The organism is Mesorhizobium oxytropidicola (genome assembly GCF_056174625.1).
Map to the genome: position 1 here is coordinate 2,514,497 of NZ_CM149692.1, position 51,527 is coordinate 2,566,023.

A 51,527-nucleotide genomic window follows, 5' to 3' on the forward strand; every position below is an offset into this window, starting at 1 on the left:
GATCATGTGGGAAATGTCGGGCCTGTTCGAGAACATCGGCACGGTGCAGGACGGCATTGCCTCGATCTCGTTGCCGCGGCTGGTCGAGGACAGGCCGGATGCCAAGGAGATCAGCGTTTCCAAGGGCGAGATCCGCTTCGAGCATATCCGCTTCCACTACGGCAAGCAGAAAGGCGTGATCGAAAACCTGTCGCTGGCGGTGAAGCCGGGCGAGAAGGTCGGCATTGTCGGCCGCTCGGGCGCCGGCAAGTCGACACTGGTCAATCTGCTCCTGCGCTTCTACGATTTGGAAGGTGGGCGGATCCTGATCGATGGTCAGCAGATAGCCGGCGTGAAGCAGGATTCTCTGCGGGCCCAGATCGGCATGGTCACGCAGGACACCTCGCTGCTGCATCGCTCGGTGCGCGAGAACATCCTTTATGGCCGCCCCGATGCTTCTGAGGAGATGCTTGTGGAGGCGGCGCGGCGAGCCGAGGCGCTTGACTTCATCGGCGGGCTTGCGGACCACAAAGGCCGCAAGGGGTTCGACGCTTATGTCGGTGATCGTGGCGTCAAATTGTCCGGCGGCCAGCGGCAACGCATCGCCATTGCTCGCGTTATGTTGAAGGATGCACCGATACTTATCCTTGACGAGGCGACGTCGGCGCTGGATTCCGAAGCGGAAGCAGCCATCCAGGAGAATCTCTACAAGCTCATGCAGGGCAAGACCGTCATCGCCATTGCCCACCGGCTGTCGACCATCGCGGCGATGGACAGGCTTGTGGTGATGGACCAGGGTCGGGTCATCGAGGAAGGTTCGCACGACGAGCTGGTCGCCAAGGGCGGGCTCTACGCGCAGCTCTGGCAGCGCCAGTCGGGCGGGTTCCTGCTCGAGGACATCCCGGCTGATATCGCCAACGATGCCATTGCAAAGGGGCAAGCCGCAGAATGATGGCCGCCGCATGATGACAGCCGTCTATCGCTGGTTCGAGAACTGGGTCTTTCCGTTCAGGGAGCCGGCGAGTCTTCGGCCACCGTCCAGCGTCGGCCGGTTTCTCTGGCACTATGTCGGCCAGGCGAAGTTCGCCTTCTTCGCCATGCTGGTTATCGGCGGCATCGCGCCGCTGGTCGAAGCAGGGCTGTTCTACTTCGTCGGGCGGCTGGTCGACATCCTCGACCAGCTTCCCGGCGAGCGCAGCTGGCATGCGCTGTGGACCGCCGCCGGCCCGGAGCTGGTGTTCATGATCGCGGTTGTGCTGGTCATCCGCACCATCGTCGTCGGCCTCTCGGCGCTGGTCGACGAGCAGACGATCACGCCAGGCTTCTACAATCTGGTGCGCTGGCAGGCGCACCGGCACGTCTCGCGCCAGTCCTACGCCTTCTTCCAGAACGATTTCGCCGGCCGCATCGCGACCAAGGTCTGGCAGGCGGGGCAAGCGACCGGCGACCTGATGGAAAGCTTCATCGAGGTCATCTGGTTCATGCTCATCTACACGGTGACGACACTGGCGTTGGTCGCTAACCTTGACTTGCGACTGGCGGCGCTGGTGGTGATCTGGATCGCGGCCTTCGGCTGGTTGGCAAAACTCTATCTGCCGGCGATCCGCAAGCATGCCGAGGCCACGGCCGAAGCAGGCTCGATGATCAATGGCCGCATCGTCGATTCCTACTCCAGCGTGCAGACGCTGAAACTGTTCTCGGCCGACGGCGACGACCATTACATCCGCAACGGCTTCGACATCTATCTCGACGCGCTGCGTCCGTTCACGCGCAGGCTCACCGGCGTGCGCATGGCGCTGACGACGCTGTCGGGCATCATGATCACGGCGATCGGTTGTTTTGCCGTCTATCTCTGGGTCGAGGGCTCGATCACTGTCGGCGCGGTCGCCTTCACGCTGTCGCTGGTGCTGCGGCTCAACATGCTGCTCGGCCGGGTGATGATGCAGCTCAACGGCATTCTTCGGAATCTCGGTGTGCTGGAAAATTCCAAGGCGCTGATCTCGCAGCCGCTCGGCCTCATCGACGCGCCCGACGCCAGGGAACTGGTCGTCGCCGGCGGGCGCATTGACGTGAAGGGCGTCGAGTTCCACTACGGCAAGAGGTTCGGTGTGCTGAACGGCATCGACCTTGTCGTCAAGCCGGGCGAGAAGGTCGGGCTGGTCGGGCCATCGGGCGCGGGCAAGACGACGCTCGCCAATCTGATCCTGCGGCTCTACGACCTGGAGGGCGGGTCGATCACCATCGATGGCCAGAACGTTGCTGAGGTGACGCAGAATTCACTGCGCGCCAATATCGGCGTCGTCAGCCAGGACACCGCCCTGTTCCACCGTTCGCTGCGCGACAACATCAAGCTCGGCATGCCCGACGCGACCGACGCCGAGGTGATCGTGGCGGCCAAGAAGGCCGAGGCGCACGACTTCATCCTGGGCCTGCGCGACAACAGGGATCGTGCCGGCTACGAAGCCTTTGTCGGCGAGCGCGGCGTGAAACTGTCGGGCGGCCAGCGCCAGCGCGTGGCGATCGCTCGCGTCTTCCTCAAGGACGCGCCGATCCTGATCCTCGACGAGGCGACCTCGGCGCTCGATTCCGACATCGAGGCGGCGATCCAGGAGAACCTCACCAGGCTGATGGAGAACAAGACGGTGATCGCCATCGCCCACCGGCTGTCGACGATCGCCGCGCTCGACCGCCTGGTGGTGCTGGACGGCGGGCGAATCGTCGAGCAAGGCACGCATGACGAGTTGGTGGCGCTCGATGGGCTCTATGCGCGGCTGTGGAAGCGGCAGTCGGGCGGCTTCCTCTATCACGAGGAAAGCGTGCTCGAAGAGACGCGGCCGGCGGAGTAGGCGCATGGGTGGATCGCCAGAGGTCGGCCCGGAGGTCGGCTATGTGCTCAAGCGGCTCCGGCCAACCACGCCGGCCTTCGACCGGTTGAAGGACGAGAGCCGGTTGGAGGGCTACTGGATGCTGGTGCGCCTGGCGGATGGCTGGGCAAGCGGCGGCAACAAGTTCCGGAAACGGGGCGAGGCCTTATTCGGGGCATGGCATGGCCGGGAACTCGCCGGCGTGTGCGGGTTGAACATCGATCCTTATGTCGAGAGCAGGGACCAGGGCCGGGTCCGGCATCTGTTCGTCAGCGCGCCTCACCGCCGCGCCGGCCTTGGCCGCATGCTGGTCGAGACCGTCATCGACAGGGCACGCCGCTATTTTGCCGTGCTGAACACCCGTGCGCCGCCAGAAGCTTTCGGCTTCTATGAAAGGCTTGGCTTTCAGCCGGTGTTGGGTGAAGAATTCGTCACGCATCGCATGTCGTTCGAAAAAGGGGCTGAAATGTCCTTGCGTCCGCCATCTCATCTTGCCGGCGCCTCGGCCGCCGAAGCGGCCTTCGACGCGCTTGGCCACGAAATCCTGGCAGAGAAAGCGGCGGCCCTCGGCCGTGCCGGACAGCGCGTGGAAGAAACGTTGGCCAGGTTGCGCGCCAATGCCGACGAGCAGTTGCGTCCCAAACTTCTCAAGGCGGCCGCCGAGGCGGTGCACGGCTATTTCATCCAGCGCGAGTTGTGTGGCCTGCGCAAGCACGATGGCGTCATTCGCGAATACGACATCCCCAGGGCCGTGCTGGTCAGGCTCGGCGCTAAATAGGGGTCACTCCAGCCACTTTGTGATGAACGTGCCATTCTCGTGGATATCGGTCGTTTCCAGCGGGCCTGGACCGAGATTGGTGAATTTGTGCGGCGTATGGGGCGGCACGATGACAATCTGGCCGGCGGAAGCCTCGATTTCCTTGTCGCCGACGGTGAACAGGCCGGTGCCCTGGCGGATGATGAAGATCTCTGTGTAGGGATGGGCGTGCAGCCGCGGGCCGCCGCCTTCATCAGGCAGGTAGTTGAAGATCAGGCAGGAGTTGGAACCGTAGGCGCCGCATTGCAGTTCGCCCTTCCAATGGTCGGAACGAACAGCCCATTCCTCACGGTCTATGACGTGTGCCATGCCTGGGAAGATAGATCACACCGGCGCCCTCTGTCGAGGCAAGCCAGGGCCTTGGATTTTGCTGATATTTCCCGGCTGTTTAGCCGCCTTTTGCGGCCGTTCGCCGTCTCGCCGGGCAATAGGGGATTTTGTCCCCGCGACAATCTGCCCTTGTGCCTTGACCCGTCTGGACAAAAACGGGCTTCACGCATAAACCGAAGTCCAAATGCCGGAGGAATTCGCTAGCCTGTTCGCCATGCGCTGTCGGGTTGGCGTGATTGAGCGGGGAACAAGGCTCGGCCACCGGCGCGGAAGAGGCGAAAGGATCAGGCACCCGTGAGCGCAACCGACATCCACGATCCCAATCGTCGAGATTTTCTTTATGTCGCCACGGGCATGGCCGCCGTGGTCGGCGCCGGTGCCGTCGCCTGGCCGTTCATCGACCAGATGCGTCCCGATGCCTCGACGCTGGCGCTCGCCTCGGTTGAAGTCGATGTCGCCTCGCTGACGCCGGGCATGTCGCTGATCGTCAAGTGGCGCGGCAAGCCGGTTGTGGTGCGCAACCGCACCGAAAAGGAAATGAAGGACGGCGAGGCCGTCAACCTTTCCGACCTGAAGGATCCGATCGCCCGCAACGCCAATCTGCCGGCCGACGCGCCGGCGACCGACGCCAACCGCACCACGCCCGGCAAGGAAGCCTGGATGGTGATGGTTCAGGTCTGCACGCACCTCGGCTGCATTCCGCTCGGCCAGGAAGGCGATTTCGGCGGCTGGTTCTGCCCGTGCCATGGTTCGCAATACGACACCGCCGGCCGCATCCGCAAAGGCCCGGCGCCCGAGAACATGGCTGTGCCGGTATTCAAATTCATTTCCGATACCAAGATCCTTATCGGTTGAGGCAGGGGGATATTTCGATGAGCGAGGGACACTCGACCTACACGCCCAAAACCGGTATCGAACGCTGGTTCGACGCCCGCATGCCGCTGCCCAGGATGGTCTATGACAGCTTCATCGCCTATCCGGTGCCGCGCAACCTCAACTACATGTGGACCTTCGGCGGCATCCTGGCGATCATGCTGGTTTCGCAGATCCTGACCGGCATCGTGCTGGCCATGCACTACACGTCCGACACCAATCTCGCCTTCGGTTCGGTCGAGAAGATCATGCGCGACGTCAATTCCGGCTGGCTGTTGCGCTACATGCATGCCAACGGCGCCTCGTTCTTCTTCATCGCCGTCTATCTCCACATCTTCCGTGGCCTCTATTACGGTTCCTACAAGGCGCCGCGCGAGCTGCTCTGGATCCTCGGCTGCATCATCTACCTCCTGATGATGGCGACCGGCTTCATGGGCTACGTGCTGCCATGGGGGCAGATGAGCTTCTGGGGCGCCACCGTCATCACCGGCTTCTTCAGTGCCATTCCGCTGGTCGGCAACTGGATCCAGCAGCTGCTCCTCGGCGGCTTCTCCGTCGACGACCCGACGCTGAACCGCTTCTTCGCGCTGCACTATCTCTTGCCGTTCATGATTGCCGGCGTAGTCGTGCTGCACGTGTGGGCGCTGCATGTCGTCGGCCAGTCGAACCCGACCGGCATCGAGGTCAAGTCGAAGACCGACACCGTCGCCTTTACCCCTTACGCGACCATCAAGGACGCGTTCGGCATGATCGTGTTCCTGTTCATCTTCGCCTATTTCATCTTCTTCCTGCCGAACTATCTCGGCCATCCCGACAATTACATCGTCGCCAACCCGCTGAAGACGCCGGCCCACATCGTGCCGGAGTGGTACTTCCTGCCGTTCTACGCGATCCTGCGGGCCATCACCTTCAACATCGGGCCGATCAATTCCAAGCTCGGCGGCGTGCTGTGCATGTTCGGCGCCATCGTCATGCTGTTCCTGGTGCCGTGGCTCGACACCTCCAAGGTGCGCTCGGCGGTCTACCGGCCCTGGTACAAGCTGTTCTTCTGGCTGTTCGTGGCCGATGCCATCCTGCTCGGCTGGCTGGGCTCGCAGCCGGCGGAAGGCGGCGGTCTGTTGACCCTCCTGATAGGTGAGTTCACGGGCAACTACGTTGGCTACGCTCAAGCGGCGACGCTGTTCTACTTTGCCTTCTTCCTGATCGTACTGCCGGTGCTTGGCCTGATCGAGACGCCGCGCAGGCTGCCGAACTCGATCACCGAGGCGGTGCTCGAAAAGAACAAGGGTGGCAGCGGGCATCCGGCGGGCGCCACGGCCGCGCCAGAGACCAAGGGCTGAGCGGTAGAGAATCTAAGGGGATTTGGCATGAAAAAGATTCTCACCTCGCTGGCGCTGATCGGCCTTGTGGCCGCCGGCACCGCCGCCTTCGCGGCCGAAGAGGCGCACAACGCGGCAGCACCCACGCATTTCCCGATCAACGAGCCGAAGGAGATGAGCTGGAGCTTCACGGGTCCGATCGGTACCTATGACAAGGGCCAGCTGCAGCGCGGCCTGAAGGTCTACAAGGAAGTCTGCTCGGCCTGCCATTCGATGAATTTGGTGGCGTTCCGCACGCTGGAAGGCCCAACGGGCCTTGGCTATTCGGATGCGCAGATCAAGTCTTTGGCGGCCACCTACACCATCCATGACGGCCCCAACGATGCCGGCGAGATGTTCGACCGTCCCGGCAAGCCGTCGGATTATTTCCCGGCGCCGTTCGCCAATGTAGAGGCCGCCGCGGCCGCCAATGGCGGCGCGGCACCGCCCGACATGTCGCTGCTGGCCAAGGCGCGCGGCGTCGAGCGCGGCTTTCCGCAATTCGTCTTCGACATCTTCACCCAGTATGATGCCGGCGGCCCCGACTACATCCATTCGCTGCTGACCGGCTACGACCAGACGCCGCCGGCCGGCATGGTCATCCCCGAAGGCACGCACTACAACCCGTACTTCATGTCCGGCGTGTCGCTGAAGATGCCCAAGCCGCTCTCCGACGGCCAGGTGACCTATGATGATGGCGCACCGCAGACGGTCGACCAGTATTCCCGCGACGTCGCTGCCTTCCTGATGTGGGCGGCCGAGCCGCATATGGAAGCCCGCAAGCATACCGGCATCAACGTGCTGTTTTTCCTCCTGGTGTTCGGTGCGCTGGTCTACCTGGTAAAGCGCAAGGTGTGGGAAGGCGTGGCGCACTAAGGCCTGCCGATATTCAGGTGAGGCCGGTCTGCAAACAATGGCTTCCTGCGCTTCCGGTGCTCACGTACTTTAAGTACGCTCCGCTCCGGTTCTCGGAAACCATCGTTTTCGACTCGGCCTGACCTGAATCTCTAGAGGCCTTGAGCCGTTCTGAAGCCAATACGATCACAAAAGGGCGCCTCAAGGCGCCCTTTTGTATTTCCGGAGGCGGTGATGTCACATGGCCGTCATCGCCCATAGCGATCCTGCGTCATTCCGAACAAAGGATCGCACCCATGAAGAAATACGCATCGCTGGCGGCTGGTCTGCTGCTGCTGGTCATCGGCTCGGCCGCCCAGGCCGAAGACGCAAAACCCTTCGTCACCAACAAGGATATCGACCTGACGATGATCCTGCCGCCGCCGCCGGCCAACGATTCGGCGCAGACCAAGGCCGAACTCGGCGAGGTGCTGACACTGCAGGTGACGCGCACGCCCGAGATGGTGGCCAGCGCCGTTGCCGATGCCGAGGAGAATGTCTGGCGCTTCGCCAATGTGATGGGGCCGAATTTCACCAAGGAGAAGCTGCCGAAGTTCAGCGCCTTTTTCGATCGCGTGGTCGAGACCGAAGGCGCCGTCGTCGATCCGGCAAAGGATGTCTGGAAGCGCCCGCGTCCGCACCAGCTCAGCGATCTCGTCAAGCCGGCGGTCAAGCTGTCGAGCTCCGGCTCATGGCCGTCCGGTCACGCCACCGTCGGCACCATGATGGGCATTATCCTGGCCGACATGGTTCCGGAGAAGCGCGCCGAGATCATGGCGCGCGCGGCCGAATATGCTCACAACCGCGAGGTTGGCGGTATCCACTATGCGTCCGACGTCGAGATGGGCAAGATTTCCGGCAGCGTCATTGCCGCTGTCCTGCTCAACCGGGACGACTTCAAGGCCGAATATGAAGTGGCCAAGGCCGAGCTTCGTTCCGGCCTCGGCATGTAAGTCCTAGAGCGGTTCACCGTTTCATGGAAACGGTGAACCGCTCTAACTCTTTGTTTTGACGCAATTCCTAGGGAAAGCGCTACGCGCTTTTCCCGGGAAATGGAGTGCGCCCCTCGGAGCGGACAGGATCAAGCGGCAGTTTTGACCATCGTCCGGGCGTGTTGGTCTTCGAACTGTTGCGGGCTGAGATAGCCGAGCGCTGAATGCAATCGGCGGGTGTTGTAGACCTCATCAATGAAGCGGGGAAGGTCCTCAGCGACGTCGGTGAAGGTTTCATAGGCCATCGGATAGATGGCTTCGACCTTCATCGTCTTCATGAAGCTTTCCGCTTTGGCATTATCGTAGGATTGCCGCGCCGACCCATCGATCCAATAAGATCGTGCTCGGCGAGAAGATTGCGATAGAGGAGCGCGGCATATTGCGCCCCTCGATCCGAGTGATGGACGCAGCCCGGCGGCGGCTTTCGCCGTTCGATTGCCGCCTTCAATGCTGCAACGGTCAAGCGCGCGTCGATCGAACGGCCGATGGCGTAACCAACGACCTTGCGGGACCAGGCATCCAAGATGCCGCGACGTAGACGAAGCCTGCCGCAATCGCCACGTAGGTTATGTCGCTTACCCAAAGCCGGTTCGGGCCATCGAGTGTCACGTCCTTCGCCAGGTTCGGGAAGATCGGCAATTCATGATTGCTGTCCGTGGTGGCGATGAAGCGTCGCCTGATCCTGGGCTGCAGATCATGCTCGCGCATCAATCGTCTGATCTTCTTGTGGTTCACGACAATGCCGCTCTGCCGCAGCGCCGCCTGCATGCGGCGATAGCCGTAGGCTTCGAAGCTGTCGGAGATCTCACCCATCGTCTCGACGAGCGCTGTGTCATCCACGGCGGTTTCGGGCTGATCGTAGTAGGTTGATCGCGCGATCCCCATCAGCCGGCATCCTTCAGCGATGGAGACACCGCGGGGCCGGTGATCACGGATGTAGGCCCGCTTCTGGGACGTGGTGCGCTTTTCAGAGCCCCCTTTAGAAACTCGATTTCCAAGGCTTGCCGGCCTACCAGCCGCTCCAGCGCGGCGATCCGAGCCTCATAGGTCTGCATCGTCTCGGCCGCCGCTACATCCTCGTCGAAGGCGCCGGCCTCGTATTTCTGGACCCAGATACGGATCAGGTTACGCGCTAGTTCGTGCCGCCTGGCCAGACCATGAAGCGTCTCGCCGGAGAGGAACTCTTGCACTACCTGACGTTTGAACTCGATGCTGTGCGCGCGATGTGCAGTCATGGCTTCCATCTTTCGAAAGCCCGGCTTCCAAGTCAATTCTGCTTAGTCAAGCTGTCCGCTCCGAAGGGCGCATTCCAAAAACCGCTCACACTTTTCCTGGAATTGCTCTAAAGCGCGTCGCGTCGAAGCGGATTCATGCGACGCGCTTTGGGTGCTCTACGCGCACCAGCTGGGACGTCGGTTTGTCTTCGTTCTCGCCGCCGCGGGCTCCAGGAGACTGAAGCCGGCAACAGCTCATTGCGTCGGCACCTGCACCGATATTGGAAAGGCAAAGTACAGGTTGCAGGCAAGGAGCTCGATACCTCGTTTTCCCTGGCGAGCGAGAGGCTCAGGCGCCTCAACGCCAACAGTTGCGCTGCCTTTGCCCTTCGTCTGCAGTGCGACGAGAGCATCATAGACTGCGCGACGCTCGCGGACGGATGCCTGCTTCGGATTTTCAGGGTAATAAACGGGGATCGTCAAAATCAGATAGTCCATCCGACAGCGCGGCGCCGAAATCGCGATTGCCTTCCTGCGCAGAGCAATCTCGAACGCGCCGGACCGTTCGTCGAATCCAGTCATCCATTGTCGACGCGTATGCAATTGTCCAAGCGCGTCGCCGACCACGAAATCTGCCGGACGTAGCACGATTGTCCAACTGGCCCGCTCGGCAGCTGAGACGGCTGCCGGCGCCCAGCTCAGGAGCGAGGTTGCCATGATGACGGTCAGTATTTTTCGCATAAGATGGGTCATGTAGCGACCATGGCTCGACCGGAAGGGGCGCTTCAGGCGCCCCTTTTTACCCCTATGCGAGCGTTCGGCAACCCGTCCTTTGGCATAGCGCGGCGCTCAACAGATGCGGATCGAGATCGTGCGGGTTATGAAGCTGATGGGCTGCAATTCGATCGGACAAGTGCCGCATGCCAATCTCCGGTGCAGGGAGCCGAACGGAAGGAGCGGATCATGGCGAACGGAATGGGTACGGACGAGGATGTGATACGGGCCGTCATCGACCGGCAGTTTGCCAGCCTTAGCTGGGATGAGAGTATCGCCCCAGGGTGGGATGATTTCGCCGCCGATTTCCTGGATGGCGCCAGCCTCTATCCGGCGGCCCGCCCGGCAAGACGCATCGGTGTTGTCGATTTCGTCGAGCGGATGCGCGGCCTGTCACGCACGTCGCTGCGATCGCTCCAGGAGACCGTGCTCGGGCCGATATTCGCGTCTTCGGCAACATTGCGATCGCGGCTGTCGCGGCCGAGATGATCGAGAACAGTGCCGAGACCAGCCGGTCCATGGAAATGCTGTTGCTGGTGAAGAGCGAAGGGCAGTGGAAGATCGTCGCGCAGGCGTGGGACAAAGCGAACGAGGCCAATCCTTTGCCGGATGCGCTTGTCTCGGGCGTCACATCGCGCTAGCCGTTGTCGGTCGCGTCGGGTTTGGTCCCTGCGCCGTTCGCACTTGCCAGCTGGATCATCCGGAGCCGCCTTATGAAATCCTCGCTCGAAGACACGCTGCTGGCCGCGATCCGCACCATTCCGGACTATCCCAAGCCCGGCATCCTGTTTCGCGACATCACCACGCTGCTCGGCAATGCGCGCGCTTTCCGCCGTGCCATCGACGAGCTGGTGCATCCCTATGCCGGGCAGAAGGTCGACAAGATCGCCGGCATCGAGGCGCGGGGCTTCATCCTCGGCGGCGCCGTCGCCCACCAGCTGTCGGCCGGCTTCGTGCCGATCCGCAAGAAGGGCAAGCTGCCCTATGAGACGGTGCGCGTCGCCTACAGCCTGGAATACGGGCTGGACGAAATGGAGATGCACAAGGACGGCGTTGCCCCTGGTGAGAAGGTGATCCTCGTCGACGACCTGATCGCCACCGGCGGCACGGCGGAAGCGGCGGTCAAGCTGCTGCGCCAGATCGGCGCCGATATTTTGGCCGCCTGCTTCGTCATCGACCTGCCGGATCTCGGCGGGCGGGCCAAGCTTGAGGCGCTTGGCGTGCCGGTCAGGACGCTGATCGGGTTTGAGGGGCATTGAGGCAGCTTTTCCCTCGCCCCGTTTACGGGGAGAGGGACAGCGGAGCGAGCAACGCGAGCGCAGCAGGGTGAGGGGTAAGTACGACCGTCGAGTTTAAGACACCACCGCTGGCGCCGCCCCTCATCCGCCCTTCGGGCACCTTCTCCCCGTGGAACGGGGAGAAGGAAGAGGTTTGCTACTCCACCTTCACCAGCACGGCGCTTTCGAACTCCAGCACCTTGTCGCCGGTCGAATCGAAAGCTTCGGCGCGTAGCGACAGCATTCGCCAGCCGGGGCGCGAGGCGATGGCGCGGTGGGACAGCGCGGTGCGGCTGAAGGTGACGGTCTCGCCGGCGAAGACCGGCTTCAGCCACTTCAGGTTCTTGAAACCGGGCGAGGGGCCGAATTCCGGGACCGGACCGGGGCCGTTCCAGCTGGCGCCCTCGGCATCCAAGCGGTTTTCGAGGTTGAGCTTCATCCAGGTGGCGGCGGTGTGCCAGCCGGAGGCGCAGAGCCCACCGAGCACACTCTTCTTTGCGGCCTCCTCGTCGATATGGAAGATCTGCGGGTCGTATTTGCGCGCGAACGCCTTGATCGCCTCGGCTTCGAATGTGTGCGAGCCCAGCGTCATCGTGGTGCCGATGCGGAAGAATTCATCCAGGGTCATGCCGCATTCCCCGCGGCATCACGCGTCAGGAACATGACGGAATTCTCGAGCTCGAAGACGCTTTCGCCACGTTGGTTGACCAGCTCGCTGCGCATGGTGACGAAGCCAAGTTGCGGCTTCGATTTCGAGAGGCGCTTGGCGAGGACAACCAGGTTGCCCCTGAGCGTATCGCCGGCCAGAACCGGTTTCTTCCACCTGACCTGATCGACGCCGGGCGCGCCCTGGCAGGTGGAGTCCAAAAGGAAAGCGTCGCACAGCATGCGCATGAACATGGCGCAGGTGTGCCAGCCCGAGGCCGAGAGGCCGCCGAGGATGCTGGCCTTGCCGGCTTCCTCGTCGAGATGCATCGGCTGGGCGTCGAATTCGCCGGCGAATTCGACGATCTCGGCCGCGCTTACCTGTTTGGCGCCGAGGTCGAACGAGGCCCCCTCGACGAAATCCTCATAGGCCCATGTCTTTGCGGTCATGTCGGCAATCCGGTTAAATCCCCAGAGATTGGGCAACCCGGATGCAGGCCGGCAGCGTTTTGGTCAAGTCCTTTCTGGTGAGCCAGCCTGAGGCCGCCGGTACCGGGGGCGGTGGTCAGAGCCAGCCGCGGCGGCGGAAATACCAGAAGGGCAGGATCGCCGACAGGATCATCAGGCCGATGGCGAAGGGATAGCCGAGCTGCCATTTCAGCTCGGGAATGATGTCGAAATTCATGCCGTAGATCGAGGCGACCAGCGTCGGCGGCAGGAAGATGACGGCGGCGACCGAGAAGATCTTGATGATGGCGTTCTGCTCGATCGAGATCATGCCGAGCGTGGCGTCGAGCAGGAAGGAGATCTTCTGCGACAGGAAGGTGGCGTGGTCGGCGAGCGACAGCACGTCGCGCGACAAGGTCTTGATGCGGGCGCGGACATCCTTGCTCATCTTGGTCTGGGTGGCGACATGGGCGAGGAAGCCGGCCAGGCGCTGCAGCGAGATCAGGCTGTCGCGCACGGAAGAGGCGATGTCCTCCTTGCGGCCGATGGCTTTCAGCAGTTCCTGGAAGTCGCGGTTGCGCTTCGACACCTTGGTCGAGCGCGCCTCGAAAATGTCGCGCGAAATCCCCTCGATGTCGCGGCCGGCGCGCTCGAGGATGTCGGCGAGACGGTCGACGATCGCCTCCAGCAGGCCAATGAGGATGGTGTCGCCGCTGGTGCAGCCGGTCGCCACCTTCTCGGCGCGCAGCGGGAAGGTCTTGAAGGCCTTGGGTTCATGATAGCGAATGGTGATCAGCCTGTTGCCGGCAAGCGCGAAGGTGACCGGCGACATCAGGGGGTCGTCGACCTCGGTCTGGGCGGGCAGAGTGGCGGTCATGAAGTAGGCGCCATCCTCGATGTAGAGGCGGCTCGAAATCTCGATCTCCTCCATCTCCTCGCGGGTCGGTATGGCGACGCCAAGCCAGCTTTCGATGGTGGCTTCTTCTTCCTTGGTTGGACTGACCAGATCGGCCCAGACGACCCTGTCGCCATCCGCCAGCAGGTCGTCGACGACGCGCAGGCGATCATTGTCCACGACAAATGCCTTGATCATCGCCAGATCTCCCCTGCGAAGGTGCGTTCGGATTGCGCGTCGTGTCGGATTGCACGGCTCTTCGTCGTGTGCGCGACCGTGTGCCAGCCGCTTAGACCTGTGGCATGACAAAATCAAGACAAGCCCGGGTCGGGTGGGCCGGCATCGGCCGCTCAGAAAAACTCGTCGAGCAGCCGATACCAGGAAAGCTTCGCCGGCTCTGCTTCCGGTGGCCCGTAGCGTTCGAGAAAAGGCTCTATCCAGGTCTCGCCGATGTTATAGCGGATGCTCCAGCAGGCGAGCGCCAGATCCTGGTGTCGATCGGCGACGCCCAGCCGGCCGCAATCGATGAAACCGCTGAAACGGCCCTGGGCCGCCATGACATTCGGCAGGCAGGCATCGCCATGGGTGACGACAAGCTCCTCGGTCGCCGGCGCGCCTTCTCGCTAAGCGATCTCTAGACAGTCTGCTATTTTCGGCGTTTTATTTGCTGGGCTTCTGGGGGGACGAAATGATGACAGGTACAGATCACGAATTTGGTGGCCAGCATACAGAAATAAAACTGGAGTTGGTTGAGAAATATCTGAAGGCTTACACTGCCGCACTTCGAGGGAAGTTTTCCCAACTCTGGTATATTGACGCTTTTGCGGGCACAGGGTCGCGAACCGTGAGAGTCGAGGCTCGGGACGGTGATCTTTTCGATGCGCCCGCGCCTGCTAGAACGGAAACACGCCGGGGTTCAGCCCGTATCGCTCTCGATATCACACCTGGATTCGACCGGTTTGTGTTCATGGATCAGAGCCATGAGCATTGTGAAGCACTGGAGGCGTTGCGCGATGTCTACAAGGGGCGCAATATTACCGTGTTAAATGGTGATGCTAACCGATTGATCCAAAATGAGATAAAGTGGGACGGATGGAGGCAGACGCGAGCGGTAATGTTCTTAGATCCCTATGGTATGGAAGTCGAATGGGATACTCTCAAGGCAATCGCTCATACAAAGGCTATCGACGTCTGGTACCTTTTCCCCCTTTCGGGGCTCTATCGCCAGGCGGCGCGAAATATTAGTGCTGTTGATGAGATCAAACGTCGTGCCCTGACGAGAATGCTTGGGACATCTGATTGGGAAGACGAATTGTACAGCGCCGTGCGAGCGCCCGATGATCTTTTGGAAGGCTTAGAGAAGCCCGAAATCCGTCAGCGGAACGCTGACGTAGCCGGCTTGGAGGCATATGTGAAAAACCGGCTGAAGGAGATTTTCCCGCTGGTGTTAGATCCGTTTCCTCTGCCGCCCGTTCAGAAGCCGCAGCGTTTTTCGCTGTTCTTTGCTATAGCCAACCCGTCGGATGCAGCAGTTCGTTTGGCCAAACGTTTCGGAGATCACATCCTAAGTTCCGGCATGGCGTCCCACGTGCGCTCACGATAGGTCCGACCCGCCGCTTTCTTATTCTTGCCGCCCCACTGCTTGAAGAAGAAGGTAGCGTCGGAGTCCGTGCACTGATCGAAAATCTCGTCGATCCACTTAGGGTCCATTGGTCGCGCATTGGGGCCACTTTCACCGCCAACTATCGCCCAATGAATGCCTTCCAGCCTGCCACCTGCAACCGAGCCAATCAACGGCTCGTAGGAAACGAATCGGATTGCTGCCGGCACGGACCGAAGCTCATCAATACGATGAAGCACTCGACCATCCTCAACGCTTGTTCCTAGCCAAACGTTAGGAAGCACCTTGAAGCCTTCCTTTGACAAAATATCAGCCATTCGATCAGGACGCTTCGTCAGAATTTGATACGTGTGACGCTGCGTCTCCTCCATGATATTCCACACGTTGCGGATAAATTCCGATGGCACGTCGGTATGGAACAAATCGGACATTGAATTGACGAAGACACGGCGAGGCTTGGACCATGTGGCCGGAATAAGCAGTGAGGCACGGTCCAGGTTTAACTTTCCGGTCCATTTTGCGCGGCCACCAGTTTTTCGGGTAAGGCCGGCGTACTTCTCGACGCCCATAGCTTCCAGCCGCGCCGCCATTCGCATGGCGTAGCAATTAGTACATCCGGCCGTGAGAATTGTGCAGCCGGCGACTGGATTCCAGGTCGCGTCTGTCCATTCGATAGATGTGTCGGCCATGTAGCTTCCCTCGCGACAAGACAGTGCCCGAACAGGGTAAATGCGCCATTAAGAAATGGAATAGGAATTTGTTCGCATGATGGAATTTGGGTATGGGCACACAGTGAATTCAAACACTCAGCTTGAATCTACTGCTGCCACTAGGTGTTGAACTTGAACAGCAGGACGTCGCCGTCCTGGACGACATATTCCTTGCCTTCGTCGCGCGCCTTGCCGGCTTCCTTGGCCGCCACTTCGCCGCCCAGCGTGATGTAGTCGTTATAGGCGATGGTCTGGGCGCGGATGAAGCCGCGTTCGAAATCGGTGTGGATGACGCCCGCGGCCTGCGGGGCCTTGTCACCCTTGTGGATGGTCCAGGCGCGCGTTTCCTTCGGGCCGGCGGTGAAATAGGTGATGAGGTGCAAGAGATCGTAGCCGGCGCGGATGACCTTGTTCAGGCCGGGCTCGTCGAGCCCGAGCGAGGACAGGAATTCCATCTCTTCTTCGTCCGAGAGCTGGGCGACCTCAGCCTCGATCGCGGCCGAGATCACCACGGTGCCGGCGCCTTGCGCGCTGGCCATCTTTTCCACGGCCCTGGTGTGCTCGTTGCCGGTGGCGGCATCGGCCTCGGCGACGTTGCAGACATAGAGCACCGGGTGCGAGGTCAGAAGGTTCAGCCCCTGCAGGATGCGCAAATCCTCGGCCGAGATGCCCTTGAGCAGGATGCGGGTTGGCTTGCCGGCCTGTAGTAGCTCGAGTGCTGCCTCCATCATCGGCAGCACGGTCGTTGCTTCCTTGTCCTTGCTGCCGGCGCGCTTGCGGATCTGCACGATGCGGCGTTCCAGGCTGTCGAGGTCGGCGAGCATCAGCTCGGTCTCGACCGTCTCGGCGTCGGCGACGGGGTCGATGCGACCCTCGACATGGGTGATGTCGTCATCCTCGAAGCAGCGCAGCACATGCACGATGGCGTCGACCTCGCGGATGTTGGCGAGGAACTGGTTGCCCAGGCCTTCGCCCTTGGAGGCGCCGCGCACCAGGCCGGCAATGTCGACGAAGGAGATGCGGGTCGGGATGATCTCCTTCGACTTGGCGATCGAGGCGATCTTCTGCAGGCGCGGATCGGGCACCGCCACCTCGCCGGTGTTCGGTTCGATGGTGCAGAACGGATAGTTGGCGGCCTGCGCCGCCGCCGTCCTGGTCAACGCGTTGAAGAGCGTCGACTTGCCGACGTTGGGCAAGCCAACGATGCCGCATTTGAAACCCATTGTGTCCAGTCCTATCGGGAAAAGCGAAATTTGATGAGGGCTATGGGCGATAGGGGTGATCAACGTCAAGCCCCCAGCGGGAATGGGCGGCCTGGCCGAGGCGAACCTATGGCCGGCGTTCAGCCTGCCAGGTCTCGCAGTCTGGCGAGCCGGCGGGCCTCCTGGCTGACAAAGGCGGGATCGTCCCCGAGAACGGCGAGGGCGCGCCGAGCGCTCGAGCGCGCGCGGTTCATGTCGCCCAGTCCGGCGTGGCACTCGGCCAGCTCCTCGTGAATGTATGGCGCCTGATCGCCGTCGACTTCCGCCGCCCTGGCCACCTCTTCGGCAAGCCGTCGGGCCTCTTCGAGGCGGCCGAGCGCGCGCAGCGTCCTGACGAGCGCGTAACGGGCGATGCGCAGCTCCCGGGCCTGGCCGCGCGACTGCCGCACCCCCACCGCCTGCTCGAAGACAGGCAATGCATCCTCGAACCGGCCGGCGTCGAAATAGGACCAGCCGAGATTGGTGAGCAGGGGGCCGCGCCATGGCTCTGCCTGCGGATGTTCGCCGACATAGGCAAGGCCTATCGCGGTCCATTCGACGGCGTCGTCGGGTGTTCCGACGATGGCGAGCATGTGGGCGGCATCGGCCGCCAGAATATGCGCGCGTGCCTCTCGTGCCAGCCGCCATGCCTCCTCAAACAGCGGCCGCGCGAGATCCCGCTGTCCTGCCGAATTGTACAGCCGGCCACGCTCGATCGCGCATGTCGCACGCCGAGCGGGATCGTTGCCGGCAAGAAGCGTGGCCCGGTCGATCAGCTGATGAGCCGTCCCGAAATCGCCGGCCAGCCCCAGTTGCCTGGCCTCCCCGGTCAGATTCGAAACATCATCCGCCATGCCGGTCTCGCTGCTACCGATCTTGCCAGTACGCGCCAGTGCTAGCGTGGGACGTCGCCTGCCGGCAAGGCGGGCCGGCGCCGGGCACCGATCACGCGTTCGTAAATACGGCGTGATGCTGGCGCGGGCTAATTTAGCGATGTCGCGTGACGACAGTTCCACAGAGAGGGAGTTCTGAAATGACCGAATTCAAGCTTTCCCGTCGTGACAGTCTGCGCAATATCGCCATGCTCGGCATGGCTGGGGCGGCCGTTGCCACCAGCGCAACGGTTCTTGCAACCAGCGCCGAAGCAGCCCAACCGCACATGAACAAGGCGCTGAATGATCTCCAGGCCGCGCTCAACCAGCTTCAGGCGGCCTTGCCGGACAAGGGCGGTCATCGCGTCAAGGCGATCGCGCTGGTGAAGGATGCCATCGATGAGACGACCAAGGGCATGGCCGTCGGCGCAATGTAGTTCTGCACGGTCGGCGCTGCCCGTATGGTGAGGCGGCGCCGGTCGCTTCAGTCTTTACCGAACAGTTTTTTCAGCATCGCCGCCATCGGGCCGGTCTCAGGCAGTTTGGCGGGCGCCTGCTGCGGGCGCGCCTGGCGGATGTGGCTCTGCTGTTTTGGGGCTTGCTTCTGCGCCGGCTTTTCCGGCTCGGGTGCGGCCTTGCCCTCGACGGCAAGGGCTGCCTTGTTCATGAAGCCGGATTCGTCGCCCTTGACGATCATGGCGGCATTGTCGGCGATCGCATCGAGCAAGGGATCGAGCCATTCGCGGTCGGCCTTGGCGAAATCGCCGAGCACATGGTGCTGGACCATTTCCTTGACGCCGGGATGGCCGACGCCGATGCGCACGCGGCGATAGGCGTTGCCGACATGGCCGTCGATCGAGCGGATGCCGTTATGGCCGCCGGCGCCGCCGCCGGTCTTGATGCGCAGCTTGCCTTCGGCAAGATCGATCTCGTCATAGAAGACGGTGAGCGCGGAAAGTTCGAGCTTGTAGAAGCGCAGCGCTTCGCCGACCGATTGGCCGGACAGGTTCATGAAGGTCTGTGGCTTGATCAGGACGATCTTCTCGCCGCCGAGCGTGCCTTCTGAAATCAGGCCCTGGAATTTCTTCGACCAGGGCGAAAAGGAATGGCGGCGGGCGATAGCGTCCGCCGCCATGAAACCGACATTGTGCCGGTTGCCAGCGTATTTCGCGCCCGGATTGCCGAGGCCTGCAAAGACAAGCATCGTCTGCTCCGGGCGGGAAAGAGTTACTTCTCTTCGGCGGCAGGAGCCGCTTCAGGTGCAGCCGCTTCGACCGTCTCTTCAGCCTCCGGCTTCATCGCCGACGAACCGGCAATGGTCGCGATGGTGAAGTCGCGATCGGAGATGACCGGCTTGACGCCGGCCGGCAGCTTGACCGCCGAGATGTGGATCGAATCGCCGATGTTGGTGCCGGTGAGATCGATGGTGATGAATTCCGGGATCGCATTGGCCGGGCAGTGGAACTCGACTTCGTGACGCACGATGTTGAGCACGCCGCCGCGCTTGATGCCGGGCGACTTGTCCTCATTGATGAAGTGGACAGGCACGTCGACATTGACTTCGGTGTCCTTGCCGATGCGCAGGAAGTCGACATGGACAGGGAAATCCTTGACCGGGTCGAGCTGGAAGTCCTTCGGCAGGACCTGGATCTTCTTGCCGTCGACATCGATCGTGGCGATCGTGGTCAGGAACCCGCCGCCATGGATCTTGTAGTAGATGTCCTTGTAGGTGAGAGCGATTGCCAGGGGAGGCTGCTTGTCACCATAGATTACTGCAGGCACTTTACCGTTGCGGCGAACTGCACGGGCGGACCCCTTACCGACCTGTTCGCGCGCTTCGGCCTTGAGCTCGTAAGTATCGTGGCTCATGGCTTTTCCTTTCGCGTGTTATGGAGCGTTTGCGGCAGGCAATGTGCCCAAGCCGTAAACGTCGAAAGCCGCCAGACCTGGAGGTCCGAATGAGGGCACCCGCTTTGAGACGGAGCTTTGTTCGGGATCACAAGGGAAGGCAGCCTTCCGCCGCGTTGCCTCCAAGGGTGTCTACGCGGGTGGCGGCTCTATAGCGGAAGGCGGCCGGAGGTGCAAGCCGGAGGCTGGAGGCGCCTGCGGGCACCTCGTGCGGTTCAGCATTCCCGGCTAGCCGGTCGGCTTGGGATTGCAACATTTCAAACGGGCCGGTCGCCGAAGCGATTGAACTTCATACCGCCCCGGGACCAACCTCGCTAGCTGAGCTGCCCAGCGGCTTCCGAGATGAGCTGGGTGATCTCACGCGGGTGAGAGATCAGCGACAAATGACTTGCCTTCACCTCGATGGTCTTGGCGTTCATGCGTTTGGCCATGAAGCGCTCGAGATCCGGGTTGATGGTGCGGTCCTCGGTCGAGACGGCATACCAGCTCGGCTTTGAGCGCCAGGCCGCCTGGGTTGTCTTTCCGGAGAAAAGCTGATCCGAGATCGGCCCCTGGACGGCATAGAGGATGCGCGCCTTCTCGCGAGGAATACCACCGGCGAAATCCCGCAGGAAAGCCTCCTCGCCGAGCTTGCCATAGCCCGCGGACCAGACAAGGCCCGCCGAGGCGGGCGGCGGCGCGAAGGTCTTGGCGAGCGCCGTGTAGTCTTCGCCGGCATCGGGCGCGCGCGCCGCGACATAGACGAGCGAGGACACTTTTGGATCCGCCCCTGCCTCGCTGACGATCATGCCGGCAAAGGAGTGTCCGACAAGTATCGTCGGTCCATCCTGGAGAGCGATCGCACGGCGCGTTGCCTCGACGCCCGCCTCCAGCGTGGTCAGCGGGTGCTGGACGACGGTTGCATTGAAGCCGGCCTGCTGCAACAGGCCAACCACCTCCGACCAGCACGAGCCATCGGCATAAGCGCCATGGACGAGGACGACGTTGCGAACCCTGGGGCGAACCTCGGGGCGAAGCTTGGGGCTCGTCTGGGCTTGCGCCTTGGCGGAGCCGGCCAGCATGCTCGTCGCCACCCCGGCGACGAGCGCGGTGGAAAAAGAACGCCTATTCAACATGATCGTGGAATCCTTGAGAGGTTGGCAGATCGCGCCGGGATTTCGGCCGGGACGCGCCGCAAGTGCTTTACCCGACGCCTATGTCCAGTCTTCGCAAGCTACCGAGCGTGCGTTACAGCCGTCACCGCTTCGTGATCGCAGGCCTTCGGCCGGGCTGGCGTCTGTCGCGGCCGGTCGATGGCTCCAGGCGCCTTCTCAGAGCGCTTTCCAGGCGTCTGGGGGTTTCGGGAGAAAAGCTAGTTACGGCTGGATCGAAATGGCTAGCGGTCGCCACCCAGCGCATCCCGCAGCGCCTGGATTTGTCGGTTCAGCGCATCAAGTTGCGCCAGCGTCATGCCGGAGCGTTCGATCAAGGTCTCGTTCAGGCAATTGCACTGGACAAGCAACGCGCGCCCGGCGACTGTCAGGTCGACCTGCACTTGGCGCTCGTCGGTATGGCTGCGCTGGCGGGTCACAAGGCCGGCCTGTTCCATGCGCTTGACCAGTGGTGTGATGGTGCTCGATTCCAAAGCGAGCCGGTGGGCGATCGAGCCGACCGACATGCCGTCGGCCTCGGCAAGCGCGTTGAGCACGAGATATTGCGGATAGGTGATCCCCATCTCGTCAAGCATCGGCTTATAGGTGCGATTGATCGCCATTGAGGTGGCGTAGAGCGTGAAACAGAGCTGGTTGTCCAACGGGAGAGGCACGACGCGTTCCTTTTGCCGACGTAGGAAATTCGGTACCACGAAAAATGATATCGCGATACATATTTTTTGTAGACAAGGGTTCAGGGCTGCGCTAGCAATATCCATATCGCGATATTGTTTACCGCGACAACAATCAAAGGAGATTGAGATGGCTTCGCAGACGAAATCCGGTTCCGGCAGCGGCACGATCACCACCAAGGACGGCACGCAGATTTTCTACAAGGACTGGGGAACCGGTCAGCCCATCGTCTTCCATCATGGCTGGCCGCTGAGCAGCGACGACTGGGATGCCCAGATGCTGTTCTTCCTGGCACAGGGCTACCGCGTCATTGCCCATGACCGGCGCGGCCATGGCCGCTCGACCCAGACGGATATCGGTAACGAGATGGACACCTATGCGGCCGATGTGGCTGAACTCGCGGCGCATCTCGACCTCAAGAATGCCATCCATGTCGGCCATTCGACCGGCGGCGGCGAGGTGGCGCGCTATGTCGCCAAGTACGGCTCGGGCGGCCGCGTCGCCAAGGCGGTGCTGATTGGCGCTGTGCCGCCGATCATGCTCAAGACGGCTGCCAATCCCGGCGGCCTGCCGATCGAGGTGTTCGATGGCTTCCGCGCTGCCCAGGCAGCCAATCGCGCCCAGTTCTTCCGTGACGTTCCGGCCGGGCCTTTCTACGGATTCAACCGTCCGGGCGCCGAAGTCTCGCAAGGGGTCATCGACAATTGGTGGCGCCAGGGCATGATGGGCGGCACCAAGGCGCATTATGATTGCATCAAGGCTTTCTCGGAAACCGACTTCACCGAGGATTTGAAGGCAATCGACGTGCCGGTGCTGGTCATGCATGGCGACGACGACCAGATCGTTCCGATCGCCGACTCGGCGTTGTTGTCGATCAAGCTGCTCAAGAAGGGCGAGCTCAAGGTCTACAAGGGTTTCCCGCACGGTATGGCGACAACCCATGCGGATGTCATCAACGCCGACCTTTTGGCCTTCTTCAAGGCATAGGCCTTCCGCAGGATAGGCAAGGCACCCGCCCATCCGGGCGGGTGCCTTTTCATGTGAATTCCGATCCGCCGGGTTTAGGCCGCGGCCTGCGCCTTCCTCGCTTCCTTCATGTTGGGCAGGAACACGGTGAGCAGGCCAAGCAGCGGCAGATACGAGCAGACCTGGAAGACGAAATCGATGCCCTTCATGTCGGCGACGACGCCGAGCACGGCGGCCGCGATGCCGCCCATGCCGAAGGCGAAGCCGAAGAAGATGCCGGCGATCATGCCGACGCGGCCCGGCACCAGTTCCTGCGCGAAGACGACGATGTTGGAGAAGGCCGAGGACAGGATCAGCCCGATCAGCACGGTCAGTACCATCGTCCATTCCAGATTGGCGTAAGGCAGCGCCAGCGTGAAGGGCAGGACGCCGACGATCGAGAACCAGATCATCGCCTTCTGTCCGTAACGGTCGCCGAACGGACCGCCGAGCAGGATGCCCAGCGCCGAGGCGCCGAGGAACAGGAACAGCATCACCTGGCTCATCTGCACCGACACGCCGAACTTATGGATGGAGTAGAAGGTGTAGTAGCTGGCGAGGCTGGCGATGTAGGCGTTCTTGCTCAGCACCAGCAGGGTCAGCACGATCAATGCGTTCATCACCTTGCGGCGCGGGAAGGGCGAGACGAAGCGTGCCGCCTTGCGGGTGGCTTGCGCGGCGCGCAGCCGGCTGTACCAGCCGCCGACCTGCCACAGAACGACGATGCCGATCAGCGAGCCGACGGCGAACCAGGCGATGCTGGTTTGGCCGAAGGGCACGACGATGAAGGCGGCCAGCAGCGGCCCCATGGACTGGCCGAAATTGCCGCCGACCTGGAACAGCGATTGCGCCAGGCCAAACCGGCCGCCGGAGGCAAAGCGCGCAATGCGCGAGGATTCGGGATGGAAGATCGCCGAGCCGATGCCGATCAGCGAGGCGCCGATCAGCAGCAGATAGTAGTGGCCGGCATAGGCCAGCACGACCAGGCCGATCAGCGAAGAGGCCATGCCATAAGGCAGCGAATAGGGCATCGGCCGCTTGTCGGTGACCATGCCGATCACCGGCTGTAGCAAGGACGCCGTCACCTGGAAGGTGAAGGTCAGCAGACCGATCTGCCAGAAATCGAGGCCGTAATTCTGTTTCAGCAAGGGATAGATGGCCGATAGCAGCGACTGCATGATGTCGTTGATGCAATGGCAGAAGCTCACCGCCAGGATGACGGTGAAGGCCGTCGCCTGGGCGGAAGTGTGACTGGCGCTCGCTGGTGGCGCGACGCTGGCGGCTGTCGTATCGGTCAAGGCAGGCTCCGTGGTCTTTTTGGCGGGCACGCCCGCAGGGCAAGCTGGCGGACGCTCCTGCGGCCGCCTTAGGGACGGTTGCCTTATAAGCCGCTTGCCGCGCGACTTCTTTCGTGGTTTGGTCCAATAGTTTCGCAAGTGGGCCATAGCCGATGCCACATGGCAGGGAAATCTTCCGCGCCGGCAATGCCGATCTCGGCCAATTGCACCAGAGCCGCTGGCAATGGCTGGAGGAGGTGGCAGGGCCGGCGGTGGCTTTGCCGACCGAATATCCCGACGGTTACCATGTGCCGCAACACCGCCACAGCCGCAGCCAGTTGCTGCACGCGCTGGTCGGCGTCGTGCTGGTGACGACGCGGCACGGGCGCTGGATGGTGCCGCCGGACCATGCGATGTGGATTCCGGCCGGCACCGAACATTCCGTCGAGATGCTGGGCGATGTCTCGATGCGCTCGGTCTATGTCATGCCGGGCGCGATCCCGGGGCTGCCGGAAGGCTTGCGCGTCGTCGGCGTCACCGAGTTGATGCACAGCCTGATCGTGGAATCGGAGAAACTGCCGCAAGGTGGCGAGTTGGAAGGGCGCGGCGGGTTGATCATGAAGCTGTTGCTGCATGAGATCCCGACCTTGCCGGAACGGCCACTCGGCCTGCCATTCCCGTCCGATCCGAGGCTGGCGATACTGTGCCGGCGCTTCGTCGCGGCACCTTCGCCGCATGCGACGATCGACGAATGGGCCGATGCCGCGGGCATGAGCCGGCGCTCCTTCACGCGCGCCTTCCAGCGCCAGACCGGCCTGTCGCTGTCGACATGGCGCCAGCAGGCCTGCCTGTTCGCGGCGCTGCCGCGGCTCGCCGATGGCGAGCCGATCACCAGGGTGGCGCTCGATCTTGGCTATGACAGCGTGCCGGCCTTCATCACCATGTTCAAGCGCATGCTGGGCTCCTCGCCGCGCGGTTATATGCGCGGCACGCGCGAGACGGTCGAAGGCGTTCGTCGGGCCACGCCTCGGCTCGAGGCCCCGGCGCCGTGACGCAATTCCCAAGGGAAAGCCGCGTCACACTTTTCCTGGAATCGCTCTAATCGAACAGGCTCGACACCGATTCCTCGGTTGCCGTGCGCGAAATCGCTTCGCCCATCAGGTCGGCGATCGAGATGACGCGGATGTTGGGGGCGTCGAGCACGCCTTGCGTCGGCTGGATGGAATCGGTGATCACCAGTTCCTGCAGCTTCGAGCCGCTGATGCGGGCGACCGCGCCGCCCGACAGCACGCCATGGGTGATATAGGCGGTGACGCTGGTGGCGCCATTGGCCAAGAGCGCATCGGCGGCGTTGCACAGCGTGCCGCCGGAATCGACGATATCGTCGATCAGCAGGCAATCCTTGCCGGCGACCGCGCCGATGATGTTCATCACTTCCGATTCGCCTGGACGCTCGCGGCGCTTGTCGACGATGGCGAGCTGCGCGTCGAAGCGCTTGGCCAGCGCCCGCGCCCGCACCACGCCGCCGATATCGGGCGACACCACCACGACATTGCCGAGCTGCTTGTATTTCGCCTTCACGTCGCGGGCCATTACCGGCACCGAGAACAGATTGTCGGTCGGGATGTCGAAGAAGCCCTGGATCTGGCCGGCATGCAGGTCGAGCGTCAGAACACGGTCGACGCCGGCGCGGGTGATCATGTTGGCGACCAGCTTGGCCGAGATCGGCGTGCGGCCCGACGCCCGGCGGTCCTGTCTGGCGTAGCCGAAATAGGGAATCACCGCCGTGATGCGTTTGGCCGAGGAGCGCATGAAGGCGTCGATCATGATGAGCAGTTCCATCAGGTGATCGTTGGTCGGGAACGAGGTCGACTGCAGGATGAAAACATCCTCGCCGCGCACGTTTTCCTGGATTTCGACGAAGATTTCCTGGTCGGCGAAGCGCCTGACACTGGCCTTGCCCAGCGGGATGTTGAGATAGCGGGCGACCGCTTCGGCCAGCACCCTGTTGGAATTGCCCGCGAAGAGTTTCATGCACCGTTCCTGGTGGGGGGATGGGAAGGCCTGACAGACTCTCCCGTACCTTTTAACCGGGCTTTTAGCGGCCCGCGCTGGTATTGCAAGCGCCGAGATCGGGAATCCGCCGGCTAAACTCAAGAAAGCTGTTCGGCATCACCAACTGGCAACAGTGAGCAGCGGACGTTCGCTGCTCCCTTACCTCGTTCGCGCATCGGATTTTCCCCAAAACCGTTTCCACTTTTGGGTCCGATGCCCTAGCCAGCCTTGCCGCCAAGGAATGCAGCGAACTGGTCGATGGTCTGGTCGGCGATCGCCTGCATGGTGGCGGGCGAGACCGCCTTCCAGCTGTCGGCGCCCGCGCCGGCGCCGGAATTCACGGAAGGCGCCTTCATCTGGCCGTTGATGCGGTGCAGGCGGTTGCCCGAGGGATCGTAGACGTCCCAGACATAGATGACAGTGGTGTCCTTGCCCTCCGAAATCGCCGAGAAATAGCCCTTCAGCACATGGGTCGCGGTCTGGTCGGCGCTGCCGGCAAGCGTAATTCCACGCTGCTTGGCGCGCGTCTGCAGTTCCGCAGTCAGCGGAGTGGCGGCTTCCACCGAAGCGCCGACAATCGGTGCGATCTGCAGCCGCGTCTTCGACAGGATGGCAGCGCTTTGGGCCGAGTTGAGCGGCGTGGTGGCGGTTGTGGCTCCGGCCGTGGTGGTGGCAGGCGCGGCGGGTGACGTTGCAGGAACGGTGGTCGCCGTGCTGCCCGGCGCTGCCGGCCCCGAAGTCGCCGGCGGGGTGATGGCGGAGGGTTCGAGAACGTCCTTTGCGTTGGTGCAGGAGGCAACAGCCAATGCCACAAGCAATGACACGGTCGTCACATGCGATCGTCTCATTTGCCTTCTAACTCCTTGGCGAAGAACGCCTCCCATTATGGATTCACTGTACGATCAAGTCGAGATCATGGCGGGAAAGCGGCTTCGGCTGGGATTCGGTGGTCAGGTAGGTGCGGCCAAGCGTCATTGCCGTCTCGGTCTCGGAATCCATGATGATCATGTGGGCGAACAGCGTCATGTGCGGCGCGATCGGCTCGGGGTTGCCCTGGTAGAACATCGGCATGTCCATCCAGGACGGCGTGAAACGGGCGCCGACGGAATAGCCGCAGGCGTTCAGCCGGTGCTTGGTCAGGCCGTGCGCCTCCATGGTGCGGGCATGGGCGTCGAAGACGTCGCCGAACGTATTGCCGGGCGTCATCGCCTTTTCCACCGCGAGAAGGGCGGCACGCGCGGCGTCGAACAGCTCCTGATGGCGCTTCGACACTTTGCCGGTCAGCACCGTGCGCATCATCGGCGCATGGTAGTGGTGGAAGACACCGGCCCATTCGAGCGTCAGCTGGTCGTTCTTGGTGAGCTTGCGGCGGCCGGCCTTGTAGCGGCAGAGCAGCGCATCGACGCCGGAGCCAATGATGAACTCGTTGGCCGGATAGTCGCCGCCGCCGGCAAAGACCGCGCCCTGCATGGCGGCGAGGATCAGCGCCTCGTCGCCGCCCTGCTTGATCAGCGGCAGTGCCGCGTCCAGCGCATCGTCGGAGAGGTTGGCGGCCTTCTCGGCCTTGGCGATCTCGGCAGGGCTCTTGAACAGGCGCAGCCGGCCGACGATGCCGGACGCGTCGGCGATCTGGCCGAAGGTCTGCAACTGCTCGTCCAGCCGGCGGCCATTATAGGCGGTCAGGCCGTGGGTGTCGTATTCGACGCCGATGCGGGCGCCGAGCAAGTTGAGATCGTTGAGCAAATTGCGCAGGTCGACCGCCGGGTTGGCGCCGTTGCGGTCGGTCCACAGCACGATGTTGTCGATGATCGAGGTGTGACGCGCCTGGCGCAGGTCGGCCGAGCGGGTCAAAAGCACCATCGAGCCGTCGGCCTTCACCACCAGGCACTGGAAGAAGCAGAAGCCGAACGTATCGTAGCCCGTCAGCCAGTACATGCTTTCCTGCGCGAACAGCAGGATGGCGTCGAGCTTCTTCTCGGCCATCTCGATCATCAGCCGGTCGCGCCGCGCGTCAAATTCCGATCGTTCAAAATGCAGCGCCATTATTCATTCTCCAAAACGATGGCCGAAACCTGCCGGCCGTAATCGGGCTCCTTGCGGTGCGTGGTGCGCCGGTAGGAGTAGAAAAGGTCTTCCTCGGCATAGGTGCAGCGGCCGAGGCCCTCCGCGGTCACGCCGGCCCTGGCAAGCCGGTCGACCGTGTAGCGGTTGAGGTCGAACATCGCATGGCCTGATGTGGCGGAGGGCGCGAAATAGCCGATGTTTTCGGCGTCGGCCCCGACGAAGCGGGCGACGAATTCCGGCCCGACCTCGTAATTGTCGGGGCCGATCGAGGGGCCGAGCACGGCGACGATGTTTTCGCGCCGGGCGCCCAGGCTTTCCATGGCGGCGATGGTGTTTTCGAGCACGCCGGTAAAGGCGCCTTTCCAGCCGGCATGTGCCGCGCCGATGACGCGCGCCCCGGCATCGGCAAACAGCACCGGGCCGCAGTCGGCGGTCGAGGCACCGATGGCGATGCCCGGGCGGTCGGTGACGATGGCATCGGCCTTGGGCCGTTCGCCGGCAAAGGGTTCCCTCACGACAACGACGTCGGGGGAATGGATCTGCCAGGCGGTCAGCAGATGGCTCGTCGCTACGCCCATCCAGGCGGCAACACGAGCGCGGTTTTCGGCCACCAGCGCCTTGTCGTCATCCGACCCGGTGCCGATGTTGAGGCCCTGGTAGATGCCGGTCGAGACGCCGCCGGCGCGGGTGAAATAGCCGTGGCGGATGCCTTGTGCCTGCGCCTTGTCCAGCAGCGGCGACCGAATGGGATCCGGTTTGGTCTGATTCAGCATGCGGGCGTTGTTGTCCGTGTGGGCGGTTTCGTCAAGAAAAAGTCCGGAAGCGAAGCGGCCGGCGGTTCGGCCGCTCTTTTACCGGACGGGAGATTGGGAGGGGCAGCGGTGAAAAGTCAATCCGCCGTGGCAAACGGCCGGACGGTCACACCGCGCGGCAGGACTGCGAGCACCTTGAACAGCTCGCCCATGGCTTGCGGGCCGGCGAGACGCTCGACATCGCCGGTGATCTTGTCGCGGGCCGACTGGCCGGCATCGGCGCCAAGCCGACCGGCGCGCTCGAGAATGCCCATGCCGAGCAGGAAATCGCCTTGCGTCGACAGATGGGCGTCGAGACCATGCGCGCGCACGGTCGCGGCAAGGGCGGCGAAATCGACATGCGAGGTGAGGTCGGCCTCGCCGGGATTGGCCAGCACATCTTCGTGACTGTGCCGGCGCAAGGCCTGCAGCGTGTCGCCGACACCCGGCTGCAGATGGCCATAGTCGAGGAACAGCCCGGCGCCATTGTTTCGGGCGATGCGCTCGGCGATGGCCGCCATCAGCCCGGTGCGCGCCGGCGCCACCTCGACGATCGCGCCTTGCGGCGCTTCAGCCGCATCGACGGGCAGCAGCGTCGGGTCGACCGAGCCGGCGCCGGCGAAGAAACAAAGGGTGTCCTCGTCGAGGCCGACCATGCGCTCGCGCCAGCCGATGCCGGCGCGGACGAACTGGCGGATCGGCACAGCGTCGAACAATTCGTTGCCGACGATGAGCAGCGGCTGCTGGGGCAAGGTCTCGATGGTCTCGTGCCAGCGAACCGCGAAAGGTGTCGCGCCGAGCGTCTGCTTCTGGATCTCGGTCAGGCGCGGGCTGGTCTCGATCATGGCGAAGGCGGCGCCGTTGGTCAGGTCAGGATCGAGCCGCGACAGCGTTCGCAGCATGTCCTTCATCAGCGTGCCGCGGCCAGGACCGATCTCGGCGATGGTCACCGGCATCGGCCGGCCGATCGCTGCCCATGCCTGGTAGAGCCAGACGGCGACGAGTTCGCCGAACATCTGGCTGATCTCCGGCGCGGTAATGAAGTCGCCGGCGGCGCCGAACGGCTCGCGCGTCGTGTAGTAGCCGTCCGCGGGATCGAACAGGCACATCGCCATATATTCGTTGACGGGAAGGGGCCCCAGCGCCTCGATCAGGTCGACGATGCGGGTCTTCAGCCGCGTCATGTCGCCTGCGGCTGTCCTTGCGTCACCGGCTTGGCCGTCGCCATCGCCCAGATGCCGGCCAGCACCATCGGCGTCGACAGGATCATGCCCATGGTCAGCCAGTTGGTTTGGAGGAGGTAGCCGAGTTGCTGGTCGGGCTGGCGGAAGAACTCGACGAATATGCGCGAGGCGCCATAGCCGGCGATGAAGGTGCCCGCAACGAAGCGGGGCGTCTTCAGCTTGAGCCGCGAATGGGTGAGGATGCGCAGAACGATGAACAGCACCACGCCTTCGAGCAATGCTTCGTAAAGCTGGCTCGGATGGCGAGGGTCGAGGCCTGCCGGACATTGCCCTAGCGCCTGCTGGAGGCGATCGTTGCAGAAGACGACGCCCCATGGAACATCGGTGACTCGACCCCAGAGTTCCGCGTTGATGAAGTTGGCGACGCGCACCAGACCGAGCCCAACCGGCACGCCGGCGGCCACGACATCGAACAGCGACCAGGTGCGGATGCCGCGCTTGATGGAAAACAGCGTCATGGCGAGGATGACGCCGAGCAGGCCACCATGGAACGACATACCGCCTTGCCAGACGGCGAAGATGTCGAGAGGGTGCGCGATGTAGCGCGCCAAATCGTAGAACAGCACATAACCGGTGCGGCCGCCGAGGACCACGCCGATGGCGGCCCAGACGATGAAATCGTCGAGGTCTTCCGGTTTCATCGGCAGGATGCCGTCGGGCCACAGTTTCGGGTTGGCGGCGAGCCGCTTGGCATACCACCAGGCAAACAGGATGCCGACGATGTAGCCGACGCCGTACCAGTGCACCGCCAGCGGCCCGATCTGGATGAGGATCGGGTTGATGTTGGGGAAGGGTAGCGAGGCCAGCGGCAGCAGGAAATATTCGTTCAACGGGGAGCTCTCGGTTGCGGTCGCATTCGGGCGCGGACCATGCGGCAGGGTTTTGGCAGGGTCAAGGCAACGTCGTCGCCGTCAAATGTCGCGACGAATCCACCGCGAGCCATCGCGCCGTGAATGGTGAGCTCAGCCCTTGGCGGCCACCCACTGCCGCAACGCGTCGTTGATCCTGTCCTGCCAGCCGGGACCGTCCTCCTGAAAATGATCGAGCACGGCCCGGTCGATCCGGATCGAAACAAGCTCGCGGACATTCGGGGCGGATGAGGGTTCGCGAATGGGCGCTGCCGGTTTCTTGACCGGCTTGAAGGCCGCCTCGGCGGCTGCGAACGGATTTGTCGGTCGGCGCGGGGGCGTTGCCATTTGGTGACCCTGATTGGAGACGACTCATGCTTGACGCAAGTCGCGATGGAAACGCCACAATAGGCGACTTGGCGTCATCCCGTACAGAAGGTTGCGGTCGAATTCGACGCAGACCATACCGAAGAACTTTGGCTGGTCACGCAAGGTCGCGCCGTCAATTGTCAGGGAACAAGATCGCCCCTAGGTCCATTCCACCATGCAGGATATGCAGTATTTCCACGGTGTCGGCACTGGCGCGGTAGAAAATCAGGTAGTTGCCATGGACGCGCCGGCGGATGCTTGAGGATCGATGCCGCTCAAAGAACGGATATCGCTCCGGCATGGTGCGCAACTCCACACAATCGCGGCGCAATTCCTGGATAAACGTGACGGCCCGAAATGGGCTGTCGAGCGCGATGTAGTCGCCAATGGCTTCGAGGTCTGCCTCGGCCTGATCCGTAAAGACCAGCCGCTTCACTTGGTTTTCGCTGCCATTGCCTTGTATTTGGCCTCAAGCCTGTCCAGCACTTCGTCGCCGGGCTTAACCCGGCCACCATCGGCATCGGAAATGCTTTTTGCTAGGGTTGCATCGAGGGCGGCGAGCCGCTTCTCCCGCTCTTCAACGAGGCGAACGCCCTCGCGCAGCACTTCGCTCTTCGAATTGTAGCGGCCGGTGCTCACGAGCTGGTTGACGATATCCTCGAGACGACTGCCTAAGTCTGCGCTAATGGCCATGATGGCGCTCCTGCAAAACGTCCAGGAACAATAATAGTTATTGGTCAGGCTTGCCAGTGATTTTGGCTGGTCCGACTTGATGCCGCACCAAGCCTCAACGTTCTTGCATTCGGCGCTCAGCGCCACTACGTCATTTCGAGCAAGCGAGGATTTGCCATGTCGACCGGACCGAACCGCATTCTCGATGAATTCGCCAAGCTGATGACCGACGCCGCCGGTGCCGCCCAGGGCGTGCGCCGTGAGGTCGAGACGGCCTTCAAGGGGCAGGCGGAGCGCATCCTCAATTCGATGGATGTGGTGCAGCGCGAGGAATTCGAGGCCGCGCGCGAGATGGCCGCCAAGGCCCGGGACGAGAATGCCAGGCTTGCCGCCCGCATCGAAGCGCTTGAGGTGAAGCTTGCCGAACTGGCCGGTGATGCCGCACCAGCGGCGGCGGCGAAGCCTCGCGCGAAAAAATAATCGTTAAACTTTTCCACATAGTCCGATCCTGAAAATCGCTTTGCCGTGAATCGCTTAACGGCATTGCATGAATCTTTGTGACAGCGCCTTTCCACATGCGAATGCCGCAGTGCGAAAAATTGGGCTGTTCACGCGACTCCCGATCAATAGACTGAATTTGTTGCATGATTCGAAGCAGGGTCATGCGGCCGGGCGGTGGGGTCCGGTCTGGGGTCTTTGCGTCGAGAAGTAGTCCTTAGCGCGAAGAAAGTCCTGGCCGTCCGAGTTCTAGATCAGATTGTTCGTCGTGTGTGCCCCGCGGAGCGTGAGGCGCTCCCCCTGAACACAGGAAGCATTCCATGGAACTTCTCGAACTCGAATACTCCCGCGAAATCCATCCGGTGGATGTTATCGAGCAGGTGGCCCACAACAATGACTGGTCCTTCGAACGGGCCGGCGATGACGAAATCTCGATCTCGGTCGCCGGCAGCTGGACCGACTATCACGTCTCCTTCTCCTGGATGGAGGATTTCGAGGCGCTGCATCTGGCCTGCGCCTTCGACATCAAGGTGCCGGAGACCCGCGCGCTAGAAGTGATGCGGCTGTTGTCGCTGATCAACGAGCAGATGCTGTTCGGCCATTTCGACCTCTGGGAGCAGGAAGGCGCGATCATGTTCCGCCAGTCGCTGCTTCTGGCCGGCGGGGTCGAACCCTCGAGTCAGCAGGTCGAGGTGCTTTTGTCCTCGGCGCTTGAAGCCTGCGAATGCTATTTCCAGGCTTTTCAGTTCGTCGTCTGGTCGGGAACCTCGGCCAAGGACGCGCTGGCCGGTGTGCTGTTCGAGACCTACGGCAACGCCTGAGCGGTACGTGAATGAGTGCAAGCAAAGAGCGTAAGCCCGAGATCAGTTTTGCCGATTTCGATCGTGTCGACATCCGCGCTGGCACGATCGTCGAGGCCGAACCGTTTCCGGAAGCGCGCAAGCCTGCCTTCAAGCTGAAGATCGATTTCGGACCCGACATTGGGGTGAAGAAATCATCGGCGCAGATCACCAAATACTATACGCCCGAAAGCTTGATTGGCCGGCAGGTGTTCGCCGTGGTCAATTTCCCGCCACGCCAGATCGGGCCGTTCATGTCGGAAGTGCTGACGCTCGGTTTTCCCGATGAGGAGGGCGCCGTCGTGCTGGGCGCCATCGAGCGCAAGGTGCCGGATGGCGGGCGGCTCTTCTAGGATCAGCGAGCAGGCTGGGGCCGAAACGCGCCGAGAATGGTTCCGACCGTAGCGGCTGAGAGCACGAGGTGCAGAACGTCGAACGGCCAGGCGAGTGCGAAATGCATCAGCATAAGGCTCAAGAAGGAGGGCGACGCGGCATCCGCGGGAATTAGGATCAAGCCTGCAGCCAGGATCAGCCCGTATTTGAGTATGGCAACGATCGCGAGAACGATGAACATTATGGCGACAAAACGCAGATGATTGCCGTCGAGCGCACGCCAGCAGCCGATTGGATCGAATGATCCCGTCCAGAGAAAATCGCCGACGAACAGATACGTCCAGGCAAGTACCAAACCACCCGCGAACAGGTTGAAGACGCCCATCGCCGACGCCCAAGGCGCGATGTCCTCAGGGCCGAGCGGCAGGTCATGCGTGGCCAACAGGCCGGCAACAAGCAGTCTGTGTTCGCCGTCGATCGCAAAGCCGCAAAGAAGCTGGATGGCCGCGAGAAGCAACGCGGCCAGGAGGATCCGCGGGCCGAGCTCGAAGCGCAGGCCAGGGATAGCGAAGTGTTTGACGCTTTCTATGCCGCGCCGGAAAACGACGCGGCCAGGCTCGGGCGCGTTTGCCATGCGGTCGAGAACGAATGCAAAGACCATCGCCGAGAACGGCGCGGCAACAATCGGAGAAAGCCACGTCCAGGGGTCAAAGCCTCGCGATAGAAGCCAGAGAAGCCAGGCGGGCGCCTGCCCCTCGGCAAAAAGAACGAGGGCAAGCGCCGTCAGGCAGAGCGTCGTCAGAAAGCAGGGAAACCAGGCGGCCACGAAGAGTGGCCAGGCATTCGCACGGCAATAGCCCAGCACCCTCGCAACGGTCCTGCTGATGCGCAAGACGCGACGCTTCGGCGATACGGCAGGCGCTTCGTCCAGCGTTGAAATCGACGTCAATCCCGCAGGAACTACACGCGGAATAATGCACCGCAAAGAACTGTCGCGCAAGCTCTCGCAAGGAGCGCGCTCGCGGGGTCAAAGCTTGCCGGCGCAAGATCTCCAGTGCATCTCAACAACTTCACGCGGAAGACTTGTCCAATGGCATTGGCAAGGTGTCGAAGTTCCGGATTTCCTGCGGGAAAAGCAGGAGTGGCGGCATTGAAGAGGCCACACAACTGCCGCCGTCAGGCGGCAAGTCTCCGCGGCATCCCCAGCGCTTCCTCGACCGTGTCGAGAAACATTTCCGCACAGGCCTTCCAGCTGTAGCGCATGGCGCGTTCTCTGGCCTGGGCGCGGTCGACCTTAAGCGCGGCGAGCGAGGCCTCGCGCAAATCGTTGGAGACCGCCCCGCCAAAGCCGTCGCCGACAATGTCGATCGGCCCGGTCACCGGATAGGCGGCGACCGGCGTGCCGCTGGCAAGTGCCTCGATGATGACGTTGCCGAACGTGTCGGTGCGGCTGGGAAAGACGAAGACATCGGCCGAGGCGTAGATCTCGGCCAGTTCGTCATTGGGGCGGTGACCGAGGAAGTGCGCCTTGGGATATTTCGCCTTCAATTTGGCGAGTTCAGGTCCTTCGCCGACGATCACCTTGCTGCCGGGCAGGTCGAGGTCGAGGAAGGCGGAGAGGTTCTTTCGATGGCGACACGGCCGACGCAGAGGAAGACCGGGCCGGGGAAGCCGAGATCCTTCCTCTTGTCCGGGCGGAAATGGTCGGTGTCGACGCCGCGTGTCCACGGCCGCAGCTTGTTGAAGCCGCGCGCCGAAAGGTCGTCGGCGAGCGACTGGGTGGCGACCAGCGTACCCTGGCCGGAATTGTGGAAATCGCGCAGCCAGCGATAGGCCCAGCTTTCCGGCACCGGCAGGCGGGCGCTGAGATATTCGGGGAAGCGTGTGTGATAGCTGGTGGTGAATGGCCGGCCGGCATTGCGGCAATAGCGGCGCGCCATGATGCCGAGCGGCCCTTCGGTGACGATGTGGATGTGGTCCGCCTTGTAGGCGTCGATCAGGCGCGCGACATGGCCGGGCGTGGTCAGCGCCAGCCTGATGTCGGGGTAGGTCGGCAGGGGCAGCGTGCGGAAGATGTTGGGTGTCAGGAAATCCACCGCGACGTCGAAGGATTTCAGCGTTTCGGTGAGCCGCTCCAGCGTGTGGACGACGCCGTTGACCTGCGGGCGCCAGGCGTCGGTGACCATCAATATGCGCATGGCGGCCCTTTGCTGGAAAGGTCGACGGTTGCCTTGAGACGATGCCGGAACGGCGACCAGCCGGCTGCTCTCGCTTCGCTCCAGCGCACCCGGGCGGGCACGGCGTCGAAGTGAGGCGGCTGGGCCGAATCAACTGTAGTCGCGCGTTTCATGCGCGCTCTTCACCATGATTTCATGACGAGCGGATGAAGCAGCCCTTTGGGAGCATGATCTTGTCCGAAAACCGGTTTCCACTTTTCGGGATCATGCTCCGCCTAGGCCGGAACCTTGATGACGGCGCGCAGGCCGCCGAGCGGACTGTCGTCGAGGGTGATGTCGCCGCCATGGCTGCGGGCGATGTCGCGGGCAATCGACAGGCCGAGGCCGGTGCCGCTGGCGTCGAGGTTGCGGGCCTCGTCGAGCCGCACGAACGGCTTGAACACGTCCTCGCGCCTGTCGACCGGGATGCCGGGACCGTTGTCGTCGATGGTGACCACAAGCGAGCCACGGCCGTGATTGGCGCTGACCTCCACCGTCTTGGCATAGCGGAAAGCGTTGCCGATGACGTTGGACAACAGCCGGGCGAAAGCATTCGGCCTGACATGCACGGTCGGATCGCCGGAAAGCGTCGTCGACAGCTTGCATTTGCGCAAGGAAGCTTCGTCGTTGAGCTTTTGGAAATAGGCTTCGAGATCGAAACGTCCCGGATCCTCCGAGGCCTCGCCACGGGCAAAGGCGAGATAACCCTCCAACATCGACTGCATGTCGTCGATGTCCTGGTTGAGCGCCGCCTTGGTCTCGGTCTTGCCGCCGGCCAGTGCCAGCTGCAGCTTGAAGCGGGTGAGGATAGTTCTCAGATCATGGCTGACACCGGTCAGCATGGCGGTGCGCTGGTCGATCTGGCGCTCGATGCGCTCGCGCATCTGGATGAAGGCAAAGCCGGCGCGGCGAACCTCCTCGGCGCCGCGCGGGCGAAAATCGCGCGGCATCGGCCGGCCCTTGCCGAAGCTTTCTGCGGCCTCGGCGAGCGTCAGGATCGGCCGGATCTGGTTGCGCAGGAAGGGGATGGCGATCATCAGCAGCACCAGCGAGGTGCCGACCATCCAGATCAGGAAGATGTGGGTGTTGGAGGCATAGGCCTGGCTGCGGCGCACGAAGACGCGCAACACCTTGTTCTCGAGCTGGACACGCACCTCGACGATGTTGGAATTGCCGACGGTGTCGATCCAGAACGGCCGGTTGATCTGGCGCGTGATCTCGGACGAGAGAACGTCGTCGAGGATCGAGAAGAACGGTTTGGGACCAGGCGGCGGCAAGGGATCGGGCGGCAGCAGATCGACCTTCAGCTGCATGCGGTCCTGGGCGATGCGGATGATGTTGGCGTAGTCGGCGTCGTGCGGGTAGGTCTCGATCAGGTCGATGATGGCGGCGATGTCGCGCACGGTGGCCTGCGACAGGCGCTGCGTCACCGTTGCCCAGTGGCGCTCCATGAAGACGAAGGCGACCACCGATTGCAAAAGGATCATCGGCGCGATGACGATGATCAGCGAGCGCGCATAAAGGCGCTTGGGCATGTAAAGCGAAACGAGGCGCCAGAACCGGTTCCAGATGCGCGGCACTGCCTTGAGCGTTCGCGTGGCGCGCGCGCTCAAGCCGCCATTCCCCGGCTGTTCCAGTTCCGTGGTCGCCATTCGATCTTTTCGCTCATCCGCGGCCGTTCAGCGTGCCGCAGGCGGTATTCTATTCCACGCTCAGCCGATACCCAATACCGCGCACGGTCTGCAGCCAGACCGGGTTGGACGGATCGCGCTCGATCTTGCGGCGCAGCCGGTTGATCTGCACGTCGATGGTGCGCTCGCCGACTTCCGAATCGTCACCGACCAGCTCGTGGCGCGGGATGGTTTCGCCGGCCCGCGCGGCAAAGATCGCCAGGATCTCCTGCTCGCGGTCGGTCAGCTTCAGTGCCTCGCCGCCGCGCTTCAACTCGCGCCTGGCGATCTGGAAGGTGTAAGGGCCGAAGACCAACTGTTCGACCTTGGGCGTCGTCGCCGGGCCGCCGCGGCGCAGGATGTTGTTGATGCGCAGGATCAACTCGCGCGGGTCGAAGGGTTTGGGCAGGTAATCATCCGCGCCTGCCTCGAGCCCCGAGATGCGGCTGTCGGTTTCCGACAGCGCCGTCAGCATCAGGATCGGGACGTTCTTTCGGCCCGCAGCGATTTGGTGAGGTCGACGCCGGTCTCGCCCGGCATCATGACATCGAGCACAAGCAGGTCGAAGTCGAGGCCGGCAAGCTTGCGCCTGGCTTCGCCGGCATTGCCGGCGACGGTCACACGAAAGCCGTTCTCGGTCAGATACTGCTTGAGAAGATTGCGGATGCGGGTGTCGTCGTCGACCACAAGCAGATGCGGCGCGTCGTCGTCCGGTGCGACCGCCTGATCGACCCTCTCAGTGCTCTCCATGGCTTTTCCCTGACATTTTTGCGGACCCAACGTCGATCTGAGCTCTCAGTTCCGGATTAACCATCGCTTCGAGGAAGCGTTCCACCAAGGTCCGTTCGGTGGCGCCGCAATCTTCCAATGCAGCACGGATGCGGCGCGACTGTGGCCGTGCCAAGGCCAGCGCCAGCGCGCGGCCCTTCGCCGTCGGATAGAGCTCGCGCTGCCGGCGGTCGCGCGGGCCTTGCAACTGCACGACATGGTCGGTGTCGATCAGTTGCTTGAGCACGCGCGCCAGGCTCTGCTTGGTGATCTTCAGCACGTCGAGCAATTCGGCAACCGTCAGGCCCGGCCGGCGGTTGACGAAATGCAGCACCCGGTGGTGCGCGCGGCCGAAGCCGTAATCGGCCAGGATCTGGTCGGGATCGGAGGTGAAGTCGCGGTAGGCGAAGAAAAACAGTTCGATGATGGCGAAGTCGATGCCGTCCTCGACTGACATCGCGGTCCTGATCGGTTTTCCGGCGGCTGGGCTTCGATCCGTCATCATTTCTCCATGGGAACAGGAGATTATGTCAGTACTATTGACGTAATTTCCCTGCAATGGTAATTTTTGACAAGCTTTTGGGCGGATTGCGAACGAAAAGGCAAGGCAGGCCGGTTTTTCCGGAACTTCCTGAGTTTGCCAGAGCGCCATTATCCGCTTACGCTTCGCAACACCGGCCGGCGTCTCCAATCACCTGGCGCGGCCAAAAAGAACACGCAACGACACTAGGATATGCGGGTCGCGGCCCGCGGGAGGTTATCATGGCATCCGTTCCCTTCGATCAGCTGGACGGCTTCATCTGGATGAATGGCGAGTTCATCCCGTGGGGCGACGCCAAGATCCATGTGCTGACGCACGGTCTGCACTACGCCAGCGCGGTCTTCGAGGGCGAGCGCGCCTATGGCGGCGAGATCTTCAAGCTCAACGAGCACACCGAGCGCCTGCATGAATCGGCACGCCTGCTCGGCTTCAAGATTCCCTATTCGGTCGCCGAGCTCAACGATGCCTCGACCACGCTGTTGAAGAAGCAGGGTTTCCAGGACGCTTATGTCAGGCCGATCGCCTGGCGCGGCAGCGAGCAGATGGGTGTTTCGGCGCAGAACAACCGCATCAACGTCGCCATCGCCATCTGGCAGTGGCCGAGCTATTTCGATCCGGCACAGAAACTGAAGGGCATCCGCCTCGATGTCGCGGAGTGGCGCCGGCCCGACCCGCGCACGGCGCCGTCGAAGTCGAAGGCCGCCGGCCTCTACATGATCTGCACCATGTCCAAGCATGCCGCCGAAGCCAAAGGCTATGCCGACGCCATGATGCTCGACTGGCGCGGCCAGGTCGCGGAAGCAACCGGCGCCAACATCTTCTTCGTCAAGGACGGCAAGATCCATACGCCGAAGCCCGACTGTTTCCTCGACGGCATCACCCGCCGCACGGTCATTGGGCTGGCCAGGGATCGCGGCCTGGAAGTGATCGAACGCGCCATCCTGCCGGAAGAACTCGAAGGCTTCGAGCAATGCTTCCTGACGGGAACGGCAGCGGAAGTAACGCCGGTGTCGGAGATCGGGCCTTACCGATTCGAGGTCGGTGAAATCGCCAAGAATCTTATGAATGACTATTCTGCCGCGGTTCAGCCCAAGCACGCGATCGCCGCAGAATAACGATAGTCACAGCTTTTCGCGCAAGCAGGGGCGGTTTTCGAGCCGCCCTTTTTATTTCAGCGTTTCTGCATTTGACTTTCATCCAATTCGGCGTCTCATGATGGTGTCGGCCCGGGAGGCTGGCAGCTATGGAGGGACTAATCATATGGACATGAACACGCTTCTTCCGATCATTATTCAGGTGATTACAGGCGTCATCGGTGGTCAGGCGATCGGTGTTGCGCTCAAGAACGCGGCGATGGGTCAGCTTCCCAAGATCCTGGGTGGTGCCATTGGCGGCGTCGGCGGCGCGGCGATCCTCGGCAGCCTGCTCGGCCACGGCACGATCGACCCGGCAGCGGCAGCGGCGGCGACGAGCGGTCTCGGCAGTGCGCTCAACCTCAACAACATCGTTGGCGGCGCCGGCGGCGGCGCGATCCTGACCGGCATCATCGGCGCGGTCATGGGCGCCATGAAGAAGTAAGCCTGACGATTTCAGGCTTGTTCAAATGGGCGGCTTCGGCCGCCCATTTCCGTTTCTGGGGCGACTGACTGTTCGTCTTTCGAGGGGTGGACGCCTTTCGCCGACACCTCTACATCACGCCGAGACATTGAAAGGACGATCATGGGTCAGCTCAATGCCGGCATCGTGCCGGTCACACCGTTCCAGCAGAACTGCACCATCCTGTTCGACATGGACGAAAAGCACGGTGTCGTCGTCGATCCGGGCGGCGACATCGATAAGGTGCTGGCGGTGCTGAAGGACAATGCGATCACGGCCGAAGCGATCTGGATCACGCATGGCCATATCGACCATGCCGGCGGCGCCATGGAGCTGAAAGAGGCGCTTGGCATCGACATCATCGGCCCGCATGCCGCCGACAAGTCCTTGCTCGACAATCTGGAGAACCAGGGCAGGCGTTACGACATTGCCGGCGCGCGCAACTGCGTGCCCGACCGGTTCCTCACCGAGGGCGAGACCGTGTCGTTCGGCGGCCACGTGTTCGAGGTGCTGCATTGCCCTGGCCACGCGCCCGGCCACGTCGTCTACTACAACCGCGTGGCCAAGTTCGCTCATGTCGGCGATGTGCTGTTCCGTGGCTCGGTCGGCCGTACCGACCTGCCGGGCGGTGACCATGCAACGCTCATCGCCTCGATCAAGGACAAGCTCTTGCCGCTCGGCGACGATATCGGCTTCATCTGCGGCCACGGCCCTGGCGGCCGTTTTGGCGAGGAGCGCAGGACGAATCCGTTCCTGACCTGAATCTCAACACACCCGGGACACACCCGGCAACAACAAAAAAGCGCTGGCCTTGCGGTCAGCGCCTTTTTTTGGGGCAGGGAAGCTCTGAAGCGCTTTCGCGCTTCAGAATTCTGTTTGGTGCAAGTCGTTATCCCAAAACCGCTGCGCACTTTTGGGCGACATGCACTCAGTTTGCGGTGCAGAAATGCTGCTCGCCGTCATTGCCGGTGAAGGTGCCGGTGCGGGAGTTGAAGGAGCGGTAGCGATCCGAGCAGTATTCGTACCAGTCGCGCGTCCACGGTTCGGCATAACGGTCGGCATAGACCACCCGCGGCTCCGCATAGTAGCGACGGACCGGTGCCGGGCGGATCCGCACGTCACGATCGTAGTAACCGTCATTGTAGTAGCCGTCATCGTAGTAGCGGTTAGCGTCAGGCGGTGGCCGGTCATTGGCCAGCGCGCCACCGATCAGGGCGCCGGCGGCGAGGCCGAGCACGCCGGCGGCAATGGCATCGCCGTTGCCGTGGTGGCGGTGATGGCGCCATTCATCGGCGTTGGCCGCGGGCAGGGCCACAAGCATGGTGGCGGCCACGGCGGCGGACAGCACGGCTGTCTTGAAAATTCTGTTCATCTTGGTCTCCTTCGTACCGGGCCGTGCAGTTTTGCAGGGATGCGGTCCGGCTTTACCCAAGGCTAATATGCGACCGTGGCTGAACGGAGGCTGAACGGATTTCGACCTGCCGATCCAAGAGAGGCGACAAAAACCAAGCTCGAAATGAGCTGGGCTGCCCTGCTCGGGCCGACAGCATGAAGCCGGCTCAGCCGACAGACAGGTTGACGGCCTTGGGTCCCTTGCCGCGCTTGTCCGGCTCGGTGTCGAACGTTACTTTCTGCCCATCTTCGAGACCGGGAAGACCCGACGCCTGCACGGCCGAAATATGGACGAAGACATCCTTCGCGCCATCGTCCGGCGTGATGAAGCCGAAGCCTTTGGCATGGTTGAAGAATTTAACGGTGCCGGTCTGCGGCATGGGAAGCTCCTTTGATCCCATAAACTCCAGTCTCGGGCCGGCAAATGCCCGAGAGGAAATTTGTCCTTTATTTTAGCGTCATCGGCAAGAGAAAGTTTTGGGGGCGCTTAAAGCGCGTCAAGCCCTTGTTATAATGCACGTCGTCGACCCAAAACCGGATCCGCTTTTTTGCGACATGCATTTCTGCTTTGCCGAGGACATGAAAAAGGCGCGACGAAAATCGCCGCGCCTTCTTAAAAATCTGTCTGCGTGCCCACAGGCTGGGCGAGCTTGGAACCCTCGTTCGCCCGCCGTCAGGGACGCGCGGCGCCGATGGTCAGGCAGCGCGGAGGTTGACCGCCTTCGGGCCCTTGCCCATGCGGTCCGGCTCGACGTCGAAGGTGACCTTCTGGCCGTCGACGAGCGTGCGCAGGCCCGATGCCTCGATCGCGGAAATGTGGACGAACACGTCCTTGGCGCCGCCGTCGGGCGTGATGAAACCGAAGCCTTTGGTCGCGTTGAAGAATTTAACGGTGCCGGTCTGGGCCATTGGGGAAACTCCTTCACCCGTTCAGTCTTTGGTGGTCCTGCCCGCCACCTGGCGTCGAGGGCAGTTCCCGGTGGTTGCTTCGGCAGTCATGCATTGGCGCATGGTCAAACCCCCCGCCGAAAACGGGGCCGTCAGAGATTCACAGTATCGGGGAAAGGTCGTCCAAAACGTTCCGCTCTCCGGGTCGCAAATGCCCGAACACGGAATTTATCGCACGGAAACGTGAAGGTTGCAAGATAGCGCCGCGGGCCGCCACTGTGGGCGCATCCCGACGCAAGAATCGACCGATCTGAGCGTCGACCGGGCGCAAATAGGCTTGGTTGCGGATCGGGTCATCGGCCCACAGCCACGGTCACGCATGGGCCAGAGGCGGCTAACGACAGCCGTTGCCGATCGCCTCGGTTCCGGACGTCGCTCCCGGTGTGAGGCTGCAAACAGGGGTTGCATTTGACAAGGGAATGGCGAGGATCGGGGGAAGGGCGAGGGTCGCGATCCGGGACGGGATCGAGGGAGAGGTGAGCATGAAATTCCTGGCGTCAATTTTCTCGCGGCAAGGGTTTGCCGTGCTGTTGCTGCCGGCGCTTCTGGCCGCCTGCACCGTCGTCGTCGATGACGGGCCGGGACCACGCCCGCGTCCACCGCGTCCCGAACCGGAATTCTGTACCAGGCAATATGAGCCGGTCTGCGCCCGGCGCGGCGGCGATCGCCAGACCTTCGCCAATGCCTGCCTTGCCGACCGTGCCGGCTATCGCATCGTGCGTGACGGCCCGTGCCGCGGCGACGGTGATGGCGGTGGCGGTGGCGGTGGCGGTGGCGGTGAAGAGCAGACGTTCTGCACCCGCGAATACGCGCCCGTTTGCGCCCGCCGGCACGGCGAGATGCGCAGCTTCCCCAACGCCTGCGAAGCCCGCGCCGCGGACTACCGCATCGTTGGTGATGGGCCGTGCTGAGGTTTTCCTTCTCCCCTCGTGAGGCGCTTGCGCGAGGGGTTGCCTAGCCAGATACGTCCCATCGGCCGGGCCAGCGTAAAGCTCGCTGCCGTGCTCATCGGAGATGCGCAGCCGGTCGGGATCTGCGGCATTGCGAGCGTGTGCAAGAGTGCTGTGGCGCCCTGCAGGGCGGCGCGCAGGGTCGGCGCTTCCAGCGACACCTTGTCGAGTGTTGCTTCCTCGGCGTCGCGCGACCGGTAGAACTCGATGACGAAGTTCAAGCAAGCCTCCGTTGCAGAGCATTGCGTGAGCCTGTTGCGTCAGGTCAGCGCCTGCTCACAGCGGGGCGACGGGGCGCATGCGAAGCGCCCCCAGGGCTGTCAGCCCTTGGACTTCGGCTTCAGGCCGCTCTCCGCCTGCTTGACCGACGAGCCGAATGGGGAGGCGGGCTTGGCTACGACCTTGTCCTTCTTCGGCTTGCGCGCTTCGCGATTGCTTCGCTGTTGACCTTTGGACATGGACTGCTCCTTGTGCGTGTTGGCTGGCGTTCGGGATCTCAGACCGCCGGATTGTTGGCGACAACCGGAGTGTCGACCGGTTCGAGATTGTCTTCCGTGGTGACCCGTTCGTAGGTCTCCTGCTCGCTGCGGATACGGTATTGCGGAGAGCCGTCCTTGACCGGCAGCCTGCTCTTGATCTGGAACAGTTCGGCCGTCTTCTGGACGAGGCCGGTGCGGCTCTTCATGCGCACCGTCTGGCCAATGGCGAAAAGGTGCGAGGGCGTGTCGGTGCGCGGACGCGTATTCTGCTGGAAACGGATCATGCTGCATTCTCCCGGTCGCGCTTCAGCGCGGTTTCGAGTTCGAGGTGGTCGATGGCGATAAGCTGGCTGGTGGTCGGATTCTTCACCGCCCTCGCCGGCAGGTGAATGAAGGTGGCGACGCGGCGCCAGGCAACATGCGACATGCCTTCGATCAGCTCTTCGTCATGATCGATGTCGTAGTCGCCGGCCGGCAACGGTCCTTCCAGGCCACCGAGCGCGAAAGCCGCGGTGAAGTGGGCAATGGAATGGGTGGTGCGGTCCGGCATCGTCCTGGCCTTCGATTGGTTCACGCCTTGGGCGTCAGGTAAAACAATGGCCTGAAAGCAAAAAAGCGGGGACAAGCCCCGCTTTCCTATTTCCGGCAATCGCTGGAAATAAGCCGCTTTCGAGAGCTGCCAGTACATCCGTGGTCAGCGTTCATCGAATTCGGCCGGATCAGATCAGTTGCAGATTGGCGGCCGACTCGCGGCCCTTGCCGTCACGTTCCAGTTCGAACTGAAGCTTCTGGCCTTCGGCGAGGCCGGGAAAGCCGGCGCGCTCCAGCGCGCTGACATGGACGAAAACGTCCTTGCCGCCATCGGCCGGCTGAATGAAGCCAAAACCCTTCTGGCCATTGTAGAACTTCACGGTTCCGGTGGTCATATCTGTCTTTCGCGGATTGAAAAATCGACGCGCGGCGAATGTGCCGTGCGTCCGGTATCGACGATTTGGAATGAGATTGGCGGGTCGAGAACCTCTGACGCCGCGAGATGCCAATTCTGGCCAAAACGATTTCGTTTATGTAGATCGATCGGGCCGCTTGTTCAAGATGATTCAGAAAATAAACGTGCCGTGCCTGAAAAATAGATCCCTATAAATCTTCCAATAATTCTGCTATGGGTCGGCATATTTCTAAAAATTCTTGACAATTCGCTGAGGCATTTCCCCGGCTCGATTTTATTTATTTACTCCGGAATGAGGACAAAACCATGGTTTCCACAAGAGGCTCAAGGGGGAAGACCGTCGCGGTCAATCCGGTCATCAAGCCGATCGCCATACATGCCATTGCCGTTGGCCCCAACGGCCAGCCGATGATCGTCAAGTCGGCACGGCTGACCATCAGAAGCGATGAGGCCGCAAGGCGCACGATCTCCGATACCGATGGCACGGTGAGGCGGGCCAGACAGGTTGCCGAGACCAACCGCCTGATCTGATCGCTTGTGCGGCGACGGAAAGGTCGCAAAACCCGGCGGAGACTTGAACCTGCCGCGCCAATGGCCTAGATCGCGGCAGGCGGATAAACACGGCAGGTTTCCCATTAACAGAGATCAGAGACGAGCGGCGGGTGCGGGAGCCAGGTCTGGCGCGGGCGGACAGCCGCCGCTGGGCCTCGACCAATACGTGCAGCAGGCGCTGCAACTGCATCAGGCCGGGCGCCGGCAAGAAGCCGAGACAATCTACCGGCAAGTCCTGGCGCGTCAGCCCAAACACGCGGCGGCTGCGCATTTCCTGGGGCTGCTGCTGCACCAGACCGGGCGCAGCGAAGAGGGGCTCGATCTCATCGAACGCTCGGTGAGCCTGCAGCCGACAAATGCCGATTTCCTCAACAATTTCGGCACGGTGATGCGCGACCTCGGCCGTGTCGACGCGGCAATCGACTTCTTCCGTGGCGCGGTGGATCTGCGGCCGGAGCAGCTTGCTGCGCGCGACAATCTCGGCTCGTCGCTGAAGCAGCTCGGCCGGTTCGAGGAGGCCGAAGAGATCTATCGCGGCACGGTCGCACGCAATCCCTTCCATGTGCGCGCCCGCATCGGACTTGCCGAAACCCTGCAGGAAGCCGGACGCCTGGACGAGGCGCTGGCGGTTTTTCGCGAAGCGCTGACCATCCGCCCCAAGGATGCCGAGCTGCTGCACGGGCTCGGCGTCGGGCTGATGGAAAAGGGCAAGCTCGACGAGGCGGCCGACCTGTTCCGGCAGGCGCTGGCAATCAACCCCGGCATGGCCACCGCCTGGCTGATGCTGACGCAGGTCAAGCGCCAGAAGGAGCGCGATGCCGAATTGGCCGGCATGGAAGCCCAGCACGCCAAGGCACCGCAGGACAGCCTCGCACGCATGCAACTGTCCTTCGGCCTCGGCAAGGCCAATGACGATTTGAAGGACTACAACAGGGCCTTCGACTATTTCGCCGAAGGCAATGCCATTCGCCGCAAGGGCATCAACTATGATCCCGTCAGGACGAGCGCGGAATTCGAGGCGATGAAGACGGTGTTCGATGCCGGCTTCTTCGAGAAGCACAGGCCGAGACCGATCACCGATGACGCGCCGATCTTTATCGTCGGCATGCCGCGTTCGGGCACGACGCTGGTCGAGCAGATCATCGCCAGCCATCCCAAGGTCTATGGCGCCGGCGAGCTCAGCATCCTGAAGAAGTCGGTCGGCAAGCAGTTCCCGGCCAACATGCCGGGCGGCTTTCCCTGGGGCGTATCGGATACGGACGATGCGGATTTCGCCGAGGCAGGCCAGGCCTATCTCGACATGCTGCATGCCCGCTATCCGCATATCAGCCATGTCACCGACAAGATGCCGGGCAACTTCCTGCTTATCGGCTTCATCCACATGATGATGCCGAAGGCCAGGATCATCCACTGTGCCCGCGATGCGGTGGCAACCTGCCTGTCGATCTACAAGGTGCATTTCCGCGGCGACAGCCACCGCTATGGCTACGACCTCGGCGAGCTCGCCGACTTCCACAATCTCTACACCGACATCATGGCGCATTGGCACAAGGTGCTGCCCGGCGTCGTGCACGATGTGCGCTATGAGGATTTCGTCGCCGATCAGGAAGGGCAAAGCCGGGCGCTCATCGACTATCTCGGCCTGCCATGGGACGATGCCGTGCTGTCGTTCCACGAGACCGATCGTCCGGTGCGCACGGCGTCCGCCGCCCAAGTGCGCCAGCCGATGTATCAAGGCTCTGTCGATTTGTGGAAGCGCTATGGAGACCGGCTGAAGCCGCTGCTTGACAAACTGGACTGAAGAGCCAGGCAGATGTGCCGCGATTAATCAGGACGATGTTTGGTTGAAGTCGTTGTCCTGATCTCCTTGGGCAACATGCATTAGCTGGCCTGCGGCTTCTGCTCATAGCGCAGGAAGACATTGCCGTTGCCGAAGGCTTGCGACCGCGCCAGCGCCACGTTGAGCCGATTGCCGATGCCTTCGAACATAGTCCTGCCGGCGCCAAGCATGACCGGGACGATGACGAACTGATATTCGTCGATCAAATTCTCCTCGGCCAATTGAGCGACGAGATTGCCACTACCCAGGATCGTCATATGGTTGCCCGGTTGCTGCTTCAGGTGCCGAAGCTTCGCGGCCGGCCCGCTTTTGACCAACTCGGTGTTGTTCCAACTCGCCGTGTCGAGCGTGCGGGAGAACACGACCTTCGGCATGGCGTTCATGCGTCGGCCACCACCGGTGCGATTTGGGCCGCCATCGGCGTCGGCCAGAACTGGATCATCAGGTCATAAGTAACGCGGCCCAGCACCAGCATGCCACCGCCCTTGGCATTGTCGGCGACGAACGCGTTCCATTCCGGATCCTGGCTGTGCGCCCAGTCCATGGCGCCGCGCCCGTCGGTAAAATAGCCGTCGAGCGAGATGCTGTTGAATACGATCAGCTTGCGCATAAGTCGGTCCTATTTTGAGAGATGGAAACGAGGTTTCGCGCCCTGCTGTCGGCATGCGGCAGCTGGCGATCGGTCGGGATGTTACGGCCTACAGTTCTATGAACGGCTGGAAGCCGCCGAAGATCATGCGCTTCATATCGAAGGGCATGGGCCCCAAATCGGGTGTCAAACGCGGGTCGGCCATCACCTTGGCCATCACCGTGTCGCGGCTTTGCCTGGATTCATAGACCGCCCAGGCGAAGACGACGATCTCGTCGTCCTTTGCCTGAACGGCACGCGGAAACGAGGTCAGCTCGCCATAGGGCACGTCGTCGCCGATGCATTCGACATAAGCGAGCGCGCCGTGTTCCATCCATATGGGGCCCGCGAGGTTGGCCAGCTTCTTGTAATCGTCGAGTTTGGCCTTTGGCACGGCAAGCACGAAACCATCGACATAGGACATAGGGTTCTCCTTTGCTGAAACGGGCGCCGGGTCGGCGGGGAGACGACCCGGCGCGGTGAGCGCGTCAGCCGTGGCGGGCGACGCCTGCTCGCCAGGGAATCTACTTGACCGGCGCGTTCATCGCCCAGGCGACGCCGAACGGATCGTTCAGCTGACCCCAGCGGTCGCCCCAGAACATCACCTGCAACGGCGTGACCACTTCGCAGCCGGCATCGACGGCGCGCTGCCACCAGCTGTCGATGTCGCCATCGTCGAGATGGAGCTGCAGCGTGTAACCTTGCGCCGCCTTATGCGGATGGCCGTGTTCGGGAAAGGCATCGCCCAACATCAGCGTCGAGCCGTTGACGTGGAGATGGATGTGCATGGTGCGGCCTTTCTCGTCCGCCGGATAGGCAAAGACCTGTTTCGCGCCGAAGGCCTTCTTGTAGAATTCGGCAGCCTTGAAGGCGCCGTCCACCTGCAGATAAGGGGTCAATCCGCCGAGCACTTCTGCCCTGGGCTGAACGGGGTCTGGTCAGTCATGTCTTGCTCCTCTTTGCGTCTGGTTTGGGCGTTTGGCTTGGCCTTGCGAACCAAGGACGCACGAGGTGACGGCAATCCTACATAGCCCGCGAAATTTTTTTGGCGGCCGGCTACGGACAGGCCGTGCGAGCGGCGGTTTGACGGAAGACGTTAAACGAACTTGCGTCGGCGGCCCTCAATCAGAGCGCAATTCTCGCGACCCGCGGGCTAGAACGGATGGATCACACGCCGCTTGCTCAACTCCTGGGACGACAATGATCCTCTACTATCAGACCCATTCGCCTTTCGCGCGCAAGGCGCTCGTCTTCGCGCATGAGGCCGGCATTGCCGATCGGCTCGAGGTCATTCATCACGAGACCAGTCCGACCTTGCGCAACGCTCGCGTCTACGCCGAAAACCCGCTCGGCAAGGTGCCGGTGCTGCTGCGGCCGGGCGCATCGGCGATCTTCGATTCCGATGTCATCTGCGCGTATCTCGACACGCTGCATGACGGCCGCAAGCTTTTGCCGCAAGACGGCGAGGCGCGCTGGCAGGCATTGCGGCTGCAGGCGGTCGCTCAAGGCCTGGCGCAGGCGGGCATCGCCTTGCGCTGGGAGACGGAAAGGAGACCCGAGCCGCTGCGCTATGGCGCTCTTGCGCAGGGATATCGGGACAAGATCGAGGCGAGCTACGACTGGATCGAAAGCACCATGGACGACGACGCGCCGCTCCATGTCGGCCATATAGCCCTCGCCACCACGCTGTCGTGGATGGCGTTCCGTGACCTTCCGTCGTTTCGCGCGCGGGCGCGGCTGACGCGCTGGTTCGAGGCTTTTGAAAGGCGCGCGTCGATGCAGGCGACGCCGCTTTCGGGCGATACACATGATTGACTGGCGGCCGCCATCAATGGTGTGGCTCCCGGTGCGTCAGTCAGGAAGCCCTGCGGATTCGCGCACCGTTTTGCGCATCGATGACGATTTCCGGCCAGCCGATATCCTTGCGCAGTTCGATCGGCAGGGACAGCAGCTCACGTTCGCTGCGGTGGCGGGCGCGGTTCTGTGCGTAACGGGAGGCAACGCGACCTAGGGATGACAGAATGGACATGATGCTTTCTCCTCAGATGAAGCCGGCATCATCGTGTCGGCATCCCAAGGACGAGGCAGATTCAGGCGATCCGACAGAGCGCTGAAAATATTTCAGAAGACCGAGGCGGCCAGCGCGGTGTCGTAATACTCCACCATCTCGACGACCTTGCCGTCGCGCAGCGTCCAGAAATCGGCGGTACGCATGACCAGCTCCTGGCCGGTGGTTCTGCGCGTCAGGTGGATTTCGACCTGCGCTGCAACCTTGTCGCCACCGTCGATGATGTCCACCGGAACGAAGCTGCGGTATTCGAAATCACTGTCCAGCGCCATGAGGCGGGCAAGGAATTGCTGTTTGCCGTTACCTGCCGCGATATAGGGTGCCTCCGGTTCGGCGACCCAGCGGAAGACGACATCGTCGGAACAGTGGGCCAGCGCGCCCACGATGTCGCGTTTCGCATAGGCATCATAAAGGTTCTTGACGACGTCCACCCCACGCATGACCGGTTCCTCCCTCGGTGTGCGAAATCTCAGGATGCGCCTTTTCAATCTGCCGGAAAGTACGGGCCGGCATTCGAGGGTTGCCGGCCAGGCAGAGGCATGGTTTCCTTCACCCACCCGCTTCAGCCACCTCGCGGAAAAAGTCCTCGGGGTCTTCGACCTCGATCAGCTTCCGCCTCTCGATCAGCCAGAAGCGGTTGCCGATGGCGCGGATGAAGGAGCGGTCGTGCGAGGCAAGCATGCAGCTTGCCTGGTGCTTGAGCAATTCCTCCTCCAGCGCTTCCTGGCCATCGATGTCGAGATGGTTGGTCGGTTCGTCGAGCAGGTAGAAGTTGGGGTTGGCGAGCCTCAGCGCCAGCATCACCAGCCGCGCCTTCTGGCCGCCGGACAGCACGCCGATCTTTCTCTCCTGCATCTCGATGCTGACGCCGGCGCCGGCAAGCAGTGAGCGGGCGCGCTGCTCGCCGACATCGTAGCGGCGCGACACCATCGCCAGCGGCGTGTCGTCGCCGCTGATACCTGACAGCGCCTGGTCGCTGTAGCCGAGCACCGTCGACGGCGTCACTTTCACATTCGTGACCGTGTCGGGCTCGGCGATGGCGTTGCGGATCAAAGTGACGAAGCGCGACTTGCCGACGCCATTGCGGCCAAGCAGCACGATGCGGTCGCCCTGGCAAATATGGCGCTTGCCCGTCCTGAACAGCAGCGTGCCATCAGGCGTTTCGACAGCCGCGTCGTCGAGCGTGATCAGCACCTTGGCATGGGTGCCGCGATTGGCCAGCTTTATCGCACCAGCCGATTTCTCGCGGTGCGCCGATACCGCCGCGTCTTCCAGCTTCTCCGCACGCTCCCTAAGCTGCTTGGTTTTCACCGTCAGCAGATCGCTGCCGGAATTGATGCCGATGTTGTTGAGCTTGGCGGCCTGCTTTCGCAGTTGCTGGGCGACCTTCATGTCGCGCTCGAA

At 62.4% G+C, this 51,527-nt stretch carries 68 protein-coding genes and 4 pseudogenes (2 of these 72 running past the window's edge); 25 read left to right on the forward strand and 47 right to left on the reverse strand.

All coding sequences use genetic code 11. The annotated features are described in order from the left end of the window. The 4 genes and pseudogenes from AC0V8S_RS12390 to AC0V8S_RS12405 all read left to right on the forward strand — a co-directional run. On the forward strand, positions 1-931 hold the end of the coding sequence (locus tag AC0V8S_RS12390; RefSeq protein ID WP_475437831.1) for an ABC transporter ATP-binding protein. 956 nt of this gene lie to the left of the window's left edge; 931 of the gene's 1,887 nt are visible here — the last part of the coding sequence; its start codon lies off the left edge, out of view; it ends in the stop codon at positions 929-931. 10 nt (positions 932-941) lie between these two features. Further along, positions 942-2,825 (forward strand): ABC transporter ATP-binding protein, encoded by a 1,884-nt coding sequence (locus tag AC0V8S_RS12395; RefSeq protein ID WP_475437832.1) that lies wholly within the window; start codon positions 942-944, stop codon positions 2,823-2,825. A 118-nt stretch (positions 2,826-2,943) separates the two neighbouring features. Further along, positions 2,944-3,228: pseudogene (locus AC0V8S_RS12400) on the forward strand (GNAT family N-acetyltransferase); the annotation flags it as partial. 81 nt (positions 3,229-3,309) lie between these two features. Next, positions 3,310-3,621: a DUF6665 family protein gene (locus AC0V8S_RS12405; protein WP_475438610.1), complete on the forward strand. Its 312-nt coding sequence runs from the start codon at positions 3,310-3,312 to the stop codon at positions 3,619-3,621. 3 nt (positions 3,622-3,624) lie between these two features. Here AC0V8S_RS12405 and AC0V8S_RS12410 read toward each other — a convergent pair whose 3' ends face one another. Next, entirely contained in the window at positions 3,625-3,969 is a 345-nt protein-coding gene (locus AC0V8S_RS12410; protein WP_475437833.1) for a cupin domain-containing protein, read from the reverse strand. 375 nt (positions 3,970-4,344) lie between these two features. Here AC0V8S_RS12410 and petA point away from each other — a divergent pair, with 375 nt between their 5' ends. From petA to AC0V8S_RS12430, 4 genes are all read left to right on the forward strand, one after another. Beyond that, entirely contained in the window at positions 4,345-4,845 is a 501-nt protein-coding gene (gene petA, locus AC0V8S_RS12415; protein ID WP_236952375.1) for a ubiquinol-cytochrome c reductase iron-sulfur subunit, read from the forward strand. 17 nt (positions 4,846-4,862) lie between these two features. Beyond that, positions 4,863-6,203, forward strand: a complete 1,341-nt coding sequence (locus tag AC0V8S_RS12420; RefSeq protein WP_183462473.1) for a cytochrome b — start codon at positions 4,863-4,865, stop codon at positions 6,201-6,203. 27 nt (positions 6,204-6,230) lie between these two features. Continuing rightward, a complete protein-coding gene (locus AC0V8S_RS12425; RefSeq protein ID WP_183462471.1) occupies positions 6,231-7,097 on the forward strand; it encodes a cytochrome c1 in 867 nt (288 codons plus the stop codon). A gap of 275 nt (positions 7,098-7,372) precedes the next feature. Further along, positions 7,373-8,068: an acid phosphatase gene (locus tag AC0V8S_RS12430; RefSeq protein ID WP_475437834.1), complete on the forward strand. Its 696-nt coding sequence runs from the start codon at positions 7,373-7,375 to the stop codon at positions 8,066-8,068. A gap of 128 nt (positions 8,069-8,196) precedes the next feature. Here AC0V8S_RS12430 and AC0V8S_RS12435 read toward each other — a convergent pair whose 3' ends face one another. The 5 genes from AC0V8S_RS12435 to AC0V8S_RS12455 all read right to left on the reverse strand — a co-directional run bounded on the left by AC0V8S_RS12435 (position 8,197) and on the right by AC0V8S_RS12455 (position 10,074). Further along, positions 8,197-8,385: an integrase core domain-containing protein gene (locus AC0V8S_RS12435; protein WP_475437835.1), complete on the reverse strand. Its 189-nt coding sequence runs from the start codon at positions 8,383-8,385 to the stop codon at positions 8,197-8,199. Further along, positions 8,382-8,630: a DDE-type integrase/transposase/recombinase gene (locus AC0V8S_RS12440; RefSeq protein ID WP_475437836.1), complete on the reverse strand. Its 249-nt coding sequence runs from the start codon at positions 8,628-8,630 to the stop codon at positions 8,382-8,384. Before AC0V8S_RS12440 ends, AC0V8S_RS12435 begins: the two co-directional genes overlap by 4 nt. After that, positions 8,567-8,992 carry an IS3 family transposase gene (locus AC0V8S_RS12445; RefSeq protein WP_475437837.1) on the reverse strand — a complete coding sequence of 142 codons (426 nt, stop codon included), beginning with the start codon at positions 8,990-8,992 and terminating at the stop codon, positions 8,567-8,569. Before AC0V8S_RS12445 ends, AC0V8S_RS12440 begins: the two co-directional genes overlap by 64 nt. Then, positions 8,992-9,342 carry a transposase gene (locus tag AC0V8S_RS12450; RefSeq protein WP_183460044.1) on the reverse strand — a complete coding sequence of 117 codons (351 nt, stop codon included), beginning with the start codon at positions 9,340-9,342 and terminating at the stop codon, positions 8,992-8,994. The genes AC0V8S_RS12445 and AC0V8S_RS12450 overlap by 1 nt, the downstream gene beginning before the upstream one ends. 234 nt (positions 9,343-9,576) lie before the next feature. Continuing rightward, on the reverse strand, positions 9,577-10,074 hold the full coding sequence (locus tag AC0V8S_RS12455) for a hypothetical protein (RefSeq protein ID WP_475437838.1): 498 nt from the start codon (positions 10,072-10,074) through the stop codon (positions 9,577-9,579). A 210-nt stretch (positions 10,075-10,284) separates the two neighbouring features. Between AC0V8S_RS12455 and AC0V8S_RS12460 the strand changes: the two genes are divergently transcribed. The 3 genes from AC0V8S_RS12460 to AC0V8S_RS12470 all read left to right on the forward strand — a co-directional run bounded on the left by AC0V8S_RS12460 (position 10,285) and on the right by AC0V8S_RS12470 (position 11,354). Next, positions 10,285-10,584 (forward strand): hypothetical protein, encoded by a 300-nt coding sequence (locus tag AC0V8S_RS12460; protein ID WP_475437839.1) that lies wholly within the window; start codon positions 10,285-10,287, stop codon positions 10,582-10,584. Beyond that, complete coding sequence (locus AC0V8S_RS12465; RefSeq protein WP_475437840.1) at positions 10,581-10,736, forward strand: hypothetical protein; 156 nt, start codon at positions 10,581-10,583, stop codon at positions 10,734-10,736. The genes AC0V8S_RS12460 and AC0V8S_RS12465 overlap by 4 nt, the downstream gene beginning before the upstream one ends. Positions 10,737-10,808: 72 nt before the next feature. Beyond that, entirely contained in the window at positions 10,809-11,354 is a 546-nt protein-coding gene (locus tag AC0V8S_RS12470; protein WP_183462462.1) for an adenine phosphoribosyltransferase, read from the forward strand. 175 nt (positions 11,355-11,529) lie between these two features. Here the strand turns inward: AC0V8S_RS12470 and AC0V8S_RS12475 are convergent, their stop codons facing one another. From AC0V8S_RS12475 to AC0V8S_RS12490, 4 genes and pseudogenes are all read right to left on the reverse strand, one after another. Then, positions 11,530-12,000, reverse strand: a complete 471-nt coding sequence (locus tag AC0V8S_RS12475) for a MaoC family dehydratase (protein WP_475437841.1) — start codon at positions 11,998-12,000, stop codon at positions 11,530-11,532. Beyond that, positions 11,997-12,467 (reverse strand): MaoC family dehydratase, encoded by a 471-nt coding sequence (locus AC0V8S_RS12480; RefSeq protein WP_475437842.1) that lies wholly within the window; start codon positions 12,465-12,467, stop codon positions 11,997-11,999. The genes AC0V8S_RS12475 and AC0V8S_RS12480 overlap by 4 nt, the downstream gene beginning before the upstream one ends. A 115-nt stretch (positions 12,468-12,582) precedes the next feature. Then, positions 12,583-13,557 (reverse strand): magnesium/cobalt transporter CorA, encoded by a 975-nt coding sequence (gene corA / locus AC0V8S_RS12485; RefSeq protein ID WP_475437843.1) that lies wholly within the window; start codon positions 13,555-13,557, stop codon positions 12,583-12,585. A 152-nt stretch (positions 13,558-13,709) separates the two neighbouring features. Continuing rightward, positions 13,710-13,970: pseudogene (locus AC0V8S_RS12490) on the reverse strand (phosphotransferase); the annotation flags it as partial. Between the two features lie 77 nt (positions 13,971-14,047). Here AC0V8S_RS12490 and AC0V8S_RS12495 point away from each other — a divergent pair. After that, a complete protein-coding gene (locus AC0V8S_RS12495) occupies positions 14,048-14,962 on the forward strand; it encodes a three-Cys-motif partner protein TcmP (RefSeq protein ID WP_475437844.1) in 915 nt (304 codons plus the stop codon). Here AC0V8S_RS12495 and AC0V8S_RS12500 read toward each other — a convergent pair. The 3 genes from AC0V8S_RS12500 to AC0V8S_RS12510 all read right to left on the reverse strand — a co-directional run bounded on the left by AC0V8S_RS12500 (position 14,917) and on the right by AC0V8S_RS12510 (position 17,785). Further along, the gene (locus tag AC0V8S_RS12500) at positions 14,917-15,669 is read right to left on the reverse strand and encodes a DUF5131 family protein (RefSeq protein ID WP_475437845.1); all 753 of its coding nucleotides are present in this window, start codon (positions 15,667-15,669) and stop codon (positions 14,917-14,919) included. The genes AC0V8S_RS12495 and AC0V8S_RS12500 overlap by 46 nt on opposite strands. Before the next feature lie 140 nt (positions 15,670-15,809). Next, positions 15,810-16,913: a redox-regulated ATPase YchF gene (ychF, locus tag AC0V8S_RS12505; protein ID WP_183462456.1), complete on the reverse strand. Its 1,104-nt coding sequence runs from the start codon at positions 16,911-16,913 to the stop codon at positions 15,810-15,812. Positions 16,914-17,032: 119 nt separating this feature from the next. Next, a complete protein-coding gene (locus AC0V8S_RS12510; protein WP_475437846.1) occupies positions 17,033-17,785 on the reverse strand; it encodes a tetratricopeptide repeat protein in 753 nt (250 codons plus the stop codon). Between the two features lie 179 nt (positions 17,786-17,964). Between AC0V8S_RS12510 and AC0V8S_RS12515 the strand changes: the two genes are divergently transcribed. Beyond that, a complete protein-coding gene (locus tag AC0V8S_RS12515; RefSeq protein ID WP_095201897.1) occupies positions 17,965-18,240 on the forward strand; it encodes a hypothetical protein in 276 nt (91 codons plus the stop codon). Positions 18,241-18,287: 47 nt separating this feature from the next. On the opposite strand, the gene pth is transcribed toward AC0V8S_RS12515, so the two are convergent. From pth to AC0V8S_RS12535, 4 genes are all read right to left on the reverse strand, one after another. After that, complete coding sequence (gene pth / locus AC0V8S_RS12520) at positions 18,288-19,007, reverse strand: aminoacyl-tRNA hydrolase (RefSeq protein WP_475437847.1); 720 nt, start codon at positions 19,005-19,007, stop codon at positions 18,288-18,290. 23 nt (positions 19,008-19,030) lie between these two features. Further along, entirely contained in the window at positions 19,031-19,672 is a 642-nt protein-coding gene (locus AC0V8S_RS12525) for a 50S ribosomal protein L25/general stress protein Ctc (protein ID WP_096449327.1), read from the reverse strand. Positions 19,673-20,025: 353 nt separating this feature from the next. After that, complete coding sequence (locus AC0V8S_RS12530) at positions 20,026-20,829, reverse strand: alpha/beta fold hydrolase (RefSeq protein ID WP_475438611.1); 804 nt, start codon at positions 20,827-20,829, stop codon at positions 20,026-20,028. A gap of 257 nt (positions 20,830-21,086) precedes the next feature. Next, a complete protein-coding gene (locus AC0V8S_RS12535; protein WP_183462451.1) occupies positions 21,087-21,515 on the reverse strand; it encodes a MarR family winged helix-turn-helix transcriptional regulator in 429 nt (142 codons plus the stop codon). 148 nt (positions 21,516-21,663) lie between these two features. On the opposite strand from AC0V8S_RS12535, the gene AC0V8S_RS12540 reads away from it, so the two are divergent. Further along, the gene (locus AC0V8S_RS12540) at positions 21,664-22,521 is read left to right on the forward strand and encodes an alpha/beta fold hydrolase (protein WP_095201889.1); all 858 of its coding nucleotides are present in this window, start codon (positions 21,664-21,666) and stop codon (positions 22,519-22,521) included. A gap of 74 nt (positions 22,522-22,595) precedes the next feature. Here AC0V8S_RS12540 and AC0V8S_RS12545 read toward each other — a convergent pair whose 3' ends face one another. Then, the gene (locus AC0V8S_RS12545; RefSeq protein WP_475437848.1) at positions 22,596-23,837 is read right to left on the reverse strand and encodes an MFS transporter; all 1,242 of its coding nucleotides are present in this window, start codon (positions 23,835-23,837) and stop codon (positions 22,596-22,598) included. A gap of 152 nt (positions 23,838-23,989) precedes the next feature. Here AC0V8S_RS12545 and AC0V8S_RS12550 point away from each other — a divergent pair, with 152 nt between their 5' ends. Continuing rightward, a complete protein-coding gene (locus AC0V8S_RS12550) occupies positions 23,990-24,868 on the forward strand; it encodes an AraC family transcriptional regulator (RefSeq protein WP_475437849.1) in 879 nt (292 codons plus the stop codon). Positions 24,869-24,914: 46 nt separating this feature from the next. On the opposite strand, the gene AC0V8S_RS12555 is transcribed toward AC0V8S_RS12550, so the two are convergent. From AC0V8S_RS12555 to AC0V8S_RS12595, 9 genes are all read right to left on the reverse strand, one after another. Continuing rightward, entirely contained in the window at positions 24,915-25,850 is a 936-nt protein-coding gene (locus tag AC0V8S_RS12555) for a ribose-phosphate pyrophosphokinase (protein WP_019860650.1), read from the reverse strand. A 239-nt stretch (positions 25,851-26,089) separates the two neighbouring features. Then, positions 26,090-26,719 carry a hypothetical protein gene (locus AC0V8S_RS12560; protein ID WP_475437850.1) on the reverse strand — a complete coding sequence of 210 codons (630 nt, stop codon included), beginning with the start codon at positions 26,717-26,719 and terminating at the stop codon, positions 26,090-26,092. Positions 26,720-26,762: 43 nt separating this feature from the next. Further along, positions 26,763-27,914 carry a M24 family metallopeptidase gene (locus AC0V8S_RS12565; RefSeq protein WP_056578952.1) on the reverse strand — a complete coding sequence of 384 codons (1,152 nt, stop codon included), beginning with the start codon at positions 27,912-27,914 and terminating at the stop codon, positions 26,763-26,765. Then, positions 27,914-28,708, reverse strand: coding sequence for a peptidoglycan editing factor PgeF (gene pgeF / locus AC0V8S_RS12570; protein WP_475437851.1), 795 nt, complete (start codon positions 28,706-28,708; stop codon positions 27,914-27,916). Before pgeF ends, AC0V8S_RS12565 begins: the two co-directional genes overlap by 1 nt. Positions 28,709-28,824: 116 nt before the next feature. After that, positions 28,825-29,910 (reverse strand): class I SAM-dependent methyltransferase, encoded by a 1,086-nt coding sequence (locus tag AC0V8S_RS12575; protein WP_475437852.1) that lies wholly within the window; start codon positions 29,908-29,910, stop codon positions 28,825-28,827. Continuing rightward, positions 29,907-30,800: a prolipoprotein diacylglyceryl transferase gene (gene lgt / locus AC0V8S_RS12580; protein ID WP_475437853.1), complete on the reverse strand. Its 894-nt coding sequence runs from the start codon at positions 30,798-30,800 to the stop codon at positions 29,907-29,909. Before lgt ends, AC0V8S_RS12575 begins: the two co-directional genes overlap by 4 nt. A 132-nt stretch (positions 30,801-30,932) precedes the next feature. Further along, a complete protein-coding gene (locus tag AC0V8S_RS12585) occupies positions 30,933-31,166 on the reverse strand; it encodes a BrnA antitoxin family protein (RefSeq protein ID WP_183462437.1) in 234 nt (77 codons plus the stop codon). 154 nt (positions 31,167-31,320) lie between these two features. Continuing rightward, positions 31,321-31,623: a type II toxin-antitoxin system RelE/ParE family toxin gene (locus AC0V8S_RS12590; RefSeq protein WP_183462435.1), complete on the reverse strand. Its 303-nt coding sequence runs from the start codon at positions 31,621-31,623 to the stop codon at positions 31,321-31,323. Then, positions 31,620-31,880 carry a type II toxin-antitoxin system ParD family antitoxin gene (locus AC0V8S_RS12595; RefSeq protein WP_183465020.1) on the reverse strand — a complete coding sequence of 87 codons (261 nt, stop codon included), beginning with the start codon at positions 31,878-31,880 and terminating at the stop codon, positions 31,620-31,622. Before AC0V8S_RS12595 ends, AC0V8S_RS12590 begins: the two co-directional genes overlap by 4 nt. Before the next feature lie 156 nt (positions 31,881-32,036). On the opposite strand from AC0V8S_RS12595, the gene AC0V8S_RS12600 reads away from it, so the two are divergent. The 3 genes from AC0V8S_RS12600 to AC0V8S_RS12610 all read left to right on the forward strand — a co-directional run bounded on the left by AC0V8S_RS12600 (position 32,037) and on the right by AC0V8S_RS12610 (position 33,549). Then, on the forward strand, positions 32,037-32,339 hold the full coding sequence (locus AC0V8S_RS12600) for an accessory factor UbiK family protein (protein ID WP_475437854.1): 303 nt from the start codon (positions 32,037-32,039) through the stop codon (positions 32,337-32,339). A gap of 338 nt (positions 32,340-32,677) precedes the next feature. Next, positions 32,678-33,178: a type III secretion system chaperone family protein gene (locus AC0V8S_RS12605; RefSeq protein WP_027030631.1), complete on the forward strand. Its 501-nt coding sequence runs from the start codon at positions 32,678-32,680 to the stop codon at positions 33,176-33,178. A gap of 11 nt (positions 33,179-33,189) precedes the next feature. After that, positions 33,190-33,549 (forward strand): tRNA-binding protein, encoded by a 360-nt coding sequence (locus AC0V8S_RS12610; RefSeq protein ID WP_183462433.1) that lies wholly within the window; start codon positions 33,190-33,192, stop codon positions 33,547-33,549. 2 nt (positions 33,550-33,551) lie between these two features. On the opposite strand, the gene AC0V8S_RS12615 is transcribed toward AC0V8S_RS12610, so the two are convergent. The 5 genes and pseudogenes from AC0V8S_RS12615 to AC0V8S_RS12635 all read right to left on the reverse strand — a co-directional run bounded on the left by AC0V8S_RS12615 (position 33,552) and on the right by AC0V8S_RS12635 (position 38,685). After that, entirely contained in the window at positions 33,552-34,529 is a 978-nt protein-coding gene (locus AC0V8S_RS12615) for a hypothetical protein (protein ID WP_475437855.1), read from the reverse strand. Between the two features lie 176 nt (positions 34,530-34,705). After that, positions 34,706-35,727: pseudogene (locus AC0V8S_RS12620) on the reverse strand (glycosyltransferase family 4 protein). Positions 35,728-35,981: 254 nt separating this feature from the next. Continuing rightward, the gene (locus AC0V8S_RS12625; protein WP_475437856.1) at positions 35,982-37,397 is read right to left on the reverse strand and encodes an ATP-binding protein; all 1,416 of its coding nucleotides are present in this window, start codon (positions 37,395-37,397) and stop codon (positions 35,982-35,984) included. 49 nt (positions 37,398-37,446) lie between these two features. Continuing rightward, positions 37,447-38,165, reverse strand: a pseudogene (locus tag AC0V8S_RS12630) (response regulator). Further along, on the reverse strand, positions 38,152-38,685 hold the full coding sequence (locus tag AC0V8S_RS12635) for a MarR family winged helix-turn-helix transcriptional regulator (protein WP_183465018.1): 534 nt from the start codon (positions 38,683-38,685) through the stop codon (positions 38,152-38,154). Before AC0V8S_RS12635 ends, AC0V8S_RS12630 begins: the two are co-directional and overlap by 14 nt. 260 nt (positions 38,686-38,945) lie before the next feature. On the opposite strand from AC0V8S_RS12635, the gene AC0V8S_RS12640 reads away from it, so the two are divergent. From AC0V8S_RS12640 to AC0V8S_RS12650, 3 genes are all read left to right on the forward strand, one after another. Then, positions 38,946-39,839, forward strand: a complete 894-nt coding sequence (locus tag AC0V8S_RS12640; RefSeq protein ID WP_475437857.1) for a branched-chain amino acid aminotransferase — start codon at positions 38,946-38,948, stop codon at positions 39,837-39,839. A gap of 145 nt (positions 39,840-39,984) precedes the next feature. Continuing rightward, the gene (locus AC0V8S_RS12645) at positions 39,985-40,302 is read left to right on the forward strand and encodes a hypothetical protein (protein ID WP_095201869.1); all 318 of its coding nucleotides are present in this window, start codon (positions 39,985-39,987) and stop codon (positions 40,300-40,302) included. A gap of 141 nt (positions 40,303-40,443) precedes the next feature. Then, positions 40,444-41,082, forward strand: a complete 639-nt coding sequence (locus AC0V8S_RS12650; protein WP_475437858.1) for an MBL fold metallo-hydrolase — start codon at positions 40,444-40,446, stop codon at positions 41,080-41,082. A gap of 166 nt (positions 41,083-41,248) precedes the next feature. Here the strand turns inward: AC0V8S_RS12650 and AC0V8S_RS12655 are convergent, their stop codons facing one another. The 3 genes from AC0V8S_RS12655 to AC0V8S_RS12665 form a co-directional block, all read right to left on the reverse strand. Continuing rightward, positions 41,249-41,692, reverse strand: a complete 444-nt coding sequence (locus AC0V8S_RS12655; RefSeq protein WP_475437859.1) for a BA14K family protein — start codon at positions 41,690-41,692, stop codon at positions 41,249-41,251. A gap of 187 nt (positions 41,693-41,879) precedes the next feature. Next, on the reverse strand, positions 41,880-42,092 hold the full coding sequence (locus AC0V8S_RS12660; RefSeq protein WP_008877668.1) for a cold-shock protein: 213 nt from the start codon (positions 42,090-42,092) through the stop codon (positions 41,880-41,882). Positions 42,093-42,408: 316 nt separating this feature from the next. Further along, positions 42,409-42,621, reverse strand: coding sequence for a cold-shock protein (locus AC0V8S_RS12665; RefSeq protein WP_006202520.1), 213 nt, complete (start codon positions 42,619-42,621; stop codon positions 42,409-42,411). Between the two features lie 521 nt (positions 42,622-43,142). On the opposite strand from AC0V8S_RS12665, the gene AC0V8S_RS12670 reads away from it, so the two are divergent. After that, positions 43,143-43,571 (forward strand): Kazal-type serine protease inhibitor domain-containing protein, encoded by a 429-nt coding sequence (locus tag AC0V8S_RS12670; RefSeq protein ID WP_475437860.1) that lies wholly within the window; start codon positions 43,143-43,145, stop codon positions 43,569-43,571. On the opposite strand, the gene AC0V8S_RS12675 is transcribed toward AC0V8S_RS12670, so the two are convergent. From AC0V8S_RS12675 to AC0V8S_RS12695, 5 genes are all read right to left on the reverse strand, one after another. Further along, a complete protein-coding gene (locus AC0V8S_RS12675; protein WP_475437861.1) occupies positions 43,541-43,831 on the reverse strand; it encodes a hypothetical protein in 291 nt (96 codons plus the stop codon). The two genes, AC0V8S_RS12670 and AC0V8S_RS12675, sit on opposite strands and share 31 nt — an antisense overlap. A 99-nt stretch (positions 43,832-43,930) precedes the next feature. Then, positions 43,931-44,068: a hypothetical protein gene (locus AC0V8S_RS12680; protein ID WP_179298059.1), complete on the reverse strand. Its 138-nt coding sequence runs from the start codon at positions 44,066-44,068 to the stop codon at positions 43,931-43,933. Between the two features lie 38 nt (positions 44,069-44,106). Beyond that, positions 44,107-44,373: a hypothetical protein gene (locus tag AC0V8S_RS12685; protein ID WP_095201862.1), complete on the reverse strand. Its 267-nt coding sequence runs from the start codon at positions 44,371-44,373 to the stop codon at positions 44,107-44,109. Continuing rightward, the gene (locus tag AC0V8S_RS12690; RefSeq protein WP_183462419.1) at positions 44,370-44,639 is read right to left on the reverse strand and encodes a hypothetical protein; all 270 of its coding nucleotides are present in this window, start codon (positions 44,637-44,639) and stop codon (positions 44,370-44,372) included. The genes AC0V8S_RS12685 and AC0V8S_RS12690 overlap by 4 nt, the downstream gene beginning before the upstream one ends. Positions 44,640-44,808: 169 nt before the next feature. Continuing rightward, positions 44,809-45,015, reverse strand: coding sequence for a cold-shock protein (locus AC0V8S_RS12695; RefSeq protein ID WP_096449281.1), 207 nt, complete (start codon positions 45,013-45,015; stop codon positions 44,809-44,811). A 326-nt stretch (positions 45,016-45,341) separates the two neighbouring features. On the opposite strand from AC0V8S_RS12695, the gene AC0V8S_RS12700 reads away from it, so the two are divergent. Both AC0V8S_RS12700 and AC0V8S_RS12705 read left to right on the forward strand, forming a co-directional pair. After that, complete coding sequence (locus tag AC0V8S_RS12700) at positions 45,342-45,566, forward strand: hypothetical protein (RefSeq protein ID WP_202358245.1); 225 nt, start codon at positions 45,342-45,344, stop codon at positions 45,564-45,566. A gap of 187 nt (positions 45,567-45,753) precedes the next feature. Continuing rightward, a complete protein-coding gene (locus AC0V8S_RS12705) occupies positions 45,754-47,388 on the forward strand; it encodes a tetratricopeptide repeat-containing sulfotransferase family protein (protein WP_475437862.1) in 1,635 nt (544 codons plus the stop codon). Positions 47,389-47,468: 80 nt separating this feature from the next. On the opposite strand, the gene AC0V8S_RS12710 is transcribed toward AC0V8S_RS12705, so the two are convergent. The 4 genes from AC0V8S_RS12710 to AC0V8S_RS12725 form a co-directional block, all read right to left on the reverse strand. Beyond that, entirely contained in the window at positions 47,469-47,810 is a 342-nt protein-coding gene (locus AC0V8S_RS12710) for a dihydrofolate reductase family protein (protein ID WP_475437863.1), read from the reverse strand. Beyond that, a complete protein-coding gene (locus AC0V8S_RS12715) occupies positions 47,807-48,037 on the reverse strand; it encodes a dihydrofolate reductase family protein (protein WP_475437864.1) in 231 nt (76 codons plus the stop codon). Before AC0V8S_RS12715 ends, AC0V8S_RS12710 begins: the two co-directional genes overlap by 4 nt. Before the next feature lie 88 nt (positions 48,038-48,125). Beyond that, a complete protein-coding gene (locus AC0V8S_RS12720) occupies positions 48,126-48,479 on the reverse strand; it encodes a DUF1428 domain-containing protein (RefSeq protein WP_095792807.1) in 354 nt (117 codons plus the stop codon). 100 nt (positions 48,480-48,579) lie between these two features. Further along, positions 48,580-48,954 (reverse strand): VOC family protein, encoded by a 375-nt coding sequence (locus tag AC0V8S_RS12725; protein WP_475437865.1) that lies wholly within the window; start codon positions 48,952-48,954, stop codon positions 48,580-48,582. A 301-nt stretch (positions 48,955-49,255) separates the two neighbouring features. On the opposite strand from AC0V8S_RS12725, the gene AC0V8S_RS12730 reads away from it, so the two are divergent. Continuing rightward, positions 49,256-49,870 carry a glutathione S-transferase family protein gene (locus AC0V8S_RS12730; RefSeq protein ID WP_475437866.1) on the forward strand — a complete coding sequence of 205 codons (615 nt, stop codon included), beginning with the start codon at positions 49,256-49,258 and terminating at the stop codon, positions 49,868-49,870. Positions 49,871-49,910: 40 nt separating this feature from the next. Here the strand turns inward: AC0V8S_RS12730 and AC0V8S_RS12735 are convergent, their stop codons facing one another. From AC0V8S_RS12735 to AC0V8S_RS12745, 3 genes are all read right to left on the reverse strand, one after another. Next, positions 49,911-50,084, reverse strand: coding sequence for a hypothetical protein (locus tag AC0V8S_RS12735; RefSeq protein ID WP_475437867.1), 174 nt, complete (start codon positions 50,082-50,084; stop codon positions 49,911-49,913). A 92-nt stretch (positions 50,085-50,176) separates the two neighbouring features. Then, entirely contained in the window at positions 50,177-50,563 is a 387-nt protein-coding gene (locus AC0V8S_RS12740) for a nuclear transport factor 2 family protein (RefSeq protein WP_475437868.1), read from the reverse strand. 109 nt (positions 50,564-50,672) lie between these two features. After that, a protein-coding gene (locus tag AC0V8S_RS12745; protein WP_475437869.1) for an ABC-F family ATP-binding cassette domain-containing protein crosses the window boundary here: on the reverse strand, positions 50,673-51,527 show its 3' portion. Its footprint extends 672 nt past the window's final position; the window shows 855 of its 1,527 coding nt (coding positions 673-1,527); its start codon lies beyond the right edge, outside the window; it ends in the stop codon at positions 50,673-50,675.

Excerpts from the sequence above, each read along its gene's own strand:
- AC0V8S_RS12395 (WP_475437832.1), top strand. The coding sequence starts at position 942 with ATGATGACAGCCGTCTATCGCTGGTTCGAGAACTGGGTCTTTCCGTTC.
- AC0V8S_RS12405 (WP_475438610.1), top strand. The coding sequence starts at position 3,310 with ATGTCCTTGCGTCCGCCATCTCATCTTGCCGGCGCCTCGGCCGCCGAA.
- AC0V8S_RS12410 (WP_475437833.1), bottom strand. The coding sequence starts at position 3,969 with ATGGCACACGTCATAGACCGTGAGGAATGGGCTGTTCGTTCCGACCAT.
- petA (WP_236952375.1), top strand. The coding sequence starts at position 4,345 with ATGGCCGCCGTGGTCGGCGCCGGTGCCGTCGCCTGGCCGTTCATCGAC.
- AC0V8S_RS12420 (WP_183462473.1), top strand. The coding sequence starts at position 4,863 with ATGAGCGAGGGACACTCGACCTACACGCCCAAAACCGGTATCGAACGC.
- AC0V8S_RS12425 (WP_183462471.1), top strand. The coding sequence starts at position 6,231 with ATGAAAAAGATTCTCACCTCGCTGGCGCTGATCGGCCTTGTGGCCGCC.
- AC0V8S_RS12430 (WP_475437834.1), top strand. The coding sequence starts at position 7,373 with ATGAAGAAATACGCATCGCTGGCGGCTGGTCTGCTGCTGCTGGTCATC.
- AC0V8S_RS12435 (WP_475437835.1), bottom strand. The coding sequence starts at position 8,385 with ATGAAGACGATGAAGGTCGAAGCCATCTATCCGATGGCCTATGAAACC.
- AC0V8S_RS12445 (WP_475437837.1), bottom strand. The coding sequence starts at position 8,992 with ATGGGGATCGCGCGATCAACCTACTACGATCAGCCCGAAACCGCCGTG.
- AC0V8S_RS12450 (WP_183460044.1), bottom strand. The coding sequence starts at position 9,342 with ATGACTGCACATCGCGCGCACAGCATCGAGTTCAAACGTCAGGTAGTG.
- AC0V8S_RS12455 (WP_475437838.1), bottom strand. The coding sequence starts at position 10,074 with ATGACCCATCTTATGCGAAAAATACTGACCGTCATCATGGCAACCTCG.
- AC0V8S_RS12460 (WP_475437839.1), top strand. The coding sequence starts at position 10,285 with ATGGCGAACGGAATGGGTACGGACGAGGATGTGATACGGGCCGTCATC.
- AC0V8S_RS12465 (WP_475437840.1), top strand. The coding sequence starts at position 10,581 with ATGATCGAGAACAGTGCCGAGACCAGCCGGTCCATGGAAATGCTGTTG.
- AC0V8S_RS12470 (WP_183462462.1), top strand. The coding sequence starts at position 10,809 with ATGAAATCCTCGCTCGAAGACACGCTGCTGGCCGCGATCCGCACCATT.
- AC0V8S_RS12475 (WP_475437841.1), bottom strand. The coding sequence starts at position 12,000 with ATGACCCTGGATGAATTCTTCCGCATCGGCACCACGATGACGCTGGGC.
- AC0V8S_RS12480 (WP_475437842.1), bottom strand. The coding sequence starts at position 12,467 with ATGACCGCAAAGACATGGGCCTATGAGGATTTCGTCGAGGGGGCCTCG.
- corA (WP_475437843.1), bottom strand. The coding sequence starts at position 13,557 with ATGATCAAGGCATTTGTCGTGGACAATGATCGCCTGCGCGTCGTCGAC.
- AC0V8S_RS12495 (WP_475437844.1), top strand. The coding sequence starts at position 14,048 with ATGATGACAGGTACAGATCACGAATTTGGTGGCCAGCATACAGAAATA.
- AC0V8S_RS12500 (WP_475437845.1), bottom strand. The coding sequence starts at position 15,669 with ATGGCCGACACATCTATCGAATGGACAGACGCGACCTGGAATCCAGTC.
- ychF (WP_183462456.1), bottom strand. The coding sequence starts at position 16,913 with ATGGGTTTCAAATGCGGCATCGTTGGCTTGCCCAACGTCGGCAAGTCG.
- AC0V8S_RS12510 (WP_475437846.1), bottom strand. The coding sequence starts at position 17,785 with ATGGCGGATGATGTTTCGAATCTGACCGGGGAGGCCAGGCAACTGGGG.
- AC0V8S_RS12515 (WP_095201897.1), top strand. The coding sequence starts at position 17,965 with ATGACCGAATTCAAGCTTTCCCGTCGTGACAGTCTGCGCAATATCGCC.
- pth (WP_475437847.1), bottom strand. The coding sequence starts at position 19,007 with ATGCTTGTCTTTGCAGGCCTCGGCAATCCGGGCGCGAAATACGCTGGC.
- AC0V8S_RS12525 (WP_096449327.1), bottom strand. The coding sequence starts at position 19,672 with ATGAGCCACGATACTTACGAGCTCAAGGCCGAAGCGCGCGAACAGGTC.
- AC0V8S_RS12540 (WP_095201889.1), top strand. The coding sequence starts at position 21,664 with ATGGCTTCGCAGACGAAATCCGGTTCCGGCAGCGGCACGATCACCACC.
- AC0V8S_RS12550 (WP_475437849.1), top strand. The coding sequence starts at position 23,990 with ATGCCACATGGCAGGGAAATCTTCCGCGCCGGCAATGCCGATCTCGGC.
- AC0V8S_RS12555 (WP_019860650.1), bottom strand. The coding sequence starts at position 25,850 with ATGAAACTCTTCGCGGGCAATTCCAACAGGGTGCTGGCCGAAGCGGTC.
- AC0V8S_RS12560 (WP_475437850.1), bottom strand. The coding sequence starts at position 26,719 with ATGAGACGATCGCATGTGACGACCGTGTCATTGCTTGTGGCATTGGCT.
- AC0V8S_RS12565 (WP_056578952.1), bottom strand. The coding sequence starts at position 27,914 with ATGGCGCTGCATTTTGAACGATCGGAATTTGACGCGCGGCGCGACCGG.
- pgeF (WP_475437851.1), bottom strand. The coding sequence starts at position 28,708 with ATGCTGAATCAGACCAAACCGGATCCCATTCGGTCGCCGCTGCTGGAC.
- AC0V8S_RS12575 (WP_475437852.1), bottom strand. The coding sequence starts at position 29,910 with ATGACGCGGCTGAAGACCCGCATCGTCGACCTGATCGAGGCGCTGGGG.
- AC0V8S_RS12585 (WP_183462437.1), bottom strand. The coding sequence starts at position 31,166 with ATGGCAACGCCCCCGCGCCGACCGACAAATCCGTTCGCAGCCGCCGAG.
- AC0V8S_RS12595 (WP_183465020.1), bottom strand. The coding sequence starts at position 31,880 with ATGGCCATTAGCGCAGACTTAGGCAGTCGTCTCGAGGATATCGTCAAC.
- AC0V8S_RS12600 (WP_475437854.1), top strand. The coding sequence starts at position 32,037 with ATGTCGACCGGACCGAACCGCATTCTCGATGAATTCGCCAAGCTGATG.
- AC0V8S_RS12605 (WP_027030631.1), top strand. The coding sequence starts at position 32,678 with ATGGAACTTCTCGAACTCGAATACTCCCGCGAAATCCATCCGGTGGAT.
- AC0V8S_RS12610 (WP_183462433.1), top strand. The coding sequence starts at position 33,190 with ATGAGTGCAAGCAAAGAGCGTAAGCCCGAGATCAGTTTTGCCGATTTC.
- AC0V8S_RS12625 (WP_475437856.1), bottom strand. The coding sequence starts at position 37,397 with ATGGCGACCACGGAACTGGAACAGCCGGGGAATGGCGGCTTGAGCGCG.
- AC0V8S_RS12635 (WP_183465018.1), bottom strand. The coding sequence starts at position 38,685 with ATGACGGATCGAAGCCCAGCCGCCGGAAAACCGATCAGGACCGCGATG.
- AC0V8S_RS12640 (WP_475437857.1), top strand. The coding sequence starts at position 38,946 with ATGGCATCCGTTCCCTTCGATCAGCTGGACGGCTTCATCTGGATGAAT.
- AC0V8S_RS12645 (WP_095201869.1), top strand. The coding sequence starts at position 39,985 with ATGGACATGAACACGCTTCTTCCGATCATTATTCAGGTGATTACAGGC.
- AC0V8S_RS12650 (WP_475437858.1), top strand. The coding sequence starts at position 40,444 with ATGGGTCAGCTCAATGCCGGCATCGTGCCGGTCACACCGTTCCAGCAG.
- AC0V8S_RS12655 (WP_475437859.1), bottom strand. The coding sequence starts at position 41,692 with ATGAACAGAATTTTCAAGACAGCCGTGCTGTCCGCCGCCGTGGCCGCC.
- AC0V8S_RS12660 (WP_008877668.1), bottom strand. The coding sequence starts at position 42,092 with ATGCCGCAGACCGGCACCGTTAAATTCTTCAACCATGCCAAAGGCTTC.
- AC0V8S_RS12665 (WP_006202520.1), bottom strand. The coding sequence starts at position 42,621 with ATGGCCCAGACCGGCACCGTTAAATTCTTCAACGCGACCAAAGGCTTC.
- AC0V8S_RS12670 (WP_475437860.1), top strand. The coding sequence starts at position 43,143 with ATGAAATTCCTGGCGTCAATTTTCTCGCGGCAAGGGTTTGCCGTGCTG.
- AC0V8S_RS12680 (WP_179298059.1), bottom strand. The coding sequence starts at position 44,068 with ATGTCCAAAGGTCAACAGCGAAGCAATCGCGAAGCGCGCAAGCCGAAG.
- AC0V8S_RS12685 (WP_095201862.1), bottom strand. The coding sequence starts at position 44,373 with ATGATCCGTTTCCAGCAGAATACGCGTCCGCGCACCGACACGCCCTCG.
- AC0V8S_RS12690 (WP_183462419.1), bottom strand. The coding sequence starts at position 44,639 with ATGCCGGACCGCACCACCCATTCCATTGCCCACTTCACCGCGGCTTTC.
- AC0V8S_RS12695 (WP_096449281.1), bottom strand. The coding sequence starts at position 45,015 with ATGACCACCGGAACCGTGAAGTTCTACAATGGCCAGAAGGGTTTTGGC.
- AC0V8S_RS12700 (WP_202358245.1), top strand. The coding sequence starts at position 45,342 with ATGGTTTCCACAAGAGGCTCAAGGGGGAAGACCGTCGCGGTCAATCCG.
- AC0V8S_RS12710 (WP_475437863.1), bottom strand. The coding sequence starts at position 47,810 with ATGAACGCCATGCCGAAGGTCGTGTTCTCCCGCACGCTCGACACGGCG.
- AC0V8S_RS12715 (WP_475437864.1), bottom strand. The coding sequence starts at position 48,037 with ATGCGCAAGCTGATCGTATTCAACAGCATCTCGCTCGACGGCTATTTT.
- AC0V8S_RS12720 (WP_095792807.1), bottom strand. The coding sequence starts at position 48,479 with ATGTCCTATGTCGATGGTTTCGTGCTTGCCGTGCCAAAGGCCAAACTC.
- AC0V8S_RS12730 (WP_475437866.1), top strand. The coding sequence starts at position 49,256 with ATGATCCTCTACTATCAGACCCATTCGCCTTTCGCGCGCAAGGCGCTC.
- AC0V8S_RS12735 (WP_475437867.1), bottom strand. The coding sequence starts at position 50,084 with ATGTCCATTCTGTCATCCCTAGGTCGCGTTGCCTCCCGTTACGCACAG.
- AC0V8S_RS12740 (WP_475437868.1), bottom strand. The coding sequence starts at position 50,563 with ATGCGTGGGGTGGACGTCGTCAAGAACCTTTATGATGCCTATGCGAAA.